We start from the raw sequence: 56784 nt of genomic DNA, 5'->3' as shown, positions 1-56784 counted from the left end.
CACGCGGAGGATAAATATCCTTCATTTCACGACCGACCATCAGTGCGATCAGCGTGTCGATACTAGTCTCGTTTTTCTTGGTCGTGGTGATATATTCACCATCGCGAATGACGGTGATATCGTCGGAGAGCCGCATGATTTCTTCCATACGGTGCGAAATATAAATGATCGCCGTGCCACGCGCCTTCAGCCGCTCAATGATCGAGAACAGGATTTCCGCCTCGCTGTCGGACAACGATGATGTCGGTTCGTCGAGGATCACCACTTCCGCAGGCAAGCTGAGGCCCTTGGCGATTTCGACAAGCTGACGCTGAGCAATGGAAAGTTCGCCCACCTTGGCATGGACATTGACGGGAAGACCAAGATCTTCGATCAGCGCTTCGGCCCCTGCAACGAGTGTGCGATCCCGGACAAAGCCAAGGCGGCTCGGCTCATGGCTGGCGAAGATATTCTGCGCGACCGAGAGATTTCGGCAGAGACTAAGCTCCTGAAAGACGATCGAAATTCCCTGAGCTCTGGCATCGCGCGGGTTCTGCGGCTGATACGCCTTGCCCGTCAGCAATATTTCGCCTGATGTCGGTTTGTAGACTCCTGCGAGAATCTTCATCAGCGTTGACTTGCCTGCACCGTTTTCCCCAAGCAACGTATGCACGCGACCGCGGCAAACCCTAAGGTTCATGCGTTTCAGCGCCTGCACGGCGCCGAAGGATTTGGCGACATCGCGAATTTCCAGCACCGTCTCGGCGCCTCGCGAGACCTCTTCCTGGGTGGCTGCATTGCTCTGTGTCACGCACGCTCCTTCCCGGCTGCCGGCATCTGTAGCAGCAAGCCGGGTCATTGGCGAATGGAATGGACGGCTGTCTGGGCCACGGATGGCAAACGGACCGTCCGCGCAAGATGATCGCGGCGGCCTTCCGGCCGCCGCCGCGTAGAGCTTACTTGGTCTCGCCGTCCTTGGTCACGACGCCAGGCACGATCGGCTGCTTGGCCGGGACCGTCTCGCCTTTGATAACCTTGACGGCGGTTTCGACGGCAACCTTGCCCATCTGATCTGGATACTGAGCGATGACGCCGGCCATGACCGGATCATTCTTCACGGCGTTGCGCGCCTCTTCCATGCCATCGAAGCCGATGACCTTGACCTGGCTTTCCAGCTTGGCAGCCTTGACGGCGGAAGCGGCGGCAAGTGCTGCGTCGTCGCCGAAGCCGAAGATGCCCACGATGTCGGGGTTGGCCTGCAGCATGTTCTGGGCAGCGGCCAGTGCTTCCGGACGCGTGATCCCCGTCTGGATAGCGGCGATCTTGACGTCAGGATACTTTTCCAGACCCTTCTTGAAGCCTTCGACGCGGTCGACGACAGACTGAACCGTCGGATAGTCGATGACGGCAACCTTACCCTTGCCGCCAACGGACTTGGCCATCAGCTCGGCAGCCTTCTCGCCACCAGCAAAATTGTCGGTGCCGACGAAGGAGGTGACATCAGCATCGACAGCCGGAACATCAACGGTAATGACCTTGATACCGGCCTTCTCAGCCTTCTTGATCGCAGCGCGCACACCCTTGCTGTCGACAGGCGAGATCACGATGACATCGACGCCCTTGGTGATGAAATCTTCGACGTCGGCGAGCTGCTTGGACAGATCCTGGTTGGCAATGGCAACTTCCAGCGGCACCTTTTCCGCCTCGGCTTCCTTCTTCATCGCATTGGCAAGCGAGATGTAGAACGGATGCTGCTGCGTCAGGAGCGACGCGCCGATGCCGGCTGCGGATGCAACACCTGCCATCAGCGCAAGGGCGGCGCCGGAAAGAAGAATACGACCGAGCGTTTTGCGAAGCATGATTTCCTCCAATTGCCGGCCCCGCCGGCCCATTAAAAATCGCGAACCCGCCCTGCCAGCTGGCGGCCGTGGCCACCTTTCCTCTCCTGGACGGGACATATCACCCAAGTTGGGCGGAGTTCCTATCGCACCGATTAAACATCGCGTCAATCAATTTCTTTACACGTGAAAACATTTTAAGCGCACAGAAATCTATTGGTAACGGCAGATTTGGCAGTTATATATGCAAGGTACGCTGCGGTGCTAAAGGACCCAGGCGCCATACCACCGATAAGCTGAAAGAATTATTTTTACGCATGATAAATGAATGCGTGAGAACGTGGTTAAACCGTTACGAATCTCGAAAGCGACCATGAGCGAGAGCAAAATCCGGACGATGGAAGAGTTCGCGGCGGCAAGCGGGCTTTCCCGCCCGACCGTTTCGAAATATTTCGACAACCCCGAAAGCGTTAAGCCCTCCACCCGCGCCCGGATCGAAAAAGCACTGAAAGACTATGACTATCGGCCAAACATTTTCGCGGTCAGCCTTAACCGGAAGAACCCGAAGAATATCGGGCTGATCGTTCCGCACATCTCCGACCCTTTCTACGCCGAGATCGTGCGCCAGATCGAGATGCGCTGCCTGGCAGAAGGCTACTGGACGATCGTTCTGTCTTCCCATGGCGAACGAAAGCTTGAGGCGCGTGCCATGCGCACGCTGCTGTCGCTAAATATCGCCGGCGTACTGATGGCGCCGCTAGGCTTCGAAACAGACGGCCGCCTGCTCGAAAGCCTCGCCGACGCAATGCCGACGGTCTTCCTTGACAACAGCATTGGCGACCGCCCTTTCGTCGGCACGGACAACCGCCAGAGCATCGGCAACATCACCGAATATCTCTGCAGAACAGGCGAACACCCATGTTTCCTGGAGATGCCGGCCGTCAACCAGAACGCTCTCGAACGACGGGACGCCTACATCGCAACGATGGAGCGACTGGGGTTGGAGCCCGTCACATTGACGATCCCGCCGAAGGACTGGAATTTCGAGCAATTGGGCTATGAGGCCGCCGGACACATGTTGGATGGTTCCGGCTTTCCGACGCGCACAGTTCTTTGCGCCAATGACCGCCTCGCCTTTGGCGTCATTGCGGCTTCCTTCGAGCGACGCCTGCGCGTGGGGCACGACAGCGATTGCGACTTAAGAGTAGCGGGGCATGACGATCATCCGCTTAGCCGCTTCACCTGCCCGCCGTTGACCACTATGGCCCAGGACTATCGCGGCATCGCTGCCGCTGGCATTGACATGCTGTTTTCGGCGATAGGTGGCATACCGGAACAATCCAGCGGTCAAGGCCGTAGGATGCATCTGGAAGCGCGCCTCATCATGCGACAATCAGCGTAAGCGAGATTGCCAGCTGTTCCCCGGCATTTGATGAATCACGGTAGCTTCCTGGCCAAGACGTTAATGTCTTCAATGAGGGAGAAGTTGGCTTGCAAAACATGGCCCTGGTCCGGGGTGCAGAGTGCGCGGGATGCGCAATTGCAAGATTCAAATTCTCAACTCGAGCTCAATCATAGCCATGCCGCCGGAACGTGTCTATTTGCGGCTGATAAGCCGATGAACTGACGACGGGCTGAACGCTGCGGCTCGGATTCCGAGCCTCCCCTCGCAAAGGTTTGGATTCGCTTCCAAAAAAAGCGTTCGCATCCTTATCAGAGAGCCTTGTCGACTGTCTTCCATTGGATACCGGATACTTCCGCTAGCGAGGCTCCTTCCGGAGCAGCCCATGCAGGACGAGATCCATATGTGCCTTGACATAGCTTGCCTTGTCCAAAGGACGCCGCTCGTCGAAAAGGAGCTTGAAGAATAGAAAGGCAAGGGCGGGAGCGACGACCGCGTCGCAGAACGCCGCTGGTGCCTGACGGAACTCCCCGAGCTTTACCCCTTCATCGATAAGGGACTGCATCTGCCGTTCGAGTGGATCGATAAATATGTCGTGATGCCTGTCGACGATCTGCGGGAACCGCGATCCTTCGGCGATGACGAATCTCATCAACTCCCGCAATTTGCGATCCCTGATGATAAGATCGTAGATGAGTTCGATATTTTTCCGAAGCCGCTCCGTAGCAGTCCCTTTCAGTTCGCTTGCGCTTGCCAACAGGTTTTCGAGAGGTCCGGAAATGTGCCGGATCATCGCCTCGAAAAGCTGTTCCTTGGTTTCGAAGTAAACATAGACGGTTCCCTTCGTAACGCCGACCCTGCCAGCGATATCTTCGACGCGCGTGGCGACATAGCCGCGTTCCACGAACTCCTCAAACGCGGCATCCAGGATTTGTACGGGGCGACGGGCCTTCTGCTCCGCACGCGTCAGCTTCTTTAAATCGGTCATGGCCCACCTTGAGCGTTATTGACGGTTTGCCGTCAAGATAAATTCTATTGACTAATGGGTCAGTCAATAATATTCCTCCCGCCGACAGATGCAAGAGGTCAGATCATGAAAACTATCCTTGTCATCGCATGGCTGGGTGCGAGCGCGGTCGCGCTGTCCTCATGCGAAAAGCAGGCCGAAAGCGAATCAAAACCAAAGAACGTGGAGACTGTCGTGGCCAAGCTCACGCCGGTCGTAGAACGCAGCGCCATTACCGGCGAGATCAAAGCGCGCGTGGAAAGCGACCTTTCCTTCAGGGTCAGCGGGCGCATTGTCGAACGCCTCGTCGATGTCGGCTCATCAGTAAAGGCCGGACAGGTACTTGCGCGTATGGATGCCGAGGAGCAGAAGGCCGATCTAGGTGTCGCCATTGCGAACCTGCAGTCGGCGATTGCTCAGCAAACGCAGGCGCAGCTCGCCTTCGACCGGCAGCAGAATCTCTTCAGGACGCAGGTTACGACCCGTGCCGCACTTGATCAGGCCCAGGAAACGCTCCTGACCGCCCAAGGAAGCGTGAAATCGGCGCAGGCGCAGCTCGACACGGCACAGGATGCGCTTTCCTATACGGAACTGCGTGCCGACGCCGATGGCGTCATCACCGCCAGGAATGCCGAAGTGGGGCAGGTAGCGCAAGCCGCACAGCTGGTCTTTACGCTTGCGCATGATGGTCCTCGCGACGCCGTCTTCAATGTTTTCGAGTCTCTTTATTTGGGCCGCAATCTGGAGAACAAGGTCGCGGTCAGTCTCCTTTCGGCGCCATCGCATAAGGTTGAGGCTTCTGTACGCGAAATCTCCCCCACGATCGATGCGTCGACCGGAACGATCAGGGTCAAGGTGGGGCTTGAAGGCGCGCCCGACATGCAGCTTGGCGCTCCGGTAATCGGCTTGTTCCAATCAACCGCTCGCGACGCAATCGAATTGCCATGGTCGGCAATGGCCTCGAAAAGCGGAAAGCCGGCCGTCTGGGTCGTCGATCCCTCTTCGTCAAGCGTGTCGCTGCGCCAGATCGATGTTTCCGCCTACGAGACGGGGCGTTTTGCAGTGCGGACAGGCGTATCGCCGGGCGAGATTGTCGTCGCCGATGGCTCGAAATTCCTGAGGCCGGGCCAGACCGTTGCGTATGACAAGGGAGCCGCAAAATGAATATCCGTGCTACAGCCGGCCTTGCGATCCTTGGGGCGCTGCTCCTGACGTCCTGCCAGAAGCAGGATGAAGCTCACTACGAGCCGCCGCGTCCTGTACTTTCCGTCGTCGCCGAGTCCACCGCCGCCTCCGCGCTGACCCTTCCGGGGACGGTCGAGGCGAGAATCGAGACCCAGCTTGCATTTCGAGTCCTGGGACGCGTCATCGCGCGCAAGGTCAGCGTCGGCGATATCGTCAAGAAGGGCGATATCGTTGCCGCCATCGATCCGCTCTCGCTCGAACTTGCCGTCAAAAGTTCGCAGTCCGAGCTTTCGAATGCCCAGGCGCAGTTGGTCAATGCTGCATCCACCGAGGAGCGCCAGAGATCCCTGCTCGAGAGCAGATCGGGAAGTGAAGCAGCGTATGAAGAGGCGCAGCTTGGGCGCAAGAGTGCGAGTGCTTCGGTCGCCAAGGCACAGGCCAATCTGGACAAGGCGGAGGAGCAATTGGGCTACGCGCAGCTTCGCGCGGAATTCGATGGCGTCGTAACCGCGACTTCGGCTGAAGTGGGGCAGGTCGTCTCCGCAGGGCAAAGCATTGTCACCGTCGCACGTCCCGACCAGCGCGATGTCATCATCGACATACCCGTGGCAAGTTTCGACGGCCTCAAGGTGGGATCGCCGTTCGAGATCGCCCTCCAGCTCGATCCGAGCATTCGCGCAAGCGGCACCGTGAGAGAGATTGCCCCGGAAGCCGAGGCGACCACCCGTACGCGTCGCACGAAAATCACGCTTATCGATCCGCCGGAAGCGTTTCGTCTTGGCTCCGTCGTAACCGCAACCGCGACGGTCGTGGCAGATCCGATGATCCTGCTGCCGTCGTCCTCCGTCCTGATGAAGGATGGAAAGCCGAACGTCTGGGTGGTCGATACCGCGGCTCGCAAGGTTTCCATGCGCGAGATCGAGATCGACGGTGATCTCGTCGAGGGCAGCTCCGTGAAGATCACGGAAGGCGTTAGCCCCGGCGAACGCATCGTTATTGCCGGCGTTCACAAGCTTGTCGACGGCCAAGCCGTCAGGGTAGATTAAGGAAAATCCCCGTGAAGAAATTCAACCTGTCCGACTGGGCGCTCGAACATCGTTCACTCGTCTGGTACTTCATGATCGTCTTCATTCTGGCCGGCGCGTTTTCCTATGTCGGCCTCGGCCGCGAAGAAGATCCCAACTTCACCATCAAGACGATGATCATTCAGGCGCAATGGCCTGGTGCGTCGGCAGAGGAGGTGACCAAGCAGGTCACCGACCGTATCGAAAAGAAGCTCGAGGAGCTGGATTCGCTCGATTATACCAAGAGCGAGACGGTCGCCGGCCAGACAACCATTTTCGTCGAGCTTCTGCCAACGACCAAAGCCAAGGATGTCAATGCCATCTGGATGCGGGTCCGCAACATGATCGGCGACATCAAGGGAGATTTTCCGAGCGGCGTCGTCGGCCCGTTTTTCAACGACACCTTCGGCGACGTCTATGGCAATATCTACGCCTTTACCAGCGATGGGCTGACACAGCGCCAGCTTCGCGATCTCGTCGAGACTGCGCGCGCAAAGGTGCTGACGGTACCCAATGTCGGCAAGGTCGACATCATCGGTGCGCAGGACGAGGCTATCTATCTCGAATTTTCCACGCGGAAGATCGCAGCGCTCGGACTTAACCAGCAGTCCGTCATCGACACGCTGCAGGCGCAGAACGCCGTCACCCAGTCCGGTTTCGTCGATGCCGGCCCCGAGCGCATTGCCTTGCGGGTCAGCGGCCAGTTCACGTCAGAGGAAAGCCTCAGATCTATCAATCTTCGCGTCAACGACCGCTTCTTCCCGTTGACCGACGTCGCGACGATCAAACGCGGCTATGTCGATCCTCCCTCATCACTGTTCCGATATAACGGTCAGCCGGCGATCGGGCTTGCCATCGGCATGAAGACCGGAGCTAACCTCCTTGAATTCGGCAAGGCGCTCGACAAGGAGATCGAGCAGGTCACGGCCGATCTTCCGATCGGCGTGGACGTCCAGCGCGTGTCCGATCAGCCCGCTGTCGTCGATGAGGCCGTATCGGGCTTCACCCGGGCGCTCTTCGAGGCGATCGTCATCGTGCTGGCGATCAGCTTCATCAGCCTCGGCGTTCGGGCAGGGCTCGTCGTCGCCATTTCCATTCCGCTCGTGCTCGCGATCACCTTCCTCGTTATGGCATATACCGACATTTCCATGCAGCGTATCTCGCTCGGCGCGCTGATCATCGCCCTTGGCCTCTTGGTCGATGACGCCATGATCGCGGTGGAAATGATGGTAGCCCGATTGGAGGCAGGCGATGATCTGAGAAAAGCAGCGACGTACGTTTATACCTCGACCGCCTTCCCGATGCTGACCGGTACGCTCGTGACCGTCGCAGGCTTTATCCCCGTTGGCCTCAATACCAGCGCGGCCGGCGAATTCACCTTCACCCTCTTCGTGGTCATTGCCGTTTCGCTTCTGGTTTCATGGATCGTTGCAGTCCTGTTCACGCCGTTGCTTGGTGTTTCTATCCTTCCGAAAACCATGAAATCCCATCATGAGCAGAAAGGACGATTCACACGGGTCTTCGCATGGCTCCTGCGCCTGGCTCTGCGCTGGCGCTGGATTACGATCGCGGCAACGGTGGCTGCCTTCGCTCTTTCGGTCGGCGGGATGAGCCTTGTGCAGCAGCAGTTTTTCCCGTCCTCCGACAGGCCGGAACTGATCGTCGACTGGAATCTGCCACAGAACAGCTCGATTTCGGAGACGAACAAGCAGATGGCCAGGTTCGAAAGCGAGATGCTGGCGAACAACAAGGATATCGATCACTGGACGAGCTATGTCGGCCAAGGCGCCCCTCGCTTCATCCTGTCCTTTGACGTGCAGACGCCCGATGTCTCGTTCGGTCAGACCGTGATCGTCACCAAGGGGCTCGACGTTCGCGACAAAGTCAAGGCCGAGCTGCAGGATTACCTGACGAAGACCTTCCCCGGAACCGATGCATTCGTGAAGCTGCTCGACATCGGCCCCCCGGTCGGCAAGCCGGTGCAGTACCGGGTCAGCGGGCCGGACATCCAGAAGGTCAGAGATATCTCGCAGAAATTCGCCGGTATCGTCGGTCAGCATCCCTTGCTGTCCAACATGACCTTCGACTGGAACGAACCGTCACGCGTGGTCAAGATCGATGTCCTTCAGGACAAGGCGCGACAGCTGGGAGTTTCCTCGCAGGACATTGCAACGGCGCTGAACAGCATCGTCGAGGGATCGTCGGCCACGCAGATCCGCGACGATATCTATCTCATCGATGTGATCGGCCGTGCCCAGACCTCCGAGCGAGGTTCGATCGAGACGCTGCAGAACCTTCAGCTTGGCGGTTCCAATGGCAAATCGGTACCATTGTCTGCGGTTGCGAATTTCCACTACGAGCTGGAGCAGCCGACGATTTGGCGGCGCACCCGCATACCGACCATCACCATCAAGGCCGCCGTAGTCGGCCCCACGCAGCCGGCGACGATCGTCAACGAGTTGAAGCCGAAGGTCGACGAGTTCCGCAAGACGCTTCCAAGCGGCTATCACATCGTCGATGGCGGTTCGGTCGAGGAGAGCGCAAAAGCGCAAGGGCCGATCGTCGCCGTCGCACCGCTGATGCTGTTCATCATGGCGACGATCCTCATGATCCAGCTGCAGAGCTTCAGCAGGCTGTTTCTGGTCTTCGCCGTCGCACCTTTGGCTTTGATCGGCGTTGTCGCGGCCTTATTGCTCAGCAATGCTCCGTTGGGCTTCGTTGCCATCCTGGGTGTCCTGGCGCTGATCGGCATTCTGATCCGCAACTCGGTGATCCTCATCGTGCAGATCGAACATCTTCGAAGCGAGGGAATGCCGCCTTGGCAAGCCGTCATCGAAGCGACGGAGCATCGAATGCGGCCCATCATGCTGACGGCGGCTGCGGCAACGCTCGCGCTGATCCCGATCTCCAGGGAGATATTCTGGGGGCCGATGGCCTATGCGATGATGGGCGGCATCGTCGTCGGCACGGTTCTGACGCTGCTCTTCCTCCCGGCACTCTATGTCGCCTGGTTCCGAATTCCTCGCGACGAAGCGCAACACTGAAGAGGCGTCCGATGCAAAAGCTGGGACGAAAGGGCTTTGCCGGCAGTGCTCATCGAGCTGCCGGCATACACCGCCGCTGGACCTTATTTGCTCTTAAACGGTCAGGTCTTTCGGTTCTGATCTCTCTGTCGGTCCTTTCGGGTTGTGCGGGGCGGCTGGAGAATGTTCTCCAGCCCCTTGCATCGGCTGGGCCCGGCACGAGCACCGTGGACATGATGGTGGCGACCACCCGCAGCCCGACGGACCAGCCGGGCGAACTCTATTCCGGCGAGCGCGGCACGGCGATATCCCTCAATGATATCGTCGTTTCCATACCCCCGGATCGAAATCGCAAGATCGGAGAAATACAATGGCCGTCGCATGTGCCGGCTAATCCCGAGAAAGAATTCGCCGTCCTGAAGGTCGGAAAGGTGGCATCGGAGCGCAATGTCTTCGAATGGTTCGCCAAGAACCGCAATGCCAAGCGGCAGGTCGTCATTTTCGTTCACGGCTTCAACAATACCTATGCCGATGCCGTCTTCCGCTTCGCGCAGATCATGCATGATTCCGGTGCGGATGCCGCACCGATCCTCTTCACCTGGCCTTCGCGCGGTAATGTCTTCGACTATCTCTACGACAAGGAAAGCACGAATTTCTCGCGGCGAGCGCTGGAAGACATGATCCTGCAGGCTGCCCAAAGCCCCGATGTCGGCGAGGTGACGATCCTTGCCCATTCCATGGGATCATGGTTGACGGCGGAAGCGTTGCGCGGCGTTGCCATGCGCAACAAGACAATTCCGGCAAAGGTCAAAAATGTCATCCTCGCATCGCCTGACATCGACATCGACGTATTCCGCCGCCAGATGATCGAGATGGGAGTGCAGCGACCGCACTTTACGATCTTTTCCTCAACCAAGGACAAGGCATTGCAGGTTTCGCGATGGCTCTCCGGTGGCGTCAATCGGGTCGGAGGCTTCGATTCGACGCCCTATACAGCTGATTTGGCCAAGCTCGGGATCACGGTTGTCGATACCAGCTCCGTTAAGCCGGACGATGCGCTGGGTCACAATACGTTTGCAGACAATCGCGATATGGTCCAGCTGCTGGGGCGGCGGCTCGCGGGCCAATCGTTGGACACCGGACAGGTCTCGCTTGCAGACCGCGTGGGCATGGCCGCCGTCAGAACCGCGGATCTGGCGGGCTCGGCGGCGAAAGTCGCGGTCGCAGCTCCGATGTCGATCATCAGCGATGATGCGAGACAGGTGTTGAAGCAGCAACTTTCCTCGGGATCGTCGCGGATTGTCGATGGGCGAATTTCCTACTGAGCAACGGTCGTGGAAGCCGTTGTTCATGAGTGGATTAAGTCAGGCCCCTTCTTGGAGCATCTCTGGTTGCCGGTGCCTTGGTGATGGCAGCATTTTCATTGCTGTTTGCGGGGAACAACACTGCTGGACACGCTCAATCCAGCACACGAAACCCGTTTGAGCTGCTTTCCGTTTTGAAGACTACCCTCCTGCTTGTAGCCGTGGGTTTTCTGGCCCGGGCGGCGGCAGCCTGGTTCGGAGAGTCCGGTTTGCTCGTCTTCTCTTCACTCTCGGGTCTTGCTGATATCGACGCAATTACTGTTAAGATTGCCGGCGTCCCTGACACAATAGGCCCCGAGCTCGCTGCAATTGCTCTCGGTGCAGCCGTCATCGCCAATACGACAGCAAAGGCATGCTCATGAGAGATACCCCGAGATTCCGTCCCAGAACAGCTTCGCCGCGGTCACCACCAACAGCCCGTAGCAGGCGCGGTAAACTCCGCGCTGGTCCAGGCGGCTATGGAGTTGCCATCCGAGGGTCACACCGAACGGGACCGCGAAGAGACAGATGGCCATAACCATCCAGACCTTTGCGTCCGGCCGAGCAAGAAGGAGCCATGGAACCGCCTTCGTCGCGTTACCGACCGTGAAGAACAGGCTTGTGGTGCCGGCATAGACTTCCTTGGTGAGGCCAAGGGGCAGCAGGTACATTGCAAGCGGAGGGCCGCCGGAATGCGCCACCATGGTTGTCACCCCGGAAGCCAGACCGGCCGCAACAGCCTTCGGCGTCGAACGCGTGCGGTGTCTCACCGCAGCTCCATTGATGAGCCAGATTACCACAAAACCTAAGGTGATCGATGCCATCAGGATCTCGATCGCGCGATGGTCCAGGACATGGAAGGCGAGATAGCCGATGGCTATCCCGCCAAGAAGGCAAGGCACAAGAACGACCAGGTCCGGCTTTGACCACGTCGTGCGCTTCCAGTAGCGCAGACCGCAGATATCCATGACGATGAATAGAGGAGCGAGAAGACCGCCAGCAGTAACCGGATCCATTACGAACGACAACAAGGGTATCCCGACGATCGAAAAGCCTCCCCCGAACGCTCCCTTCATGAAGCTGATGATAAAGACGCCCATGAAAGCGACTAGAATAGTCATCAACGGCAGATCTGGAGCGATTAACGCAGCGGTCACGACCTCCTCCCTCGGCTGTAGGCATGCATCCTGCCGAAGGCTGCAGCCTCGATTTCAGAGCGTGCAAGACCGATGTCCTTCAGAGCTTCGTCGTCAAATTCGCGAAGTCTGAACATCGCGGCACGGCGCATGAAGTGACAAAGAAGCCGCTCCAACGAACGGCGAGTCTTTGAAAGCACCTTAGACATCTCCATTATCTCCATCGGTTGATCCACGACATACGACGCCGGCGGCGCGGGCGCTGGTCGAGCACCGCAGCGTCGTGAATTGAATGCGAGGTGTGGCGATCCCGGTCTCATCCGGTTGACGAAGGCATTATGCTCCGATATTGTCTCGGTACAATAAGAACATTCATCTCGGAGCAATAATGGCGAATTCGGAATATCTGAAGCTCGCCGACACGATCGCCGCAGAGATCGCCGCCGGTGTTCTCAAGCCTGGCGATCGCTTGCCACCGCAGCGAGCCTTCGCCTACGAGCGTAAGATCGCTGTATCTACTGCAAGTCGGGTTTACGCAGAGCTTCTGCGCAGGGGACTGGTTGTTGGCGAGGTCGGACGCGGTACGTTTATTTCCGCTGAAGCGAGGCGGGGCGCCGCCGCGCCGGGCGAGCCCCGCGACGTCCGGATCGATCTCGAGTTCAACTATCCCACCCTCCCCAACCAAACGGCACTCATCTCCAGGAGCCTGGACGGACTGGACCAGCCTTGGGCGTTGCAGATTGCCTTGAGACAAGCGACCAGCGTCGGCACACACGCAATACGCGATATCACGGCTGCCTATCTCGCGAGAGCCGCGTGGTATCCGAACCCGGAGCAACTCGTATTCACTGGCAACGGCCGCCAGAGCATCGCGGCGGCGCTTGCGGCGGTTGTTCCGAACGGCGGTCGGTGCGGCGTCGAGGCCCTGACCTACCCATTCATAAAGGGCGTCGCGATCCGATTGGGCATCTCGTTGGTTCCGCTCGCGATGGATTCTTGGGGCTTGCGTCCAGACGCACTCCGCAAGGCGCACGAGGAGGCACATCTGTCGGCAATCTATGTTCAGCCAGCAGTGCACAATCCTTTGGGGACTACGATGCCGGCTCCTCGGCGGCGCGATCTCGTTCGCGCCGCCGAGGAGCTTGACCTTTGGATCGTCGAGGACAATGTCTACAGCTTTCTCGAAGACGAGCCACCACTAGCCAGTCTCTCTTCGGATCGCTGCATCGTCGTCGACAGCCTTTCCAAGAAGATCGCACCGGGGCTCACTCTGGGGTTCATCGTGTCCCCGCCTGTGCTTCGCGAAAGCGTGATGGCGGCAGTGCGCTCCGGGGGCTGGACTGCGTCGGGCTTCGCATTTGCCGCGGCGGAGCGTCTCATGGCGGACGGGACTGCCGCCGAACTTGCTCGCCTGAAGCGCCGTGACGCGCAGGTACGCCAAGCGCTCGCCGCCGAGTGTCTGGAGGGATTTGACATTCAGGCGAATCCGAACTGCTATCATCTGTGGCTGACGCTGCCGCAGCACTGGCGCTCGCAGAGCTTCGTGGCGGCTGCAGCCCGTCGCGACATCGCATTGACCCCGTCGACAACCTTCGCCGTCTTAGCCGGCCATGCGCCAAACGCCGTCAGGCTTGCCTTGGCGGCGCCTCCGATCGATCAGCTCGAGACTGGACTGCGCACACTCGTGGCTCTGCTCCGGTCCAGCGACCATGATCTCGAAGCGACGGAATGAACGACTTCTAGTCATTTGGCTCGACGCCTTCGCGCAAGTTGTTAGTGCACACATTCAGATGCCTGGTCGAAACCGCTCGCGGCTGAGCATTGGAGCCATTAAGAGCGCACGATGTCGCATTAATCTTGTTCTGACCCCGAGATTGCACACCTAATCTTGAACTTCATGGGAAGACATGTCCGCTGAGGTGCGATCCGCCGTCCGCCATGCTCTTCAGAAATCGAGAGATAATCAATCTGACACACGATCTGTATGAGGACTTACCGATTTTCAGCGGGCGGAAGCGGTTTTCTCGACGCGGGGAGCTCGCTGTTGAAACAGGCCTCCTGATCGGGCGAGACGGCGTCATTCTCGCTCATCGATTCGAAGGCTTTCAGGGAGCGGCACTTATGACCGCTTATCGGCGAGGATGGACAGCTTATATATTTGTGGCGGCCTGGCAAACAGGTCTCCTGCGTCTGCCTTCGCCATCAAAGCCGCAGCGACTTCACCGTTTAAGTGGGCATCCCTTCCATCCTCATCGTCGAACGTATCGAAGATTGCAAACGAACTTGGGCCTTCCTGTATCGCATACCAGGAAATTGTGCCGGGCTCTGCGTTGACGAGCGGTACAGCTGAGCGCAGAAAATCGGCAACCTCCTGCTCCTTGCCGGGCTTTGCCTCGAGCGGAACGTAGAGCGCGAATTTGGTCATGACCACCTCCAAGCGGCACCTGATCGTGCCGCAATTTGCAAAACACCTTAAGCACGACAAATGTTTCCGCAATCGACAAAAATAAGGCATGGACATAAGAAGTGCGTCCGAATTTCGGACGGTGTCGCACCACTATGTCAGGCAGATGGCATCTACGGCCATGCTATGTTCAAAACGACGGTCTTCCGCGCATCAACTTGCAGCTGGCATACGTGCTCAGTCTCCGACAGTTTCATCTTCAGGACGTCTGCTCGGAATGGCTAAGAATAGTTCTTCCAGATCACGGCTTTTGAACGGATACGAACTGTTGATTCCTATGATCCATGGGTTAAATTATTGATATTCAACGAATGTTGGTATCGGTGTAGCCGAATGGCCAAACCGGAAACACTCCCGTTCCCGACTTACCCGGGATCGAAGGCCGCAAGTCGGAGGCTGTGAGCGTCGAATCGATCTGATCGCCGTCCGAATTTGAGAGCAATGGGCTCTTGGCCTGCGATCAATAAACCATCTCGCCAACGGCCAAACGGCATTCCTCCGAACCGCCCTCATTCTCGATCGATAGCCTCTCTGAAATTGAGAGGTAACTTCCCGACTTTGCGGTCTGATTGCGGCGTTTGGGTGCATCTAGATTGACGTCAATGCGATGCCCGCCGGTCAGATCCGGATTCATGAGCCGATCGCATTAACACAGGCCGATATCAATACGACCGCAGTCTGGCTTCCTATGCGCCAGAGCGCGTCGACATCGGCTGGAACACGACAACTCTATCAAGACAGGATTAAAACAATGACCAGCAAGACCCTCTACACCGCTCACGTTCACACAATCGGCGGCCGCGACGGCACCGCGCGGAGCTCGGACGGTCACCTCGACCTCCAGCTCGCTACCCCAGGCACCAAGCGCCCCGGCACCAATCCCGAGCAACTTTTCGCAGCCGGTTGGTCGGCCTGCTTCGAGGGGGCATTGGCGCGCGCTGCCAGCCAGGCTGGCATTGAACTGCCGAATGGCACCGCAGTCGATGCCGAAGTCGATCTAAACCTTGATGACAGAGAAGGCTTCCATCTTGTCGCGAGGCTCAACGTAAATTTGCCCGGGCTCGATCCTCACGTGGCGAATTCACTCGTCAGGTCGGCCGATGCGATCTGCCCCTACTCGAAAATGACTCGCGGCGGCATTTCTGCCCACGTCGCCCTCGCCTGAAAGGAGAGACAAGATGTCAATCATCAGCACAGAACTCGGCCGACGCAAGTTCATTACGACGTCGCTGATCGGCGCCGCCACCCTCAGTCTCCCTCGTATTGCGACAGCGACCGGCATCACCATCCCGGAGAATTCGACGGTGCGCCCGTTCAAAATCGCCATACCAGAGGCTGCACTTGCGCATATGAACCAGCGGATAAAGGCAACGCGCTGGCCGGAGCCGGAGACAGTCGGCGATACCTCTCAAGGTCTAAAGCTGGCGACCATGAAGGCCGTCGCCGATTATTGGGCGAATGAATATAACTGGCACAAAGCAGAAGACTATCTCAACAATTTGCCCAATTTCATTACTGAGATCGATGGTGTCGATATCCACTTCATCCATGTAAAATCAAAGCACCCGAACGCGCTGCCGATGATCATCACGCATGGTTGGCCGGGCTCAATTTTCGAGCAGCTCAAGGTCATCGGCCCGCTAACCGATCCTACCCGCCACGGCGGCACCCAAGCCGACGCCTTCGACCTGGTGATCCCGTCGCTGCCGGGACACGGCTTTTCGGGCAAACCGACGGAACTCGGCTGGGGTCACAGAGCAATTGGCACTGCTCAAGCCTGCCAGCCTGGTCGCTATCCACACGAACATGCCAGCAACGGTTCCGGACGATATCGCCAAAGCGCTCGCTTTAGGCGCTGGCGCGCCTGCAGGCCTTTCGCCGGATGAGCTCCGAGCCTATAACCAGCTCGATTATTTCTACAAGAACGGACTGGGCTATGCCATCGAGATGGCGAAGCGTCCGCAGACGCTTTATGCGCTCGCGGACTCTCCCATCGGACTTGCCTCGTGGATGTTCGACCATGATGCGCGTAGCATGGAGCTCATCACTCGCGTCTTCGCCGGCGGCCAGGAAGGCCTGTCGAAGGAGGACCTAATCGATAATGTATCGCTCTATTTGTTGACCGGAACCGCCATCTCATCGGCACGCCTCTACTGGGAAAGCAAGCTCGCCTTCTTCGCGCCAAAAGGCGTCACATTGCCGGTCGCGGTGAGCGTTTTCCCAGATGAGCTCTACTCGGCGCCAAGGAGCTGGGCCGAACGCGCCTATCCGAAACTCATCCACTACAATCGCCTCGATAAGGGTGGCCATTTCGCCGCGTGGGAACAACCGACCGCGTTCACAAGCGAAATGCGCAGTGCTTTCAGATCGCTGCGCTGATACCGGCTAAAAATCCGAACCATCGTGCCATATCAAGCCTGCGGTCGTTGCGATCGCAGGCCATTCTGTTTGAGATCGCTTGCGGCGATGATGGGCTTTTGCATGTTCGTACCATGCAGCAACGCGTATGGGTGACAGGAATTCAGTCTCTCGCCGCCGGCTTGATATCCTCGAGCTGTCGCAAAGATTCGCGCATGCGGGGCACCATCCAGTCCAGGAAGGCTCGCACCTTCAATGGGAGGAGGCCCTGGCGCGCATAGACGAAGTGAACCGGAAACGTCTTGTTGTCGTGGTCCTCGAGGATACGAACCAGCGCGCCGTTCCGCAATTCGTTCAATGCTTGATAGCTCGGCGCCCGCGCAATTCCGATACCACGCACAGCGGCCTCTATGGCATCCGTACTGGTATTGGCCCGGATTCGGATGTTCGGCACCGCCTGAACCTTCTGGCCGTCAAGATCATAGATCCACGATGCTGCCTCAATCGCACCAAAGACGGCAGCGTCGTGATTGACGAGGTCCTCCGGCCTCAAAGGGAGACCCTTGCGGGCCAGATAGGCTGGGCTTGCATAGGTCACGAGACGAAAGTCACCCACCTTGACCGCGTAGAGCGAACTATCGGCAAGACGGCCAAGTCGGATACCGACATCGACGTGTTCATCCACGAGATGAACCACACGGTCGACAGACAGGACATTGAGGGTGATTTCAGGGTGCTCGCAAAGAAAATCGAGCGCAAGCGGCATTACCTGTTGCTGGCCGAAGACCAACGGCATCGTGATTGCGAGCTCGCCTCTCGGCACCTCATATTCGCCCGAGGCCCGAAGTTCAGCCTCTTTGATCTGGGCAACGATCTGCCGGGCTGCCTCCACATAGTCACGGCCCGCATCGGTCAACTGGATATTCCGGCTGGTGCGGATCAGCAGGTGCGTACCGAGGAAGCGCTCAAGCTCCGCTACCTTACGGCTCACGCTTGGTAGCGGTGCGTTGAACTTGCGGCTTCCCGCAGAAAGGCTGCCGGCGTCAACGACAGCCAGCAGCACTTGCATCGCATCAAGACGATCCATGCTATCCCCCCATGAAGCCCCCTGCTCACAATAGCGCGTTCAAGGGAGGAGGAACAGAAGGGCCCCTTGTCCGGGCGCTCGATCATTGCAGATGCGCCGTGCCGATTTCGCGGCGCGTTGACGCGCCAAGGCCAGTTCCGCACTTTTCGCCACGCCATCGATTATGGGGTTGAGACACGATAGCGGGCAGCTGGCTTGGAGGTGGACAGCTTACCGACCATGGCTTGGCGCGCCGCTTCGTAGGCATCGAACAGCTCGCCCTCTTGAAGGGAGGGGATGGTAGCAAACTCGCCACAATCAAGCCCGACGAGCGCCGCATCGACCAGATCTTCACCGCTCATGACGATCGCACTTGGAAGCAATTCGACCGGGCGGCCAGCGATGGCCCAGAAGTCGGTGGCGGTCGCGCCTGGCAGGACGACCTGAACATGAACACCGGTACCTTCCAGCTCGTGCCGGAGATTTTGGCTAAAGGCGACGACAAACGCTTTCGTGCCCCCATAGACGCCGTTGAGAAGTTCCGGATTGACTGCGACAACCGACGCGATGTTGATGATCGTGCCCGATCCTCGCGCGAGGAATTCCGGCACGATTGCATAAGTCAATCGCGTCAACGCCGTCACATTCAGCGCGATCATCGCGGTTATGTGCTCGATATTGGACTCGACAAGCCGCAAGGCGGCGCCAAGGCCGGCATTGTTGACCAGCAAAGTGATATCCGGCGTCGTCCTCAAAAAATCCTCGACGTTTGCAAGGCCTGCGGTATCGGCGAGATCGGCCGGAAGGATATCCACCTGCCGGCCTGTCCTCGCGCGTATTCGATCAGCGACCTGACCTAGCCTATCGGCACTTCGTGCGACCAAAACGAGATCATAGCCACGCGTCGCGAGGCGTTCTGCATAAACAGCTCCAATGCCTGTCGACGCGCCCGTGACGACGGCAGTTCCCTTGGTGTTCGTCATGTCTTTGCTCCTAATCCTTCTGAAAGACGTCTGTTGACGTCCGGCCACAGCTCAGAATCTAGGACGGTCAGAGCCCAGGTGGGAGTTATCGAATACGATAGTCAGCCTCTCGAAACATGCGCCTGCACAACCCACCCTTCCCCTCCCGCATGCCGGTCGAATGGCACGAGGAAGCCAATACGCAAGCCCATCGGCGAGTGGAACGGGACCTATTGAACGACCAGCCGACGACGCTCACCGATATGAGATCGGTGAGCGCCTTGATGGGGATACGCGTGGTTACAAGATGGGCGCGCCCGATCAATGGGCGCCTGCGCCACCGCCGGCTTGCGGTTTGCGCGTAAGCAGCAGCGCGACCGCAGCAAGGGAGAGAACGATGCCGATCACGGCGAAAGTATCGCCGAAGCCGAGAATGAGAGCCTGCCGCCGGACGATCTGGCCAAGCGCAACGACCGCCTTGTGGGTCGCAACGGCGGGATCGGAAACACCGTGCTGGATGAAGTAGCCAGTCAAAGTCGTAATGCGATCACGTACTTCATCGCGAGCAAGAGTCACCGACTGCCCGATGATGTTGGAGTGAAACTGCTCGCGCTTGGTCAAGATCGTGCCGAGAGAGGCCGTTCCGACCGCCCCCCCGAGGTTGCGCAGCATGTTGGTGAGGCCGGAGGCGGCAGCTGCGTCGGCAGCTGCAATACCGGCCGTCGTAATGGCGGTGATCGGTGTCAAGACGAGAGCCTGGCCGATGGCACGCACGATATTGGGTACCCAGAACTGGTCGCCTGCATTGTCGGCTGAGAGCATGACATTCATGAAGCAACTGATGGCGAAGATCGAGATACCTAGAAAGCCGATATAGCGAGCATCGAAGCGCTTCATCAGGACAGGCACGAGCGGGATGAGCAAAAGCTGTGGCAAACCGGTCCAGGCAAGCACATTGCCGATCTGCTCGGCATTGTAACGCTGCACCTGCCCGAGATATTGCGGGAGGATGTAGACCGTGCCGAAGAGTGCGACGCCGACCAGGACGTTGACTAGCACGCCGATGCCAAAATTACGCTGTGTCAGCAACCGCAGTTTCACGAGCGGGTTCTTCACCGTCAACTCGATCCAGATGAATGCGGCCAGGAAAACAAAGGCGACAATGCTGAGCTTGACGATGAAAGAGGAGGAGAACCAGTCGTCCTTGTTGCCTTCCTCCAGCACGGTCTGCAGGGCCGAAAGGCCGATTGCCATCGTTACGATGCCTGCCCAGTCTCCTTCCTTCAAGAGATGGAGCTGCATCGGTTGCTTCTCGAGCGTCAGGGCGAGGGCGATCGCCATGATCATGCTCGGGATCGTGTTGATGAAGAAAATGGTCTGCCAGCCGTAATTTTCCGTCAGATAGCCGCCGATCGTCGGTCCGATCGCCGGGGCAAAGGTGACTGAAAGAGCGAAGATGGCAAGACCCAAAGGTTGCTGGTTTTTTGGCAGCTTGATTAGAACCATGGTGAAGGCCATTGGGATCAAGACGCCACCGGCAAAGCCCTGCAGGCCTCGAAGCAGGATCATCGTTCCGAGATCATGCGCGGAGGCACAGGCCATGGAAAAGAGCGGAAAGAGAATGGAGTTGACGAGAATATAACGGCGGAAGGAGAAGACATTGCTGAAATAGGCCGTCAAAGGAATAACGACGATCTCGCCGATGAGGTAGGATGTCGAAATCCAGGCGCCATTGTCCACGCCCGTGCCGATGCCGCCCTCAATATTGAGGAGGGAGGCATTGGTGATCTGAATATTCAGGATTGCCATAAAGGCGCCGATCATTCCGGCGAGAACGGCAATCCATTCCTTGGTGCTGGCGCGCGGTTGCTGAGCGTGGCCGGCTGCTGTCGTGATGGCGGACATGACACGATCTCCTGCATTCGCACCTAGTGACTGATGGCATCGGCCTTGGTGTCGATGCTGGGCTGTACGGACATTCCGGGACGCAGGTCAGCTGTGTCAGCCGTGCTTCCGTCGAGGACGATCTTGACCGGGATACGTTGGACGACCTTGGTAAAATTGCCGGTGGCATTGTCGGGCGGTAGGAGTGCGAATTCCTGGCCACTTGCCGGGGCGATACTATCGACGCGGCCACGATATATGCGGCCGGGAAACATATCGACATCGATGTCGACCGGCTGACCGGCATGGACGTTAGTGAGCTGCGTTTCCTTATAGTTGGCGATAATGTAGGCGGCCGTTGTCGGAACGACCGACATTAGCTGGGTGCCGGCCTGAACATATTGGCCAACGCGCAACGTCCTATTGCCGACTGTTCCGTCGACGGGCGCGACGATGGTCGCATAAGAGAGATTGAGTTCGGCTTGATGCGCGACGGCCTGGTCATGCACCAACGTCGCCTTGGCTTGAGTGAGCTCGGCGTTCAAGAGATCGACCTGCTTTATCGCTGCATCGAGCGCGGCGGTGTCTCGAACGATCGTCGCCTGGGCTGCAGCAATCGCGGAAGCGGTCTGCTGGGCCGTTTGAACCGGTGCGTAACCACTGGTAGCCAGATTGGTGTAGCGCTTGTTGTTCTGTTCGGCGAAGGTTTCGTTGGCCTTGTCGACATCGAGCGTTGCTCGGGCGGCAGCAATTGTGGACTGCTGAATATCGAGCGAGGCCTGCTTGGCGTTGACCGTCGCCTCTGCGGCGGCGACATCTGCCCTCGCCTGATCGAGCGCCGTGCGGAAATCTCGATCATCGATACGGGCAAGTGGTTGGCCAGCCTTGACCACTTCATTGTCGCTAGCGAGAACCTCGGACAGATAGCCGGAAACCTTCGGTGCAACAGTCGTACTATCCGCCTTGACATAGGCGTCATCGGTCGAAATCTCGAAGCGGCCCTGCGTCCAATAATTGTGTCCATAGTAGGCACCGGCCGCAGCCATGGCGATGACCGCCGCACCAAGTAGCAATGAGCGTCCGCGCAACCGGCGATTAGATGTGCGCGCGGCGTCCACCCCGGCCGCGTCCGTAACAGTTGGGGTCTTTCCAGCGTCGAGTGTCGTTGGGATTCGTTCCACAGGCGGTTCGGCGGCAGATTCGGCCTCGGGAGCGTTTGCGTTGGCGGCGTGCAGCGTTTGAACAGACATCATCCTTCTCCTTGTGAAAGGTCGCTGTCGTCTCGGCCGCGGCCTTGAAATTGGCGCGTAAGTCCAATTTAGGAAACTTATCGTTTTCCAATATAAGTTGATCGCGGACAATGTCAATATTTTCGAAAACGGATAATTTCCTATCTGTGTAATGTACGGAAACTCGATCTCTCATTCTGGACTCAGGGCCCCTGTCACTGCTGCCGGTTTATGTGGGGACGAAGGAACGTGCGGCACGCTTCACCCCGGCTTCCCGTTTAGGAAAGTTGTTATTTTCTAAAATAATCATATCATGGGGTAAGGCACGAGGACTTCATATGAGCGACCAAAACAAGCAGGAAAAGCGATGCCGCGGCAGGCCGCAAGTTAGATCGGACGATGAGACGAGAGACTTGATTCTCGACGCCGCAAACCAGCAGTTTATGAAAGCGGGCTATGCGTCGGCAAACATTAGCATCATCGCACAGGCTGCTGGCGTTTCCACAAAGACACTCTATCGCTTATTCCCAGCGAAGGCCGATCTTTTTTCGGACGTTATTTCGAAGAAGATCAAGAATTACATCTTGGCTTTGGATACTGAAGGCCTTGCCAATACACCACTGCAGGAAAGTCTAGAAAAGCTATTGATCTCCTATGGCAGGCTTACCCTCTCTGACGAGACGATTGCGATAACGCGGCTGGTTCTGAGTGAATCGGACCGTTTTCCGGAGATCGCGGCTATCTTTTATGAGCAGGCGATCCGCAAGACGAGCAAAGCGATCGAAAATTGGTTGAAGAAGCGAATGAGCTCGGATCAGATAGAACTCGAGGACCCAGTGGCTGCAACTGGTATGCTCCGCGGAATGATGGCAATGGAGCCTCAGCGCGCCGTAATGCTCGGCCAGGTGGCCAATATTCCCGATGGAGAGATTATCTCACGCGCGCAAACCTGCGCGAAATTGTTCCTTCAGGGCTGCGGAAGAGAGTAGCTTTGCATTTTCTGCGTGAAAATCGATGGTTTCGGTTTCGACATTGCCCATGGAAGATTCGGGTGGTGTCGCCTTAACTATCTGTTTGAATTGACTTGATATCGGGCTTTCATGACCGAAACCCCGCCTGCCCACTCCACACGGCATGGGCGATGACTTCGGCGGGGAAGCGGTGGCGGCGGTAGAGAGGATCTCGCTCAGTCATAGCCGAGCATACCACATTCAAGTCCACGCTTCGTTAAGTTGACGATGCCGTCCAGCCCTCTTCCGCATAGAGCGCCCGGCGGGATGCTATGTCGACAGGCCGCGACCGGTCAAGAATCGCCTGGGCCTGCGGCAGCCTCGCCTCCTCAACCCTTGCGGTCACAACAGAACCTCCGCGACGGATGCCTTCGGCGTAAACATGCGCCTCGTCTTCCGGGACGCCTTCGCTGATCATCGCTCCGACAATTCCTCCAACCGCACCGCCAGCGACGGCTCCGGCTACCGCTCCGGCGGCGGTGACCGCCAGCCAACCCGCCGCGACAACAGGTCCGACGCCGGGGATGGCCATCATGCCAAGACCGGTCAAAAGACCGCTAGCGCCACCGGCAACAGCGCCGACGCCGGCACCTGTTCCTGCGCCCTCGGCTGCGTAAGTGCCCTGTCCTTCGACGTCGACGCCATTTGCCTTGTTAGTGACGATGCTGATGTCGTCAGATGGAACGCCGAAATCCTCGAGAGATTTCACTGCAGCCTTGGCGTCGTCATAACTGTCATAGAGTCCGGTAATCGTGCGCATATCGCGTCTCCTTGTTCTCAATTCGTTACTTGGCCATGGTGACGTTGCCCTGGAAGTCCAGAGACACGCCTGTGTCCTTGCCGTCCTTCTTGGCAGTCGCTCGCCAAACGCCCTGATCATCCAGTTTAAGCCCGGTGACGTCGGTGTAGCCGGCGGCTTCGATGCGGGACTTGGCCTGGTCTTCTGTGAAGCTGTTCTTGCCGGCTACCGGCGCTCCCGGGTTCTGACTGGTGTTGACTGCCGGAGTTGTCTGGGATGTCGACGGCACCTGACTCTGGGCCGAAGCTGCCGTTGCCGAAAGAAGAAGTGCAGCGGCGAAAATGGATTTCTTCATGGAAGTTTCCTCCTGTTACGCTTATCGAACAAGAGAAAGATCAATTTGTTCCGCAGCTTATGACGGCTACGGCGCTCGGGACGAAAGATGCGACGAGTTCCAGGGGCGGTCCGATCAATCCTGCGGCGCGCAACGCAAAAAGATTAAGCAACTCGTCCATGGAACAAATTGGGCAACAGAGCCGCTGACAAACATAAACGTAGCTCTCAAGCCCATAATCTTTCCGCGTGCTCAATATTTCATCCTCGAAGGAACTTTCAGCTCGCGGATCGAGTTGCTTGGATCGGAATTAGGAGGATCATCAAACATGGAAATGCAACGGCCTTTCGAGCGGCGGCGGCCGATAAGGGGTGCCGCCTATTCTCTAGCGGATTTCCAAAAGAAATACGGACTCGATGACGCAACGGCCGAGGATTTGTTCGTTCGATTCGGCCCTTCTTCGATCGAGCTTGATTTGCTTATGGCAGCGAAGTGGAAAATTTTCTCCTTCGACGACCTGACCAAGGAAATGCTCTTGCAATCGGCGTACCCGAGAGAACCGAATCCGTCATTATCCAAAGGGAAAAACTTCAATGGCCGTCAACGACGAAAAAAATGATGAAAAGCGCCACGAGCGTGCCTACAGGATTTGGGAGGAAGAAGGAAGGCCTGAGGGGCGCCATCTCGATCACTGGCGACAAGCGGAGGAGCAGCACGAGGAGACAGAGCGGGAGGTTGATAGGTCCGTCAGCGCGAAAGGCCGCCCGTCACGACATAAAAGGCGAACAAAATAACGCATCGACGTAAAAAGATCCAATCCCGCCTTTTGAAATCGAGCCGCCATTTGTCGGGTTCTTCAGAATCCAATCCCCAGGATATCAGCAAGACGCGAGCCGATCTTACTGGTCATATGTGGACGCAAGATAATGAAGAGATGAGCAAGGTCGAAGTTGTGTGCGGAGTCCTCCTATCAAGGGATTGGGCCAACACTCGCACATTACCGACGTGCAGCATGTTCGTATAGGCGATCAACGAAACCCCGGTTCTCCCAGGTCCAAGTGCACGGATCTGCTTGACGGCTGCTGGACGCCGGAGGTGTTCTGGTCCTTGAGCGAAGCTCCGCGCCGGGTTTCGGAATTGCGCCGGGATAGTCCGTTCATCTCGGCCAAGGTAATGACGAGCAGGCTGCGGGATCTCGAACAGCGCGGCGTCCTCACGCGCAAGGTCATGCCGACATCGCCATCAAGCGTGGAATACGAACTGGCCGATTTGGGAAAAGAACTGCTCCCCGCGATCAGGTCTATCGTGGAAGTTGGATCGCGCTGCAGCTGCGGGAATCTCCGGCCCAGACGGTCCGGGACAAATCCTAGCGGCCACTGCACCTAAACTCGGACGCGAAAGCATTCGCGTCGGTTGAAGCTGCGCCTGAACACCGGCGAAAGGCCGTATGACACGGTCCCAGGCCCGTTGAAAAATGTCTCGCCCAACCGCGTTGTAACGGACGAATCCGCCCGTGACGGCCGATACTTTGTGCCCTGTGATGTCGTGCGAGCAGGCACCTTAATGCTCCGATGCGGCGGAGCCAAGAGCCGTGCGATGGGGTTTCATCCCGCGTATCTACGTTTTTAACGCGACCATTACTCAGTTGAAGGGAGAGAGGAGCGGCCTTTCAGAAACGCGACGAATGCGCGCAACGCCGCTGATTGGTGGCGCCTGCTCGGAAAATAGAGGTAAAGCGCCTCCAGCGGCGAGGACCATTCGGGCAGGACCCGTGACAACTTTCCAGCGGCCAGGAGGTCGGACACGCTCGCAGCTGGCGCGCTGACAATTCCTAATCCCCTTACGGTCAGCTCGATCTGGGAGGCAAGATCGTGAACGATCGTTGCCGCGGGCGGCGCGATCTGTACGGTCTCGCCTGCGGATTGCAGGATCCATGGTATGATCAAGCCGGTCGTCTGACTGCGGCACATTAGAGCGCGGTGATTGAGCAGATCGCTTGGGAGAGTCGGCATCCCTCGAGCATGAAGATAGGCAGGTGAAGCGACAAGAACGGCTTCTGATTTGGGGGCGACTGGAACTGCCACCATGTCCTTCTCAAGGCAATTGCCGTAACGCAATCCTGCGTCATAGCCTTGCTTGACGATGTCGATCATACGCGCTTCGACCGCGATCTCGAGCTCCACGTCAGGATAGGTGTCCTGGAAAGCCGCCAGCGCTGAGGCAATGAGCAGGTCGAACGGCGCGCGCGGCATGGTGAGGCGCAAAGGGCCTGCTGGCCGACCGCCTTGCTGTGCGGCATCCTCTGTGGCTCGCCTCAATTGCGACAGGGCAGGAGCTGCCGCGAAGAGATAGTCGGCACCTACTTCCGTCAAACTCAAACTGCGGGTCGAGCGGCGCAAAAGCGGCGTACCGAGCCGCTCCTCGAGGCTTCTGATCGCCTGGCTGGCCGCCGATGGAGAGATGCCGAGACGCCGCGCTGCTTCGGAAAAGCTACCGGCTTCGGCCACAGCGACAAACACAGCCACGCCTTCGACGATATTTTTCTGTCGCAAGTGATCCACCTTGAAGTTTTGCTTCATACTTCATGTGTGATTTCAGGGCTAATCGCAAGCATCTGTTCGGCGTACGGTTGCGCATGCCTGCAATCCAACACCATCCCTTCGAAGGTCCGATCCTGATCGAGCATCCCAATGCCCTCATCAACGCTGGTTTCACGCACTTTCAGCACGCCCCGTCAGACAACGCATTACATCGAATGCGGGCCGGCCGACGGACCGCTGATGATCTTCCTCCACGGCTGGCCGAGCATAGGTCTGATGTGGCGCGCCCAGATGAACGCGTTTGCCGCCGACGGGTGGCGCTGCATCGCGCCTGATCTTCGCGGCTTTGGCAGCTCTTTCGCACCTGCAGCCAACGATGCCTATACCATCGAGGAAATCGTGGCGGACATAGCGGAGCTCCATGACCACCTTGGCCGCGAGGCTGCAATCTGGGTTGGCCACGACTGGGGCAGCATCGTAGCCGGTGCGTTGGCCGCGCATGAGCCGAAGCGCTGCCGTGGCGTTGTACTGATCTCGTGGGCGTATTTTCCCGATGGGAACGCCCTGTCCACGCTCGTCCCGCTGGTCGACCGAACGATTTACCCCGCTGATCGGTATCCGGACGGTCAATGGGACTACTACCGCTACTACACGACGCATTTCGAGTCGGCGGTGGCTGACCTCGACGCGGACGCGGAAGCATCGTTGGCATCGATCTTTCGATCAGGCATCCCTGCCGCCGTCGGCGCGGTTTCGCCATCCGCGAAAGTCACGCGCAACGGTGGGCGCTTTGGCGCCGCACACCGAGCCCCGCCTACTCAGCCTGACCCGGCACTGTGGCCGCCGGTGGACTTCGAAGAGCTAGTGCACGCGTTCAAGCTTCGCGGCTTCCGCCCTACCTGCGCATTGTATCTGAACGGTGACGCCAACACTGCCTACGCTCGCGAGGCGCTTAATGAGGGCCGACTGTCGCAGCCGGTGCTGTTCGTCAACGGCGACTTCGATCAGATCTGCAGCATCAACGGAAATCGTCAGGGCGATCCGATGCGTGCAGCCTGCCGAGACCTTACCGTGGCGAATATACCCTGCGGGCATTGGCTGCCGTTGGAGCGCAACGAAGAACTCATCCAGGTCATCCGCTGCTGGCTCCAGAGCAAGAAACTTTGGTGGCGGTAGCCGAAGAATAGGATCGCAGGTGAAGAGTGCAACAATCCTCAGCGCGCGCGGTCATCCTGCTGACGGCCGCCTAAGCGACCGTTATGGCCTGGACCTCAGGCCGTATTATAAGACCCTCCAGTCGCCCATCTCCGCTGGCTAAGAACTACCACAGACTCAATCGGGAAGTTGGACGGTACGGCGTCATATAGCCAATATCCGGGGCTCGATCCGGCAACTTAAAGGTGAAGAGCGGTCTCCACTGCTTCTTAGAAGCCGATCTTCTCTATCCAGAAACTGTTAAGCAAACCTCAAACAAAATTAGCGCATCCTGCACCTAACCCATCGACCAATCGGGGAACAAAATCTCTCCAGCGCGGTTGCAATCCTGTAAATTCATCCTGGAGGATTTCAAAATGGGTCGAGGTATTCTGCTCTGGCTTCTCGGTATTCCGCTGCCGATCGTCATTCTTCTCGTTCTCTTCACACGGTAGGAGGGTTCCATGTCCTCTATCGAAGATGCTCCCGCTGGAGCTGCTCCTATCGAATCCTCTAAGCCCGCGATCGTCTGGGGGCCGATCATAGGTGGCTCTCTGGCAGCGACTGGCACTGCCCTTATTCTTTTACTGCTCGGCTCAGGCGTCGGCCTGACGATGGTGTCTCCCTGGTCTGGTCAAAGCAGCTCCGCGGCGGCCATCGGCATCACTGCCGCCATCTGGCTGATCGTCGTTCAATGGCTGTCGTCAGCCATCGGCGGCTATCTGACGGGCCGACTGCGTACCAAATGGGTCGAAGTCCACTCCGATGAGGTCTTTTTTCGTGACACCGCGCATGGCTTTCTGAGCTGGGCACTCGCGACCGTATTCGTCGCGGGATTTCTCGCCTCTTCATTGACCTCTCTGACAGGAACGGCAATCAATGCCACGGCGCAGGTGGCGCAGACGGCTACGAGTGCTGCGGCATCTTCAGTCTCGGCGGGCAATCAGGACTCCATGGCCTATTTCACGGATGCACTGCTCAGACCCGCAAAAGCGGCGGACCGCGCCCAATCCGACGACCGGGCGGCGGCGGTAAGGGAGATCACCGCCATTCTCCTGCAAGGCGCGGCCACGGGGCAGATTTCGGACGCGGACAAGTCCTATGTTGCGACCGTCATTTCAGCACGCACCGGCCTTTCCGAACCGGATGCCCGCAACCGCGTCGATTCGGTTCTCAAGCAGATCGACGATGCAAAGGCAGCAGCGAAGGAGGCGGCTGATAAAGCCAGAAAGACAGCTGCGACAACCGCTCTGATCGGCTCGCTTTCATTGCTGGTCGGCGCATTTATCGCGTCTGCGGCCGCAGCTCTCGGTGGTCGTCAGCGGGATGAAGAAGAAGACTTCGTTGTTGGAGCAGCTCCTCGGTCGCGTTCATGATCGATGCGTCCGGCGATCGTCGAGCCAAAGAACTCGCTTTTCATCCATCAGGGCCCTTCGCGCGTGAAAGACACATCAAGGCGTGGGTGTCCGCGGCGACGGCACTCATGCGCATAATCCTCATCGAAAGGTCATACGGCAGGGACCCATAGCTTTGCTAAAGCGTTCGAGACGAAGCGTAGTATCCGCTTTTATGGAGAAGAGGAGATGCGAGCGACCCTGCCGAGCCTGTGTGCGGCTTTCATAGCAAGCATGTATTTTCGAAGTTATTTCGGAATCGTCGGCCCTCAGCTTTCTCAAGAGCTTAAGCTCGATCCGGTAGAGTTCGGCTATCTTGCCTCGGCCTTTTTTGCGTCTTTCTCACTCCTGCAGATTCCGGTTGGCCTGGCATTCGACCGTTGGGGCATTCGTTAGCCAATGTGCTTGATGATGACCGCAGGAGCGGGCGGTTCGGCGATGGTCGCAAGTTCAACGACATTCTGGTGGGCAGCCTTCGGTCAGATTCTGATCGGTGTCGGGTGCGCGCCGATCTTCATGGGGGTGGTCTACTTCCTCGGCGCGTCGGAGCCTCCGGAGCGCGCAGGGCGCTTTGCCACGATCGTGAGTTCTATAGGATCAGTTGGAGCGCTTCTTTCAGCGTCACCTTTGTCCTGGTTCAGTGAACGGATTGGATGGCGCTCGGCATGCTGGTCGGCAGCTCTACTGATGTTCGCTAGCGCGCTGGCGATCGGTTTCGTTCTACGTGCCAAGGCATCGGCTGAAACGACAAGTGGGGAAGATGGCGGCCAATGGAAGCCGACATCTCTGCTCTACCTCCTGCCGATTTCCTTTACCCTTTCGCTGGGCGGTACATTTCGTAACGCTTGGGCCAGCCCCTATCTCAGCGAGCTATTCGGAACCGGTACCAACGTAGGGGCGGTGCTCACCGCAGTTAGCGTCTTCGGGATAACGACGTCTTTCGCCCTGCCCGCTCTCCTTACTAGACTTACCGGCCGCACAATCGTGATCGCAGCTTTAACCGCCGGAGTTGTATGCGCGCTCTTTCTGAGCGCATTTCCAGGCTATGCACTCGCAACCGCCTGCGCGGGACTGGCAGTGCTCTACGCGATCGGAAATATTCATCCGATCGTGATGACGGAGGCTCAGGTATTCTTGCCCACAGGCTTGCGCGGCGTCGGTCTGGGCGCGCTTAACATGCTCGTCTTTCTAGGGGTGTCGGCGTCTTCCTTTGTCTTCGGGGCCATTGCCAACGTCGGGCTACCTTCGGAGAGTACTTATCGGCTGATATTCGCTTCCACAGCGTTGATGCTGGGGTTCGCATTAGCGATTTATGTTACTTTTGGTCAGATGACTGACCCCGCTCCGAGAATTTCAAAAACTGGTGAGTAGCGCTATTGATCGTCGCCTCTCGGCGAAGTGTCTCTGAACGACTTATTGAAATTTGAAGGGAAAGATTTAGCTTCTAAACGATTCCCGTTTTCTATGTTCAGGGAGATTGCGAGGGGTGGTCTTCAGATACTCTCGTACGAGAGATATATCGCTGGATTCTCAAGCGCTCGGCATCTGCCAACGCGCATTTGATTCCATTCTGTCCGAATTGGGCATCGACCGCGAACACGAGAAGGCTGAAGACATCGCAGCCTTTGTCATCAAGCTGTATCAGCAAGGCGTTCATGACGAGAGAAAGCTCTTCGAACTCGGGATGGCGGCGACTGGCAAACTCGGACACTGAATGGATGCCGAGGTATTTTGCCTAGGTCCTGCGCGATCTCGGAGCTAAAGGAATACCGGCGTCGGTAGCGTGATGCTCCAGGTTCAGCAATTTTGCCATATCTTCTGCGAGACGTTGGCTGAGCCCGCTAAGAGCGACGTTATAGTAGATTGCAACCTGGCCCGTAGTGACGTCGATAACGGACCAAGACCAGGAAGCATCTCGCACAACGCAATATCTTATGAGCATCGCATTCAAACTCCGCAAAGGCAGTGCTGCTTAAACCTTTCGAACAGCTGACGGTTCCGGCGATGCGGGTAGTTTTGCCGCCTGTTGCAGCTATCACTCTGCTCCGGAAATGGCGCTAACGTCGGACGACGGGCTTCGACCATCCGCCGGGACTTTACAACAAGGCCCTCATCGCGACTTTGAAGATTCTGCTGCATCAAGAATATCGTTATGACGGGAACGTCTTCAGGCGCGCAACGCATCAGCGGATGCCCGACCAGAACCCTGCGACTATACGGTCTCAACTACGCACGAAGTCATCCATGACCCGTCACGGGTATCGTTGGCGACAGTGCTTCCATTCTCGGGGCTTACCGCAATGGGCATCAAGCTCAAATCTGCGTCCCGGTGCAGCTGAATTGGCCAAACGAAAATGCCCCGGACAAAATGTCCGGGGCAAATCTTAGCTTCTTGACGCGCGATAGAGTTGTGGCGTCTGTCTTCAAATCAGGCCAATCAGAACTCCGACCACTCCTGCTGGAGATGCTTAAGTGCAGCGTTCCCTTGCGTAACGGCAGCAGGGCGCGCGGCAAGCCGGCCAGTTGTCGGGGCTGAGGCATGCCGGGCCATAGGCCTCGGCTGCTGCTCCATGCGCTCGGCCTCGCCTGTGCGGAATGCGCTCAGGAGCTCTCCGAGACGTTTGCTTTCCTCTGCCAAACCAGCGCCAGCTGCATTCATCTCTTCGACCATGGCGGCATTCTGCTGTGTCGCCTGGTCCATATGATTGACGGCGCTGTTGATCTCGGAAAGGCCCATGGACTGCTCCTGAGCGGCGGTGGCAATCGCATCCATGTGCTGATTGATCTGCAGGACCAGGTCAGCGATAGCTGCAAGGCCCTCACCGGTGTCGTTGACGAGTTTCACGCCCTCGCTGACTGCGACTTCAGAATTGCCGATCAGGGCCTTGATCTCTTTGGCGGCATGGGCCGAACGCTGGGCCAACTCCCGGACTTCCTGGGCGACGACGGCAAAGCCTTTGCCGGCGTCGCCCGCACGCGCCGCCTCGACGCCGGCGTTAAGCGCAAGCAGGTTGGTCTGGAAGGCGATCTCATCGATCACGCTGATGATCTGGCTGATTTGCTTGGACGAATGCTCAATTCTGCCCATGGCGCTGACGGCATTGCTGACGACCTGGCTAGAGTTTTCTGCCCGCGATCGGGCACCACGTACCAAATCACGTGCATCGCCAGCCCGTTTGGAGGTCGACTGAACATTGGCGGTTACTTCCTCGAGCGCGGCTGCAGTTTCTTCCAGCGAGGCGGCCTGCTGCTCCGTGCGCTTGGAAAGATTATCGGAAGCCTGCGAAATCTCGTAACTGCCGCTGTTTACCAGTGACGCGGCTTGGCCGACCTGGGACATGGCAGCGCGCAGCTGGCTGACCGATGAATTGAAGTCGTGACGCAAAGCTTCGAACTGCGCAGCGAGCGGCGTTTCGATCTCGCACCGCAGGTCGCCGGATGCCAAATGACGAAGCCCTGTCGCAAGCGAGCCCGTTGCCTGCAGCAGCTTCTGTTCTGCATCTGCTTCGGCGCGGCGCTGGACTTCGGCGCGTTCATTCTCCGATGTAATGCGTGCCTCAGCGGCTTCGGCTTCAAGCGCCTTGTTGCGCAAGGCTGCCTGTTGGAAAATCTGTACCGAACGTGCCATGGCGCCGATCTCATCGCGCCGTTCGACGCCACCAATTGAGACTGAGAGGTTGCCTTCAGCGAGTTCGGTCATGGAATGAGTGAGCACCCCGACGGGCTTGGTGACACGAAAGATGATGACGCAGATGCCCGTAATGCTCAGAGCGACGGCAATGAGGAAAGTGAGCCCGTAGGCGATGAAGCGGACGAATGCATTACTCTGGCTGATGGCTGCATTGGCGACCATGCCATCTGCTGCTGCCGCGGCGGTGTTCGTGATCGTCAGAAGGGCGGCATTGCCGACCGGGCGCCAGTCGTCGAGCGACATGGCTTTCTTCTCACCGGCTGCGAACTTCGCAAGCAATGCATTGTGTTTTGCTGCAAAGTCACCGCTGAAAAAGGTCGTACTGCTGATTTTATAGGCGTCTTTGACGACCTGTGGTGTCGACGGATGATTGACCAAAGTGCCAATCTGCCCCCAGATGAAGTTCGCTGCGTAATCGAATTGTTGGATCTTGCTGACGTCCTCAGGCTTCATCGCCTCCCCAGAGGCGAGTGTGTTGACGTACAACAAATTTGCAGCACCAGCCGTTGCGCGCGTGTACCATGTCAATGCGCGGATCTGAATGAGGGCCGTCATTGAAGGATCGCTCACGCGAATCCGGCTTTCAATGGCGGTCGAACCTGTCTCCAATGCGGTCAGAAACTGCTGACCGAGGTCCAGCGTCGTGGCCTGCAATGTCGGGTCGCGATCAGCGAGCTTCTTGGTGACTTCGCTGTCGAGCTTTGAGCGGAATGCGACCACCCGATCATAGGCGTTCATGACGTCGGCAATCGGGGCTTTGAGCGTTTGATCGTCGATGTTTGCAAAAACCGATTTTGCGTCAGCCATATATTTGTCGACGATGCCCCTGTCCGTTTTCAACAGGGTAAGCGTTGCATCTTGCGCACCAAGCTCAAGCTTGGCGAGCGACGAGCCGTCACCTCGCTCGTTGCGGAAGTTCGCAAGTGTTTGGAAGAGCGCGCGGTCCAGGATGGTGAACTTCGAGACGTCGGCATACTTGCCTGCATCGCGATAGGCATCAAGCGTCGAAGATCCCGTTAGCACGCATAGAGCGATGCTGAGAAAAAGGAAAATTCCAACAAGTATATTGCGAAGAGAAAAAATCATAATTGCTCACCTACGTTCGGGGTGCCGTAACGCTAACCCGCTTCGCCGAAACCCATATTTCTGGAGCTCTTCAGGTGAAACTTCTAAAAGAAAAGCAGTCCGTGAGCCGTCGAGGCGCCGCCCGACAACAGGCGCATCATGCCCTGCCCAATCATGAGAAAAAGTTAGCCCAGCTTTATTGAAACAGGATTAATGCCCCTAAAAATATATGGGATTTTTCGATCAGTCCTATCAGCATTGTCCTTCGTCTCGATTTGACCCGCCTTTCCGCAGCTTACGAAGCCAACTTGGCCTTTCATCGCCATTTGTTTGCTCTTGCCGGTATTAAAGCTTAGGGTTTTTCGGCAACGAACGCCCCTTCCAGCAAGGCATTCAAGATCAATCTTACACAGCGTAAGGAGTTTCCAATCCGCTATATTAGACTAGCGCCAATTTGGAAGCCTTCTGCAGCTTCGCACGGCATCACATTCTTCTCGACAAATCCGAAAATTTCTTCGAGGACGCCTGTTTCCCAATGTGGCTTGCATTTAACATCGGGCCAATAATTTCAATATGATAGCGTGCACTTAGCTCGATACTGGCAGTTAATTGATGCGGCGATGGGTTGCCGATCGGAGGTCCAGGAAGGTTGCAGCTACCACCTGTCGCGACCGATAGCTTCGTGGTTCATCCTGAACCTTGCGTGGCAAGTCGTGCAGGTCTGCATCATCAAGTGAAAGATATGCTCGGCGGGAGTGGATGACAATCGCGCCTTGCTTTGGACGTGAGTCCCGAACGGGCCGCCGCCCATCGCCTCCCCGGGCTTCATCCGCATGCTCTCTGTCATCGCTCCGGGATGCTCGACAGCGGCTGCCTCCAGCCCCCGCGCATAATCGCCCAGATCGTCCGCCAAACCGCCGAAGCGCTCGCGTTCGGCGCCGATCTCGGAGTTGGCCTTCGAACTCGGATCGTCCAATCCTTGGGTGAAATGACCGGCCAGCACCGTACCGGACCTGGCGCTGATCACAGCGGCAGCCTTCTCGAATTCTATCGACGAATAGCTGCCGGGGTCGCGGAACATCTCCGCCATGGTCTTCGCGGCCGCGGCCATGGTCTTCATGTCCGATTGTCGAAGCGCGACGACGTCTTGCGCTGCAAAACCGATAGAAGCGAGCACGGGAACGAGAGCCATCATACTGAGGAGCGGCACCACTTTTGAAACAATCAAGGAATCTCCGCACGTTTGATGGATTCAATAGAGGCTTCAGCGAAGCCATCATCGCCAACTATCTGACGTCCATTCTCTCGGTTGCGAAGCGGGCAAAAAGAGGGCGCCAAGCGCTCTCCGTCCCAAGCTGTCATTTGACGGCAACTTTCCGCGCAGCCTGGGCAGACGCCACGCAGCACTGCATGTCGCCAATGATCTGAACGCAACACTAATGATCATCGCCGGCTTCACACATCGAAGAAGTTGAAATGGAATGCGCTGACGCCCATCAAAGCATGTTGCGCACCGGAGACATCCGTGCCGTTGTAGGTAGCACTATCCAAATACAGATTTCGGTCGGTGGTAGGGGTCCCGTCCCAAGCGTCGTTCAGGAACGTCACACTGGCGTCATGGGCACCTTTACCCCAATCACCCTGCACCACCAAGCGATCCGACTGGCCAGAGCCGTGAGGAGAATGCGCCGTCTGTATATCACCAATTTGTATTCCGTCGACGGTAACCCTGTACTGGGCGTCGCCAAGATAGGCATCCTCGCTGATCGACAAGACGAGTCTGTCGGCTCCGGTACCGATCGTGGTTCCGTCGTTCGTTGGCGGAGGAACAGTTACCGGAGGCGTCGGAGTGGTAGCGGGAAGGTCAGAATACACATTGAAATGGAATGCACTGACACCCATCAAAGCATGTTGCGCACCGGGGACATCCGTGCCGTTGTAGGTGGCACCATCCAAATACAGATTTCGGTCGGTGGTGGGTGTCCCACCCCACGCGTCGTTCAGGAACGTCACGCTCACATCATGGGCACCTTTACCCCAATCACCCTGCACCACCAAGCGATCCGACTGGCCAGAGCCGTGAGGAGAATGCGCCGTCTGTATATCACCGATTTGTATTCCGTCGACGGTAACTCTGTACTGGGCGTCGCCAAGATAGGCATCCTCGCTGATCGACAAGACGAGTTTGTCGGCTCCGGTACCGATCGTGGTTCCGTCGTTCGCTGGCGGAGGAACGGTTACCGGAGGCGTCGGGGTGGTGGCGGGAAGATGAGAATACACGCGGATATAATCGATCTGCTCTGAAATCGGCGCTCCGGCAATATCCGCATTGTTATTGGGATCGCCCTGCGTAGCCAGATCGGCCAAGAGATACATTGGCCCATGCATATCACTCGGCGTGGCCTTGGTTCCTATAAGCTGACCATCGACGTAGAAACCTATGGTATCGGCATTCCAATCCAATCCATATGTGTGAAAACCGGTTGGCTGAGCAAGCTCGCTATAGACCTGCAAATTTTGTTGCCAGTTAAGATTTGGTGCGGCATCGGTTGTATGAATGCCGCTATATATGCCCTTCTCGAAACTTCCATAATTTTCGACGACATCAAGTTCCTGCCAGTGCCCGGCGTTATTTGGATCGGCTATCATATTGTCCGGCAGTAGCCAGAACGCGGCCCACGCTCCCGGAAGGTTCGAGAAATCAGCCCGCATCTCGAAGTAGCCATATGTTTGCGAAAAATGCCCTTGCGTCGTGATCAGGCCGGACTCCCAGCTGCCGGGGAAGCCGGATGCGGTATGGTCGGGCACGGCCGTAATCGTCAATACACCGTTGTTCACTTCGAAAGGATCGTAACCTGACGAAGGGTCAACGAATGAAGAATGACCAAAGCCGATATCGGAATTGGCGTCATAGCGCCATTGCGGACGGATATCGGCCCAAGTCGTGCCGTTGCCGGTCTGCGAAATGCTGCGAGTGTTGAACTCGTCGTCAAACGTCAGCTGATATTGGGTAAGATCGATCGTAGACATTTCCACCTCCGCGACAAATTGGCCCGACCCGGCTTTCGCCATTGCGTGGGCCGCAAACATCTAACGCCAACGAAATGTAACTACGCGACACCACAGGGGATATTAGATCCCGCTGTCCGATGGCACCGTCATCAAATTGAAACTGCCCTCTCGATTCATCAGTAATAGGGCCTCAACTCCGCTGCTTATGCGAACAGAAAGTCATGTGCCGTCAGCGAATGCTGACTGTGCACGACCACGCCACCCGTACCGAATGCAATCGTGGTGTCGTGCGTAATTGGATCGAACGCCGAGATAATATTGAGCTGGCTGAAGTCCTTGATGCCCATTGCCGAAACGTCGATGTGATCAACTCCCCAATTCGATCCTGGGCCGCAAGCGCCCTGGCCAAAATCCTCGATTTTGTCATTGCCGTTATTGGGCTTGAATACAAACGTGTCATTTCCACCCTGGGCATGGCCGATCATTACCTGCGCATCACCCCACATGTCGTCGTTGCCGTTGCCGCTGATCAAGGTATCGTTGCCGCCGTGGGAATTACCAGACATCATTTGGGCGTCGCCAATCAATGTAATGGACCCTTCCGTGTGGCGAACAGCATCGACGTTCAGCACGTCGTCGCCACCACGCGCATTGCCCGACATTGTTTGCGCATCACCCACGATCATATCATTTGCGTTTTGTTGCGCCCTGACGATCAGGCTGTCGTTACCACCATGGGCGTTGCCCGACATGCTGTTGGCGTCCCCATAAGCCAGGACAGCCCCGACGGAAGCAACGTTCATGGTATCGTTGCCGCCAATGGCATGATCACGGAGATCGCCGCCGGCATCGCCGTAAAAAGTCACGCTGTCTTCAAGGCCCGTATTGAGAACGTCATTGCCGCCATGCGCATGGCCTGACATGTTCTTGCCCGCATCGCCAAAGAATGTGACGAAGTTCTCGGAGCTACCGTCTGTGACTGTGTCGTTGCCGCCGACGGCATGATCCTTCATATTGCCGCCAGCGTCGCCATAGATCGTGAAAGTGTTCTGAAACGCAGACAGCTGAAACGTATCGTCGCCCCCCGCTGCGTGCCCTGCCATATCCTTTCCGGCGTCACCATACATGGCGACTGTGATGTTGGTTGGACTTGGAGCTACGCTGAAAACGTCGTTGCCGCCTTTCGCGCTGTCAGAGAGGCTTCCTCCGGCGTCCCCATACAAATTGGTCGTAGTACTGCTTGATCCGGTTATTTGGACAAACAAAAAATCGTCGCCACCGATCGCGTGATCAGCGATATTTTTGACGGCATCACCGTAAAAGCTGCCCGAGCCATGTATGGTCAAATTATCGTCGCCGCCCATGGAGTGGTCCAACAGACTTCCTCCGGCATCCCCATAAAGGATGTTCGTCGAATCCGGCGCTATCAATATATCGTCCGAGCCGATTTGATGGTCGATTAAATTCGCTGTTGTTATGGGAACTAGCTTTACCATCTCGGCCCCTCCAAGCTTAAATGGAATTTTAGCTTGTGCTCGAATCCCCCTAAAATCAAGGGTCAAATCAAGCCTTCTCCCTATCCTATTGATCCTGCAGACTAGCTTTTTCCGAGCTCCGGCGAATTGACGGCAGCGATATAGCGGCGAGGCGCTATTCCTCGCGAAAAGCGCGAGCCATCTGATCTGCCATCGGCTTTGTCAAATAGGCCAATACTGTTCTTTCGCCGGTCTGCAAGAAGGCCTCGACGGGCATGCCGGAGACCGGAGTGAGCTTTCCGAGCCGACCCCACTCTTCCTTCGATACGCGGGCACGAAGGACGTAATAAGTTGCACCGGAATGCTGGTCGGTCGTCAGCTCGGCCGAGATATTGGTGATTTGCGCTTTCAGTTGAGGCGTGTCCCGCTGATTGAACGCTGAAAACCTTAGCATGACCGGCTGCCCGACGATCACCTGGTCGATATCTTGCGGTGAAAGTTTAAGTTCGGCGACAAGCGCATCCCGATCCGGTACGATCTGCATAATAGTCTCTCCGGGCGATATCACGGCACCTGCCGCATGTACGCTCAGATGATCGATAATGCCGGCTTGCGGAGCTCTGATATCGATCCTTTCCAAATCATCCTCTGCTGCGACCAACCGCTCCATAAATTGCCCGGTGTCGCTCTGCGCCTGACGCAGTTGCTCCGACACCTCGGCGCTGTGATCGTCGTCAACCTGTGTGATTTGCAGCTCTGTCTCGGTCATCTTGCCTTTGGCCTGTGCGATGCTCGAAACGAGATTACCGAGTTCTCCGGTCAGATTGGCACTTTCGCGCTGCAGCGCGTAGACCTTCGCCGCGGGGATGATGCCGTTGTCGAACAACCTTTGAAGGCTGGAAAGCTCCTTGGCGATCAAATCGATCTCCCTGCGCTTTCCATTCTCTTGCGCAACCAGACCGTCCACCTCCTGGCTCAGTTGCTGGATACGTTCCCTCAGCTGTGATTTGCGGCTTTGTCTGGACGCCAATCGATCTTCGAATAGGCGGGTCTCGCCGGCAATCGTTCGCGAGACTTCATCTTCATCTGTCCGCGAAAGGAGTTCCGCCGGAAAGGCGATCGCTGGCGCGCCGTCGCGTTCCGCTACCAGCCGCGCAGTTCTCGCGGACAGTTCATCCAATCGTTTTCGTATGATGGCGAGATTGGCGTTCGTTTGCGTATCGTCGAGATGAATCAAAAGTTGGCCAGCATCGACACGATCACCGTTCTTGACCTGAATCTCGCCGACAACTCCCCCTTTGAGATGCTGAACTGATTTTACATAGCTATCGACCGCAAGCGTTCCGGGGGCAATGACCGCACCCGATATCTCCGTAGTTGCAGCAAGGCCACCGATCACGCCGACAAGCAGAACGATCATCCCCAACGCCACAACGGAAAGTCGGCGTATCGAACGTTCGCTGGGCGACGGCCGTTCTGCACTCATGATCCGGCGTCCTCGCCGGCGACCATCAGGCGGACCGCACTCTGTTTGACCGGTTGCCTCACCGGCTTCCCGAGGACCACGTCCTTAGGTCCAAATGCCTGCAGCCGTCCTGCCGCGATGACCATCAACATGTCAGCCGCCACCAAAGCGCTCGGCCGGTGAGCGATGACCATTGCGATGCCACCCCGCGCACCGACGCTAAGGAGAGCTTGGGTCAGAGCCGCATCGCCTTCCGCATCGAGATTGGAATTGGGTTCATCCAGCACTACCAAAAACGGATCGCCGTAGAGCGCTCGTGCAAGCGCGATACGCTGCCGCTGCCCCGCAGAAAGCCGGGAGCCGCCCTCCCCGATCACCGTATCGAAGCCCTGCGGCAGCTCCACGATCATGTCATAGACACCGGCAGATTTTGCAGCGGCGACGACCAATTGCGATGAAGGCTGCTTTTCAAAGCGGGCGATGTTCTCGGCAATCGAACCATCGAAGAGACTGACATCTTGCGGAAGATAGCCGATGTGGCGCCCGAGCTCCGAGGGGTCCCATTGCGCGAGAGCGGCGTGATCAAGGCGTACCGAGCCGATCGTCGTCGGCCAGAGACCGGTGACTGCACGGGCAAGGGACGACTTTCCCGAGGCGCTGGGACCAATGACCCCCAATATGGTCCCGGCCGATATGTCAAACGAGATGTTACGAAGGATGAGTTCACGACTTCCCGGAGAGGCGAGGCTCAGACCGTCCACCGTCAATTTTGATCTGGGTGCGGGCAGGCTGATGTTCCACTCTCCGGCGGGCAGGATTTCAAGCAGTTTGACAAGGCGCAACCAGCTTTGCCGGGCAGCAACGAATGCCTTCCATTGGCCGATAGCAAGCTCCACCGGTGCGAGCGCCCGGCTGACCAGGATCGAGCTTGCGATCATGATGCCACCCGTCGCTTCCTGCCGGATGACGAGGATTGCGCCGACCGCAAGCACGGCAGACTGAAGCATCATGCGAAGGATGCGGGAGGTGGTCGTCAGGATTCCAGTTACGTTGGCGGCGGCAAGTTGATTTTCGAGATAGGCGCTGTTCAGATCAGCCCATCGCTCCGCCATCCGACCGACGAAACCCATTGCGACAACCGCCTCCCAGTTTCGTCGTGCTCCTTCAGCAAAGGCAAGGCGCGCGGCCGACTGTTTGGCCGCCTCGGCTGCCGGACGTTGCGACAAGATCTCGGCAAGAACGGTCAGAACGATGAGAACGATGGCGCCGCAGGTCGCGGTCAGCCCGATCCAGAAGTGGAAAAGAAAGCACAATCCGAGATAAAGCGGTATCCATGGCAAGTCGAACAGGGCAATCGGCCCGGTACCGGAGAGAAAAGACCGAACTCTGTCCAGATCGCGAACCGACTGCATTCCATCGCCTGTCGCCGGCATTAGTTGTGGTTGAAGCACCAACGAGGCAAAGACCTTACTGTTCATCCGCTCATCCAGCGCCACGCCCACGTGCGCCAGGAGCATGGAACGCAACAGCTCAAGAGCGCCGTGGAAGACGAAAAGGGTTGCAGCGATGATCGCAATACCGATCAGTGTCGAAAGGCTGTGACCGGGAATGACCCGGTCGTAAACCTGAAGCATAAAAAAGGAACCCGTCAATGCCAGCACGCTGATCACGGCACTCGTAATCGCAATGCTGAAGAACGCCTTTCGAAGGGACGTCAACACCGCCATCAGAAATGTTCGAGGCAATTTTTTCGACGGAAGAGCCATGTAGCTTCAGTCCTTCATTTATCGTCGCCCGAGGATAAATATCGAAATTGATTATTATTACGAAACTACATGTATATCTATTCACAAATAGAGCAAAATATCCAATTTTTATTTGTATATACAACTTCAAAGTCGATCTGAAGTGTAACGCAACTCTACCCGCCACTCTCTACTTCCCCTGGAAGCGACACCTTTGAAATGAAAAGCGGCAGCCGCTCTGGCACGTTAGGTCGTGTTGACGAGGGTGGATACGCCAATCGGCTGAAGCGTGATTCAAGATTGCTTTTTAGGAGGCAGTATTGGCGCGAGGCGATTTGAACGACGAGGAATGGCGTGTCATTGAGCCGTTCCTACCCGGAGAACGGCGACGCAAGTCGCGGCCCGCTCACGATAATCGGCGCGTTTTACACGGAATGCTGCATATCCTGCGCCTTGGCTGCCCGTGGCGCGACATGCACGAACGCTACGGCAAATAGAACTCTGTCTATGTCCGTTTCCGACGGTGGTCTGAGCAAGGCGTCTGGGACGCTCTGCTTGAGATCCTTGTGGAGCTTGGCTTAACCGACGACTGGCAGCATATGATCGACGCACGACCGTTCGGGGTCATTCGCAGGCTGCTGGCGAAAAAGGGGGACTGATAAGGAAGCTTTTTGGTCGATCACGCGGCGGCTTTACGACAAAAATCCACACCCGAGCAGACGGTCAGGGACGCCCTCTCGGCTTTATCCTGACCGGCGGTGCATCAAATTACAAGGCGGTTCCACAACGTCTTGCTATTCCCCTCAGCAGGCCATGCAAAATGCTGGCGGACAAGGGATATGATGCGGATGCAATCCGCGAAGAACTCCTGCTGCATGGCACTCGTCCTGTTATGCCATCGCGCTCGACGCGGAAGCGCCCACCTCCTTGCGATTACGTTGCATACAAAGACCGGAACCGCATCGAGCGCATGTTCAATAAGCTGAAGCAGTTCAGGCGCATCGCTACGCGCTATGACAAGACGAGGATGTCGTTTGCTGGCTTCCTGGCGTTGGCCTCAGCCAAATTCTGGTTGCCCTTCATTTGCGCACAGGCTTAGGGCGCTCTTTCTCCGCTCCCCAGAAAGAAAGCCGCGCGTCTGGCGCTTCCTTGTGAACCGCAATCTGCATATGAGCACGAAGCTCCTTGCGGAAACGTGAGGCGTTGCGTGCTCCCCATACGCCGACGAAGCAATCTCCGGACGCATCGTTCTTGAAGACTGCCGCCCCGCCAAAGGCCGAAGACAGGCCACCTTCGCCAATGACACCTCCGTTACCGTAAACTGCGACAACGCAATCCAGCGGCGCAACGCTGACCACTGTATCGCCGGATGGGGCGAAACCTGCGCTTCTGAAAAGGTAGACAGGACAAGGAGAAGTCATCATTCCCTGAGCATATCTCCGTCATCGGAGACCACAAGCGCCTGATGTAACTTTGTCAACACGACCTTAGTATTCTTCCAAGCAAACCAGACCTCTTGAAGTTTCCAATCGCCAAGCCGGCATCAGGTTTTCAGGAGGAGAGCCTGCTAGCAGTGACCATGGGTGTCACTGATAAGCCCGCTCAAATGTGCATTTGAGAGCACCGCGCTTTCGGTTTTCAAGACGGAAAGAAGAGCCTCTTGTGCTGCCTTTATCAAGAACACGGCCTGCGGTGTATCGAGCCCGCTGGCGATCTGACCGGCATACTGCATCATTTTGACAAGCGCCAAGATCTCGCAATGACGCTCATGACCCTCTAAATCAATCACTTTTCAGCCCCCAATAAAATGATTTCCTGAAATGAGATTGACATATTCCGATTGAGGAAGTGCGTTGCAAAAGCGTTGCACACGCAATGCCTGTATTAAGCAATCTGCAATATGCGGCAAAATTGCGGGTAGAGTTTGCGCCATAGCGGAGTTGCATTGAAAGACCAGTCTGCCATAACAGTCGATGATGGCGTCCCGGCAATTGCGCGCATCAGCTCCATGGCATCCCGGCGCTTCTGGTTAGTCCAGGCAGCGGCGACGAGAGTCCTCACTTGCTCTATGGCTATGCCGCTGGTTTCGGCAACACGCCTCCAGGTCCGGTCCTTGAAAAATAGACGCCGGGCTGCCTGGGAGAGCCGCAGAGCGACTTCTCCACCGATAACGCCTTGGTCAATTGCGGCTTCGATCGTCGCATCAATATTGACCAGCGGCACTGACAAGGCCGGATAACCTAGCTCCGCCGGGCCATGAAGGAGAGCGACGTCCGCATCCTCCACCCGACGTCCGGAAGCATAATCATTAAAGATCCGGCCGATGCCGACCATGCCGTAAGCCTGGCACTCCACCGCGCGGAGCGCTCCCATGCTGGCGGCCCCGAACACGGGAACGCCTCGGGACAGAGCAAAGAGCAGCTCCTTGTGCCAGACCGGCGCGACGAACTCGAACTGACCGTCGATGAGGCCGATGGCAACCGCGCCATCCTCAAGAGCTCTAACGACGTCGCCCTGACACGCCGGTGGCCTTATGACCATCGTATCGTCGGCGAACGCTTCAGCATCGGGCAGGCTCGGGCCTACAAAGATCACTTTCATAGGAAGCCCTTCGATAGTGCACGGCTGCCAAAGCGAATTCGGCGTCCTCCATCCGGATGCTCGAGTTGCGGCGCGAAAACCTTTGCGACCGATACCGGCAGCCATTCAGGTGCGAGCTCGATTGCATAAAGCTGGTCGATACCGCGTTCCGACAGAGCCTCGACAAGATGGCCGAGCCCATCTTGCGCGGACCCGATAGGCATCGATGGCAGTTCGTCGATGTTCGTCGTATATCGCGCCCGGAACGACAGCAGGTGGGCTGGATCAGCGCGGCGTGAGAACAATTCCGGCACAAGATCATCTCTGGCACCGGCGATGAAGGTCATCCGTGACTGCACGGCCTCGGAAATTGCCCGGGCTGCGGCCACATAGGGGGACAAGGATGCACCTGCCCCCATGGTCAAGTCGACATATCTGAGCGAACCGTCATCGCCTTTCGGCCGCAGCAACGCGACGACGGAGGCAACGGCCAGATCGCTCGTCACATCGAAAAGGGCGAGATCGAAATCAGCAGAGAAAATCTTCTCCAGCATCTCGCTGATATCGTCATCTTCGATGCTGCATGGATCTATCCGGCGCGCATATCGGCGCGCCGGCCCGACAACGTTCCAGAGGACGCAGGCATCCCGCTCTATCCGTTCCAGCAACCCGTGTAGGACCGCCTCGTGCCAAGTGTTGCCGGATGCCAACCCATCCGACGATATCCAAAAGCGCGGACTGACCTGGGTTCGGTCAAGATGAATGGCATCGAAAGGTAGGAATATCGCGGCATTCTTCACCAAATCGAGTGCCTGAGACCATCTAGTCTGTTCGCCAGCCTCTATTGGCTGAGCACCAACCGCCAGCAGACCATTTAAACAATTCGTTGCATGGCCGCTCGAGGTAAGATCGTCTTGAGTTGCCATAAGCGTTGAACAGTAAGGCTGGGTGGCCACCGAACGCTCGATCGCTTCCATGACAGCGGATGTTTTCGCGGAAATGTCGTCCAGACCTTTGCCCTGAGCGATGACGATTGCCCGGGAATTCGGGGCGTAGGCACACCAGACCGGAATACCTATTCGGTCGAGTTCGGTCTGGCGGCCAACACGGGTTATGCCGAATCGTCCCAGGCAGGGCGAAACCCTCGAAAGGGTTTCATCCGGAGGGCAAGCTCTAAAGCTGTTTGACACCGATCACCGAGCATTAACCTTCAAGGAGGCCTGATGCCACGCCGTCAGCCGACGTCAATGCTACAGCAAAATCGACATCTTTCTGCACTCTGATCCCTTTCGCTCGCCAGGCTTCCGCCGTCGCCAATTCGCCCTTCAGCGGCTGCGTGTAGCGAACGACGGTCCCCTGCTGGAGATCTGCCAGCCAAAGACCGTCTTCACCATCGATGCCAATCAGAACTGCGCCTGCCATAATCTCATCCTTTCAAAAACCGGCCTTCAATAGACCTTCCCTGTAACGCTCTGTCTGCCATTTCTCTTTGAGTGGGACCATGGCAAGCCATGCGTTGAGATCGAAATTCGGGTTGTCGCGCAAGGTGCGCTGTCGATACGTCTTCGCCTTGGCAAGGTCACCCAACATCGCCCAACTTGCCGCAGCCAGCCTGCTTGCCGGTCCTGGGTCCCTCATCCTGTCCAGATAGGTTAGTGCTCCTGTATATTCCCCAAGAAGATAGCTGGCTCCTGCGGCGGTCCAATAATAGTAGTCCGGCGCAAGCGGATTAAGATCAAGGGCGGTGACAACCTTCTCCAATGCCGCTTTCGGATTGGCGCCATGGGTAAGACTGTCGGCATGACTGCAGATCACGTCCGCATAATGCGGGCTAAGCTCCTCGGCATTCGACAGCGCCTCGAGGCTGCCGTCGATATTTCCGCGATAGAGCCGAGCGACGCCAATTTCCTTGAAACCGCCGGCAAACCGACTGTCGTCGCGGATTGCGTCCGCCGCCATCTTTTCCGCCTGATTCAACAGATCGCCATCGCCTCGGGCCGTCAGAACCCATTCCATCGTCAAGGTTCTGGCGATGCCCGCAAGTGCCGCCGCGAAACCGCGCTCGTGCTCAAGAGCTTCCCTGAAATGCTTACGCGCGCGGCGGACATTCTGAAGGCCCAGACGGGACAGGCATTGCACGCCCTCAAGATAGGCAAAATAGGCCTGAGGCTTGCAGCTGAAATCAGAAACTATGTGGTGGAAGGCGCCTACACGTTCGATGATGGAGTGCTGTATCGCAGTGGCGATCTCGTTGCGATGCTCCGTTATGGCCGCGCTATCCAATTGAACGCGCGTTGCCCAGACAATTTCGTCGCGCGGCATGAAAATCAGCTGCGCAAAAAGACTGTCGCCAGTCCTCTTCGTATCGAGCGCGTAGACCACATTATGTTGCCTGAGAAGCCCCGCCTTGTCGTTGGAAGACCGGATCTGCTCGGCCGTGTAGGGAGCGACCACGGAGACGCTTCGATCGACGCAAAGGCTGATCGTGAGGTCTTCAATGACCGCGTTGGCAACCGAGCCGGCTCGCTCTGCTGCCTCCAGCGTCTCGGGAGGAAGCAGGGCGATACGGGGCACTCTGCTGTCGGCGGAGAGCGGAATCGTGTCTTCAACCGGGTGGCTTGAAGTCGGATCTTTCGTTTCGCCGATCACCTGAATGTAAGAGGTGATTTTCTCACCAAGCGCTATCCTGACCTCATCATCGGAGTGATCCCGGTCCAACAGAAGCGCGGCTGCACGCTTCAATTCACCGCGATATCGGGGCGACGAGGGTTCATTTAGCGCCTTGAAGAATTCGGTTCGCAGCTCTCCTGCAAGCCGTGCGCGCACGTCGCGTACCCAGACGGCCACGGCTGTAGAGCCGCTGCCGTAAATGGGTAGAAAATTCTTGGCAACCGCATCGCTAAGGGCGCCAAGCTTGGCAACGCCCGATGTATTTTCGATAGTATCCAGATCGCAGCGCAGCGCGTCGAAATTCAAAGCGATGTTCGCAGCGACGCCGCTGATCAGCGGCTTGGGGGATTCGGACGTCGCAGTCGCCAAACGCAGCAGGGTCGATCTCAAGTTGACGCCGGCTGCCTGAAGATTGCTTGACCACAGAAATGCTGCCAACTCCTTGCGTGGTATCGATTGCCGACAATCGTAGAGATAGGCAAGCATGAGCAGCGCCTGTTTTGGCACATTCACGCGATCGCCCTTCTCATCGTAAAGGGCGCAGCTACCGAGGGTCGTTAAATGAAATGTCATTTTACCAGATCAATGCTCACTGCCAGATTCGCTTGATTGCACAAAGGCGAGGATCTTCGCGCGCAACCGCTTGTCCATGATCCCCGATAAGGCTGTTCGCAGAACGGCCTTATGGTGTGTCGCAAGTCGAAAACCAGCTAGCACCTCCTTGGAAGTAGGAGCGTCGTCCGATCCGCTTTCGAAGAAAAACATGATTGGGACATCGAGAATTTCCGAAATATTCAGAAGCCGACTGGCGCTGATTTTTTCGAAGCCGCATTCGTATTTCTCGAGCTCTTGAGCTCTTATGCGAAGCTTCTCGGCCAATACATCTTGAGTAATTGACAACTCCTCCCGGCGCAGCCGGATGCGCAATCCAATTTCGACATCGATTGCATCCGGTCTTTTGTTCATAAAGAAACCGTGAGAAGAAAAACTAACGTCATGTTCGCAGGTTTTTTTCGATTTCACAATCTTCCAGTAAAGCGCTCAAGATCAATTTTACATAATGTCAGGAGTTTCCGATCCGCTATATTAGACTAGCGCCAATTCGGAAGCCTTAGGCAGCATCGCACAGCAGCACATTCTTCTCGACAAATCCGAAAATTTCTTCGAGGACGCCTGTTTCCCGATGTGGCTTGCATTTAACATCGGGCCAATAATTTCAATATGATAGCGTGCACTTAGCTCGATACTGGCAGTTAATTGATGCGGCGATGGGTTGCCGATCGGAGGTCCAGGAAGGTTGCAGCTACCACGTGTCGCGACCGATAGCTTAGTGGTTCATCCTGAACCTTGAGTGGCAAGTCGTGCAGGTCTGCATCATCAAGTGAAAGATATGCTCGGCGAGAGTGGATGACAATCGCGCCTTGCTTTGGACGTGAGTCCCGAACGGGCCGCCGCCCATCGCCTTGCCGTGGTCAACCGCAACAAACGCCTTGTCGGCATACTGTCTTTGGCTAATATTGCGGTAAAGCCAGCGATGACGCCGCCGGACCAGCGCTTACGGGAATTTCGAGACATCGAGGCAGATACTTGCAAACCAGCGTCTGGTCGGACGAGCTGCCAATTTCCAGATGGTCGTCCGCCCCGACAATCTGGCGGTCGATCGATTATTGCTGAACTGCAAATCGCAGCCTGACGACGCATCAACATTCAAGATTTGATGCCCACACTTCGCACCCAGACATTGCCGTTTCGCGAGTGATCACGGCGCTGCGGCGCTGACGCGCCAAACCGTGTTGCCGACATCGTCTGCAATTAGGAGGGCGCCGGCATTGTCAACCGCCAGGCCCACCGGGCGCCCTCTTGCCTCGTTATCGCCGTTCAGAAAGCCCGTCACGACGTCTTGCGGCAGACCTTTCGGCTGGCCGCCTGCGAAAGATATGAAGATCACCTTGTATCCGTTAAATTCGTAACGATTCCAGCTCCCGTGCTCGCCGACGAACGCACCACCGCGATAGGTCGCCGGCAGATTACCACCCGTATAGAAGACCATGCCGAGCGGCGCCACGTGCGAACTCAACGCATAATCGGGAACGATCGCTTTCTCAACCAGATCCGGCCTTTGCGGCATGACGCGGGGATCGATATTTTTGCCGAAATAGCTGTAGGGCCAGCCATAAAAACCGCCTTCCCTCACGGAGGTCATATAATCTGGCACGAGGTTGGGGCCAAGTTCGTCGCGCTCGTTGACGACGGTCCAGAGGACATGTGTTTCGGGCTGCCAGGACAGGCCGTTCGGGTTTCTGAGGCCATATGCGAAAATGCGATGACGTCCGGTGGACCTATCAATCTCCCATATGGAGGCTCGATCCATCTCGGCTTGAATACCGTTTTCCGTGATGTTGCTGTTTGATCCCACACCGGCGTAAAGCAGCGATCCATCCGGACTGGCCACAAGGCTCTTGGTCCAGTGGTGATCGATCGGGCCGCCTGGTAGATCGGTCAGCTTCGTTCCAGGCTCAGGAATGCTTGTCTCCCCGGTCTTGTATGGGTAGCGCATGATCTTGTCCGTCTCCGCGACGTAGAGATCGCTGCCGACGAGGGCGACGCCGAAAGGAGAATTGAGGTGGTCGAGAAAGACGCTCTTCGTTTCTGCAACACCATCGCCATCGGCATCGCGCAGCAGGGTAATGCGATTGCTTCCCTCGTTGCTGCCCGCGGACGTCGCCATTGCCTCGATCCATCCCATGATCAGATCCTTCGGCCGTTTGATCGAAGCTTCGGGCGGCGCGACGGATTCCACCGCTAGAACGTCACCGTTCGGCAGCACATAGATCGAACGCGGATGTTTCAACGCTGTAGCAAGTGCCTTGATCTGCAATCCTTTCGCGACCTCCGGCCGTTCGCCGTTTTGCCAGCCGACGACCCTGGCGACATGCATCGGTGGAAAAAGATATTGTGTCTGGGCCGGCAGCGTTGGATTCGGTCCGATCTGACCGGTCGGATCCTCTTCCTTACCGCTGCAGCCGGAAAGAATGGAGATTGCGCCAAGGACAAGGACTGCAGTCATCGTCTCTCTCGTCTTGAAGATCATGGTTCGACTTCCTGGTTTTCGTAATCGATCATCGCCCAGCCTATCCAGCTGCTGAAAAGGATGAGAACGACGGTCACGGCGGAAAGGAGGAGTCCCATGGGAACGACGGAAGTCCAAGCGTCACGGCAATGAACCAGCGTGTTAAAGAATGAAACGATAAGGATAAGAGCATTGCAGATCACATAAGGCCATATTCGCCCTTGCATCGAGGAAAGGCGGCGGGCGAAAGCATCGACAGCTGCAGCGATGATCGCGACCAAGCCGAACAAGAGACCGACGGCCAGTAACCACGCGGATGCATCCGCCCACATCATTTCGGCGGATTTCCAATAAGCCAAATCCGTTGCCAACGCGCCAACGAAGCAGACCATCGGAATTGGAACGAGAAGAGCGTGAAAAGGGCGATATGAAGCGTGACGCATCACCTGAGGATCTCGATCGATCATGCCGTCGTCTCCAATATGCCCGCGGAATATGCCCGCGGAAACGGCTATCCAACTTTCGCCGATCTGCTTTGTTCCGGACGCGATTAAGGGTAGATTCCAGATGAATCTCAGAGCCGAAACGCGAGCGTGGGGAAAAGCCGCCGTTCAAGCTGAATCCCCAGCGAGCTTTTCGATTTCGATAAGCGGAATTCTTTCCAAAGGCTGTTCGATTTGCCGCTCTTCCGGTTGGGGATCGTCACCGCCATCAGGGCGACGTCCATCGAGCACGAGTACGCAAAGCTGTGCGAACGTGTAGAATGACGGCGCGGGTTCGTGTTACCGCGTATGAATCGATGACGCTGCACCAAGCAGCGGAGCAGGCTCGCCGGGATGGAGCTGAAGGCGAAATAGATGGCGATAACGCAGGCAAGAACGAAAATCGTCGCAACGAAGATCATCATGCGCCGACGTGCTTGCGGCTGATTATCCATTTGGCCTCCTCGCGAGCGTCTCGCCCGCGCCCCAAGCGCGGTCATTTTCTCGGCATCACATCACGGTCGCTCTAGCAACAAGGCCAAACGAAAACTGGAATTGAAAGTTTCATCCCTGCCTGACGCCACCCGTGTGATGACCCAATCGCTCAGCTTTGTCCAAGCCGAAAGGAACAATGCGCCGCGCGGACGGTTTCCTTGGCAAAAGCGAGACGTCAGGATGATCTGACGCATCGAACCGCCCGAAAGGAAACCCGCGATGAAACATCAGCAGCCACGCGACGGCGCACCCGGGACCACGGATCAATAACCGCGATGGGAGGGACCCGCCGGATCGAGGCCGGCCGGATATCTTCCCGCCAAGGATGGTGGTGAAAAGGCGCGCGATGCACATGGCGAGAATGTGGACCATCCCCGTAAGCGCCGTGTCTCCGACGCGTTGAAACAGAAGGGCGACGATTGACGGCGGTGCATAGGTGAAAACGGAGGCCATTATCCCCGGTGAACTCGGAGACGCAACGACGGCGGAAGGCTGCTTCGAGCGGGATTCGGTGGACCATACCCAAAAGGATCGCTCCGGTAAGCAGATTGACAATCATTCTGCCTCAGGAAACGAAGAGATCGTCTATCTGGCAGGTCTTGAGACGGGCATAACCCGTAAAAGGAGCGGCGCAGGTTTCGCCTATTATGATCCACGGGGACAAAGAATAACCGACCCGAAAGAGCTCCATCGGCTATCCGCTCTCGCCATACCACCCGCTTATACGGATGTGATCATATCGCCGGATCCGAACAGCCATCTGCAGGCGGTCGGCCGGGATGTCCGAGGGCGCAAGCAATATCGTTATCATCCAGGCTGGATCGCCATCCGTGAAAGTCAGAAATTTGCGCAGCTGGCTGAGTTTGGACGGTCGCTGCCGGCCATCCGCAAGCGTGTCGACGCCGACCTCCGGCGACGCAAGCCGAGCTTGACTAAGGCGCTTGCAACGGTGGTCTCGCTGATGGACAATCTCTTCATCCGTATCGGCAACGAAATCTATGCGCTTGAAAATGGTTCCTATGGCCTGACAACGCTGCGCGGCCGCCATGTCAAGGCGATCGGATCACATCTACAATTCCGCTTCAAGGGCAAGTCCGGCAAGGAATGGCGCCTCGATATCACCGACAGGCGGATCATACGCGCCGTTCGCATGCTTCAGGAACTGCCCGGGCAGCATTTATTTCAATATGCCGACGAGAACGGGCATATCCATCCGATCCGGTCGCAGGACGTCAATGCCTATATTCGTGAAACAACGAACCGCGACTTCAGCTCGCGTCAATTTCGCATATGGGGAGCCACATGCATGGCGGCGAAGGCGCTTTCGGCAATTAAGCCGGCGGACGCGGCACGAGAAAGGGCAAGGCAAATCAATGGCGTCATCGACAGTGTCGCCGCCAAATTGGTGAACACACGCGCCGTCTGTCGCAGTTCCTATATCCACCCTCGCGTGGTGGAGGATTTCGACAACGGCCGTCTAGCCGAGATCACCAAAATAGGCGCGCGAAAAAGGTCGGCCATTCTCAAATGGATGGATGAGGACGAATTGGCGGTGCTGCGCTGGCTGGAAGCGATGGGTTGAGCGGTCCCAGCGATTTTGATCCTCACGCCGCCATTTGTCGGCAGCTTCCGGCACATTGACGGTAACTGTCGACGCAATCCGCCATGTCGCCGATGCGCTCGCAATCATCGGCGCATTCAAGGCAGATCTCCACACATTCGCGGCACAGAGGAGGATGATGGCTACGCAATGTTTCGAGCCAACATCTGCAAACCGCGCTGATATTTCTCGCCGCTTTTGCCGATTTGCTCGATTTGCCAGAGATTGTCCTCCAGATTGGCCTTTTTCACCGGCAGTGCCAATGCATTCGACGTCGCCCGCATGACGAATTCGTCATACGGCTCGTTCGATCGCCGCGTCAACGCGTCCACGGCCGAGACAATTCTCGGAGGAAAACCCTCTTCTCGCAATCGATCGAGCGTCCATCCCCTTCCTTTCTCGACGACATCGTGAAGATAGGCGACGGTGCGGGCATCATCCCCGGAAACGGGAAGTGCGATCCGCTGGCAATGCGCGAAAAAAGGGCGTCCCGTCTTATCGGTTTGCCCTTCATGCGCCTCGAGCGCAATCTGTATGGCTTGGTCAAGGTGCTTCATGACATTCAACGCATCGAGTTATCGCGGATGCTTCCCCGAAATCAATGAACCAAGCTCAAAACTGATTGTTCCCCTTCCCCGCCGCAGCGCCGGGGCCACAATTCATTCTCGCAATTCGCCCTGCCATGCTGATGCCGAATTTTTCTGGTTTTGGCTTCCCCCGATTTTGGAAAGGCGCAGCATGGAATTCATCAATCGTTATGTCGATCGACCATTACTTGAATGTGGAGCGACGGCGCTGCGGACATGGCACCAACACACAGGCCAATCGCCGCAGAAACTTGCGCCTTTCTGGAATCTCTTCGTCATTTTGTTGCTTCTATCCGCAAGCAACCTCTTCTTAGCGAGCACCGCCTACGGGCTGACTTTCGCCGCCCTGCTGATGCTCTCCATTCCGTCGCTCCGGGTCCTGGTTTTTGGTCGCACCACAAAGACTTACGACATCCGTGCCTATCGTGCGCTGGCTGCCATTGCGGTTCGCAAGCGCGAAGCCGAATGGGCCGTTCGCCTGACGGTGCTGTTCACCTCGGTCCTCTTCCCATTCTGCGTGCAAACCAACGATCAGACGACGGCATTGTTTCTCCTCGGCGCCAGTCTGTGGTTTGCACTCATCGTGCCGGTAAGACTGTATCTGGAAGCCGCCGAACCGCCGCCACCGGCTGATGGTAGCAGCAAGGCTTATTTGCAAGACGCGAAGTTTGCCGCTCAAACCTAATTACCAACGGTGGAACAAACTCATAGCTGCCCCGTTCTCCATTTAGGAACAAATGGAGAGTAAGATGCTTTATTATGCGTTGGTATTTCTGGTCGTAGCCCTGATCGCGGGTGCCCTTGGATTTGGCGGTATTGCCGGCGCGTCGGCATCAATTGCTCAGGTGCTATTCTTCATCTTCCTGCTATTCTTCATTGTCTCCCTGGTCATGAATGTGATGAGGCGTTAGGGCACGAGCAAGCGGAAATGGTTTCCGTCTCCTTGGCGCGAAAACCGAATGCCTCGCTCCCGCATAAGCTGCGCATGAAGGCCCCTTGCGTGCGGCAGCCAGCTACCCCATCTCCGTAGGTATCCAAAAAATACAGGAGATCGTGGTTCACCAAGAATGGTGGACGGAAACGGGAGACAGCGAATGCGTGAAGAGGCATCTGATCTATTGAAATCGACGGATTTCCAACAAGATGCGGCAACGACTTCCTCATCACCAAACGCAGTCGTCCCGCCTGCGGAACCCGCCGACACCGACGCGCCTTTGGCGCAGGCGCTGCTCGCGGCCATCGTCGAGAGCTCCGACGACGCAATCATCAGCAAATCTCTCACCGGACACATCACCAGCTGGAACCGAAGCGCCGAACGGCTTTTCGGATATACCGCGGCCGAAGTGATGGGACAGCACATTTCCATTATCATCCCGGACGATCGGCTGCATGAAGAAGATGTCATCATCGCCAGCATTCGCGGCGGAAAGAGGATTGAACATTATGAAACCGTCCGCCGCCGGAAGGATGGAACCTTGATAGATATCTCACTGACGGTTTCTCCGGTTCGCGACAGCCACGGCGATATCGTCGGAGCTTCGAAAGTCGCTCGTGACATTTCCGAGCGCAAGCGCGCGGCAGAACGCCAGGTCCTTCTGCTTCGGGAAATGAACCACAGAATCAAGAATATCTTCGCTATTGCGAACGCAGTGGTCGGCTTGAGCGAGCGCACGGCAACAACAGTCCACGAACTTGCACGCGACGTGCGAGCCCGCATAAGCGCATTGGCAATCGCAAACGAGCTGACGCTTCCCGATGTTGGACACGCTGTGAGCTATCAGTCGCAGGAAACGACGGTTTTTGCGCTCGTCAAGGCTCTCTTTGCCGCCCATCAAGTCGATGGCGTGGAGCGTGTCTCCATTAGAGGTCAAGATGTCCCGGTGCGGGGGAACATGTTGACGTCGCTTGCCTTGCTCCTGCACGAATTCTCCACGAACGCGACGAAGTACGGCGCCTTATCGGCACCAGAGGGCCGCATCGAAATCGAGGTGCGCAACGACACGGACTTCTCGCTTATCTGGAGGGAAATCGGAGGGCCTGCCGTCCATCAACCCGATGGCTCCGGTGGCTTTGGTTCGCAGCTCGAAGAAGCGACAATCAGGTCGCTGCAGGGATCCATCGACCGCGAGTGGAATCCGACGGGACTGAAAATTTTCTTGCGAATTTCCTCCGCTGTCTTGCTTCGTTAGATGCAATTCCAGGCAAAGCATGCAGCGCCCTTCCGTCTGGAGTTGCGTAAAAGCAATAAGATAGTAGGGCATAGAGATTCTGTGAAAAACTGTGCCGCTCCGCCAGAATGCTATCATGTTTGATCCCGAGCGATGCGTTGCCGAGGCAGCGCATCGCTCGGAAATGCGGCCAAGTTTCTACGCGGCTTTTTTCGCCTTTGCGTTCGCCGCCGTTTCTGCAAGCTTGGTCAGCTTCTGGTCGGTCGCTTTTTCTTCTGCGAGCGTCTGCTGAAGAAGAGGCACCGCGTCCTTCAACCCGAGTTGCTTTGCCCATTCGACAAGGGTGCCGTAGCGAGCAATTTCATAGTGCTCGACAGCCTGCGCAGAAGAGATCAGGCCTGCGTCGAGAACGGACGTACCCTTGAACTCTTCGGTGATCTCGTCGGCTTCGGCTATGATGCCCTGGATCGCCTCGCATGTCTTGCCCCGTGCCGGCTTCCCAAGCATTTCGAAGATCTGCTCCAGGCGCTCGACATGACCCTGCGTTTCATCGCGGTGATGCAGAAAGCCTTGCTTGCCTTCCTCTGCCTGCGCCGCGCGCGCCATCTTGGGCAGAGCCTTGAGAATTTGCTTCTCGGCGTAGTATATGTCTTTCAGAGTATCCAGGAACAGATCGTTCAATGTCTTCTCGGATGCCATTGTTTCCTCCAACGATTATCGGTGAGTTCTTTCGGGCGGCTAGCTTACTGCCGCCCTCAGAGAAAGACCGCCTGCGCGGCATTGCATGAAAACTGAATCACGAGTTCTTATGACTCTGCTGGCCGGCCTTCACATGTTGTTCATGACTGCCACCACGCGTTCCCTCTTTTGACTGTTCGTTCCGAGACGAAGCCTGCTGCTTCGCGCCGGTATTCTTGTGGCTTTGCTGGCCAGCTTTGACATGCTGATCATGTGAACCGCCTTGAGTTGCCATGTTCTTTCTCCTTGGCTTGATTGCGAGGCCTTAGTTGGTCTCGACTTCCAAACAGACGGATTAGGCTTTGGTTCCGCCAAGACTTTCAAAAAATGCCATCTTCCTATTTCGCTAATTAATGCAAGCGATATGGGGCAGTGGTCTTTTCCATCTCGATAACTTCGTTCTCAATGAGCTGCGTATTCGTTATCACGAGAAATACCTGCCCGATGACATTCGGCGCCAGGCATCCCGATGAAAATTCCAGCTTTGGATCCTTTCAGCAAGTTGAATGGAAGCGAACAGCCAGACCGCGTGTTCCTGAGATCTCACGTCCCCGAGATATGTGGAACCAATTGTTCTACTCTTTGTTCGATTTGGCTTCCAGAAAATGCAAGACCCATGCGGATGACCGGCAGCCCAAGAGGTTCTCCCAAAATACGAGCTTATGATGGTAGCCTTTGCTTGGATTAGCTTTCGCACCCCACCGGCGTGGCGGCGCCGGCGTCAGACCTCGTGATCCGGGAATGGCCTAAGTGGAAATAGATCATTGTTACAAAATGCGACGCGGCTCACG

The 56784-nt window shown here is 57.0% G+C and carries 53 protein-coding genes and 5 pseudogenes (1 of these 58 running past the window's edge); 24 read left to right on the top strand and 34 right to left on the bottom strand.

Features of this window, described 5'->3' with window-relative positions:
• Positions 1-790: the 5' portion of a sugar ABC transporter ATP-binding protein gene (locus tag ACYJRZ_RS25870; RefSeq protein WP_459463693.1), read on the bottom strand. Its footprint begins 755 nt before the window's first position; 790 of the gene's 1545 nt are visible here — the first part of the coding sequence; its start codon is at positions 788-790; its stop codon lies off the left edge, out of view.
• Between the two features lie 145 nt (positions 791-935).
• Positions 936-1838, bottom strand: coding sequence for a substrate-binding domain-containing protein (locus tag ACYJRZ_RS25865; RefSeq protein WP_459463692.1), 903 nt, complete (start codon positions 1836-1838; stop codon positions 936-938).
• Positions 1839-2190: 352 nt separating this feature from the next.
• Between ACYJRZ_RS25865 and ACYJRZ_RS25860 the strand changes: the two genes are divergently transcribed.
• A complete protein-coding gene (locus ACYJRZ_RS25860; protein ID WP_459463691.1) occupies positions 2191-3219 on the top strand; it encodes a LacI family DNA-binding transcriptional regulator in 1029 nt (342 codons plus the stop codon).
• A gap of 358 nt (positions 3220-3577) precedes the next feature.
• On the opposite strand, the gene ACYJRZ_RS25855 is transcribed toward ACYJRZ_RS25860, so the two are convergent.
• Positions 3578-4207 carry a TetR/AcrR family transcriptional regulator gene (locus ACYJRZ_RS25855; protein WP_459463690.1) on the bottom strand — a complete coding sequence of 210 codons (630 nt, stop codon included), beginning with the start codon at positions 4205-4207 and terminating at the stop codon, positions 3578-3580.
• A 105-nt stretch (positions 4208-4312) separates the two neighbouring features.
• On the opposite strand from ACYJRZ_RS25855, the gene ACYJRZ_RS25850 reads away from it, so the two are divergent.
• The 5 genes from ACYJRZ_RS25850 to ACYJRZ_RS25830 all read left to right on the top strand — a co-directional run bounded on the left by ACYJRZ_RS25850 (position 4313) and on the right by ACYJRZ_RS25830 (position 11223).
• The gene (locus ACYJRZ_RS25850; protein ID WP_459463689.1) at positions 4313-5389 is read left to right on the top strand and encodes an efflux RND transporter periplasmic adaptor subunit; all 1077 of its coding nucleotides are present in this window, start codon (positions 4313-4315) and stop codon (positions 5387-5389) included.
• Positions 5386-6456: an efflux RND transporter periplasmic adaptor subunit gene (locus tag ACYJRZ_RS25845; protein ID WP_459463688.1), complete on the top strand. Its 1071-nt coding sequence runs from the start codon at positions 5386-5388 to the stop codon at positions 6454-6456. The genes ACYJRZ_RS25850 and ACYJRZ_RS25845 overlap by 4 nt, the downstream gene beginning before the upstream one ends.
• An 11-nt stretch (positions 6457-6467) precedes the next feature.
• Positions 6468-9518, top strand: a complete 3051-nt coding sequence (locus ACYJRZ_RS25840; RefSeq protein ID WP_459463687.1) for an efflux RND transporter permease subunit — start codon at positions 6468-6470, stop codon at positions 9516-9518.
• A gap of 11 nt (positions 9519-9529) precedes the next feature.
• Complete coding sequence (locus tag ACYJRZ_RS25835) at positions 9530-10822, top strand: alpha/beta hydrolase (RefSeq protein WP_459463686.1); 1293 nt, start codon at positions 9530-9532, stop codon at positions 10820-10822.
• A 62-nt stretch (positions 10823-10884) separates the two neighbouring features.
• Positions 10885-11223, top strand: a complete 339-nt coding sequence (locus ACYJRZ_RS25830) for a DUF4010 domain-containing protein (protein WP_459463717.1) — start codon at positions 10885-10887, stop codon at positions 11221-11223.
• Here ACYJRZ_RS25830 and ACYJRZ_RS25825 read toward each other — a convergent pair.
• Both ACYJRZ_RS25825 and ACYJRZ_RS25820 read right to left on the bottom strand, forming a co-directional pair.
• Complete coding sequence (locus ACYJRZ_RS25825) at positions 11218-11997, bottom strand: sulfite exporter TauE/SafE family protein (RefSeq protein WP_459463685.1); 780 nt, start codon at positions 11995-11997, stop codon at positions 11218-11220. The genes ACYJRZ_RS25830 and ACYJRZ_RS25825 overlap by 6 nt on opposite strands.
• Positions 11994-12113: a DUF1127 domain-containing protein gene (locus ACYJRZ_RS25820; protein ID WP_459463716.1), complete on the bottom strand. Its 120-nt coding sequence runs from the start codon at positions 12111-12113 to the stop codon at positions 11994-11996. Before ACYJRZ_RS25820 ends, ACYJRZ_RS25825 begins: the two co-directional genes overlap by 4 nt.
• A gap of 251 nt (positions 12114-12364) precedes the next feature.
• On the opposite strand from ACYJRZ_RS25820, the gene ACYJRZ_RS25815 reads away from it, so the two are divergent.
• A complete protein-coding gene (locus tag ACYJRZ_RS25815) occupies positions 12365-13708 on the top strand; it encodes an aminotransferase-like domain-containing protein (protein WP_459463684.1) in 1344 nt (447 codons plus the stop codon).
• Between the two features lie 387 nt (positions 13709-14095).
• Here the strand turns inward: ACYJRZ_RS25815 and ACYJRZ_RS25810 are convergent, their stop codons facing one another.
• A complete protein-coding gene (locus ACYJRZ_RS25810) occupies positions 14096-14401 on the bottom strand; it encodes a putative quinol monooxygenase (RefSeq protein WP_459463683.1) in 306 nt (101 codons plus the stop codon).
• Between the two features lie 790 nt (positions 14402-15191).
• On the opposite strand from ACYJRZ_RS25810, the gene ACYJRZ_RS25805 reads away from it, so the two are divergent.
• Both ACYJRZ_RS25805 and ACYJRZ_RS25800 read left to right on the top strand, forming a co-directional pair.
• Positions 15192-15605 (top strand): Ohr family peroxiredoxin, encoded by a 414-nt coding sequence (locus tag ACYJRZ_RS25805; RefSeq protein WP_459463682.1) that lies wholly within the window; start codon positions 15192-15194, stop codon positions 15603-15605.
• Between the two features lie 13 nt (positions 15606-15618).
• Positions 15619-16819, top strand: a pseudogene (locus ACYJRZ_RS25800) (epoxide hydrolase family protein).
• A 142-nt stretch (positions 16820-16961) separates the two neighbouring features.
• Here the strand turns inward: ACYJRZ_RS25800 and ACYJRZ_RS25795 are convergent.
• The 4 genes from ACYJRZ_RS25795 to ACYJRZ_RS25780 form a co-directional block, all read right to left on the bottom strand.
• On the bottom strand, positions 16962-17885 hold the full coding sequence (locus ACYJRZ_RS25795) for a LysR family transcriptional regulator (protein ID WP_459463681.1): 924 nt from the start codon (positions 17883-17885) through the stop codon (positions 16962-16964).
• A gap of 161 nt (positions 17886-18046) precedes the next feature.
• Positions 18047-18847 (bottom strand): SDR family NAD(P)-dependent oxidoreductase, encoded by an 801-nt coding sequence (locus ACYJRZ_RS25790; RefSeq protein WP_459463680.1) that lies wholly within the window; start codon positions 18845-18847, stop codon positions 18047-18049.
• 300 nt (positions 18848-19147) lie between these two features.
• On the bottom strand, positions 19148-20731 hold the full coding sequence (locus tag ACYJRZ_RS25785) for a DHA2 family efflux MFS transporter permease subunit (protein ID WP_459463679.1): 1584 nt from the start codon (positions 20729-20731) through the stop codon (positions 19148-19150).
• Between the two features lie 23 nt (positions 20732-20754).
• The gene (locus ACYJRZ_RS25780) at positions 20755-21960 is read right to left on the bottom strand and encodes an HlyD family secretion protein (RefSeq protein WP_459463678.1); all 1206 of its coding nucleotides are present in this window, start codon (positions 21958-21960) and stop codon (positions 20755-20757) included.
• A 317-nt stretch (positions 21961-22277) separates the two neighbouring features.
• On the opposite strand from ACYJRZ_RS25780, the gene ACYJRZ_RS25775 reads away from it, so the two are divergent.
• On the top strand, positions 22278-22928 hold the full coding sequence (locus ACYJRZ_RS25775) for a TetR/AcrR family transcriptional regulator (protein WP_459463677.1): 651 nt from the start codon (positions 22278-22280) through the stop codon (positions 22926-22928).
• A 238-nt stretch (positions 22929-23166) separates the two neighbouring features.
• Here ACYJRZ_RS25775 and ACYJRZ_RS25770 read toward each other — a convergent pair whose 3' ends face one another.
• Together ACYJRZ_RS25770 and ACYJRZ_RS25765 are read right to left on the bottom strand one after the other, a co-directional pair.
• Complete coding sequence (locus ACYJRZ_RS25770) at positions 23167-23709, bottom strand: general stress protein (protein WP_459463676.1); 543 nt, start codon at positions 23707-23709, stop codon at positions 23167-23169.
• A 25-nt stretch (positions 23710-23734) separates the two neighbouring features.
• Positions 23735-24043, bottom strand: a complete 309-nt coding sequence (locus tag ACYJRZ_RS25765; RefSeq protein ID WP_459463675.1) for a PepSY domain-containing protein — start codon at positions 24041-24043, stop codon at positions 23735-23737.
• Between the two features lie 307 nt (positions 24044-24350).
• On the opposite strand from ACYJRZ_RS25765, the gene ACYJRZ_RS25760 reads away from it, so the two are divergent.
• The 3 genes from ACYJRZ_RS25760 to ACYJRZ_RS25750 all read left to right on the top strand — a co-directional run bounded on the left by ACYJRZ_RS25760 (position 24351) and on the right by ACYJRZ_RS25750 (position 25408).
• Complete coding sequence (locus tag ACYJRZ_RS25760) at positions 24351-24641, top strand: hypothetical protein (protein ID WP_459463715.1); 291 nt, start codon at positions 24351-24353, stop codon at positions 24639-24641.
• Positions 24616-24816 (top strand): DUF2934 domain-containing protein, encoded by a 201-nt coding sequence (locus tag ACYJRZ_RS25755; protein WP_459463674.1) that lies wholly within the window; start codon positions 24616-24618, stop codon positions 24814-24816. The genes ACYJRZ_RS25760 and ACYJRZ_RS25755 overlap by 26 nt, the downstream gene beginning before the upstream one ends.
• A 160-nt stretch (positions 24817-24976) precedes the next feature.
• The gene (locus ACYJRZ_RS25750; protein ID WP_459463673.1) at positions 24977-25408 is read left to right on the top strand and encodes a winged helix-turn-helix transcriptional regulator; all 432 of its coding nucleotides are present in this window, start codon (positions 24977-24979) and stop codon (positions 25406-25408) included.
• A gap of 251 nt (positions 25409-25659) precedes the next feature.
• Here the strand turns inward: ACYJRZ_RS25750 and ACYJRZ_RS25745 are convergent, their stop codons facing one another.
• Positions 25660-26574 carry a LysR family transcriptional regulator gene (locus tag ACYJRZ_RS25745; RefSeq protein WP_459463672.1) on the bottom strand — a complete coding sequence of 305 codons (915 nt, stop codon included), beginning with the start codon at positions 26572-26574 and terminating at the stop codon, positions 25660-25662.
• Positions 26575-26712: 138 nt separating this feature from the next.
• Here ACYJRZ_RS25745 and ACYJRZ_RS25740 point away from each other — a divergent pair, with 138 nt between their 5' ends.
• The 5 genes from ACYJRZ_RS25740 to ACYJRZ_RS25720 all read left to right on the top strand — a co-directional run bounded on the left by ACYJRZ_RS25740 (position 26713) and on the right by ACYJRZ_RS25720 (position 30864).
• A complete protein-coding gene (locus tag ACYJRZ_RS25740; protein WP_459463671.1) occupies positions 26713-27738 on the top strand; it encodes an alpha/beta fold hydrolase in 1026 nt (341 codons plus the stop codon).
• Between the two features lie 482 nt (positions 27739-28220).
• Positions 28221-29132 carry a hypothetical protein gene (locus ACYJRZ_RS25735; protein WP_459463670.1) on the top strand — a complete coding sequence of 304 codons (912 nt, stop codon included), beginning with the start codon at positions 28221-28223 and terminating at the stop codon, positions 29130-29132.
• Positions 29133-29339: 207 nt separating this feature from the next.
• On the top strand, positions 29340-29546 hold the full coding sequence (locus ACYJRZ_RS25730) for a hypothetical protein (protein WP_459463669.1): 207 nt from the start codon (positions 29340-29342) through the stop codon (positions 29544-29546).
• Positions 29547-29558: 12 nt separating this feature from the next.
• Positions 29559-30521, top strand: a complete 963-nt coding sequence (locus ACYJRZ_RS25725; RefSeq protein ID WP_459463714.1) for an MFS transporter — start codon at positions 29559-29561, stop codon at positions 30519-30521.
• Between the two features lie 115 nt (positions 30522-30636).
• Entirely contained in the window at positions 30637-30864 is a 228-nt protein-coding gene (locus ACYJRZ_RS25720; protein ID WP_459463668.1) for a hypothetical protein, read from the top strand.
• A gap of 723 nt (positions 30865-31587) precedes the next feature.
• Here the strand turns inward: ACYJRZ_RS25720 and ACYJRZ_RS25715 are convergent.
• The 6 genes from ACYJRZ_RS25715 to ACYJRZ_RS25690 form a co-directional block, all read right to left on the bottom strand.
• Positions 31588-33927, bottom strand: a complete 2340-nt coding sequence (locus ACYJRZ_RS25715; protein WP_459463667.1) for a methyl-accepting chemotaxis protein — start codon at positions 33925-33927, stop codon at positions 31588-31590.
• 634 nt (positions 33928-34561) lie between these two features.
• Complete coding sequence (locus ACYJRZ_RS25710) at positions 34562-35098, bottom strand: cytochrome c (RefSeq protein WP_459463713.1); 537 nt, start codon at positions 35096-35098, stop codon at positions 34562-34564.
• A gap of 263 nt (positions 35099-35361) precedes the next feature.
• A complete protein-coding gene (locus tag ACYJRZ_RS25705) occupies positions 35362-36936 on the bottom strand; it encodes a carbohydrate-binding domain-containing protein (RefSeq protein ID WP_459463666.1) in 1575 nt (524 codons plus the stop codon).
• Positions 36937-37121: 185 nt separating this feature from the next.
• On the bottom strand, positions 37122-38414 hold the full coding sequence (locus tag ACYJRZ_RS25700; RefSeq protein ID WP_459463665.1) for an autotransporter outer membrane beta-barrel domain-containing protein: 1293 nt from the start codon (positions 38412-38414) through the stop codon (positions 37122-37124).
• Positions 38415-38568: 154 nt separating this feature from the next.
• A complete protein-coding gene (locus ACYJRZ_RS25695; protein ID WP_459463664.1) occupies positions 38569-39879 on the bottom strand; it encodes an HlyD family type I secretion periplasmic adaptor subunit in 1311 nt (436 codons plus the stop codon).
• Positions 39876-41624 (bottom strand): type I secretion system permease/ATPase, encoded by a 1749-nt coding sequence (locus ACYJRZ_RS25690; protein WP_459463663.1) that lies wholly within the window; start codon positions 41622-41624, stop codon positions 39876-39878. The genes ACYJRZ_RS25695 and ACYJRZ_RS25690 overlap by 4 nt, the downstream gene beginning before the upstream one ends.
• A gap of 299 nt (positions 41625-41923) precedes the next feature.
• Here ACYJRZ_RS25690 and ACYJRZ_RS25685 point away from each other — a divergent pair.
• Positions 41924-42702 (top strand): annotated as a pseudogene (locus ACYJRZ_RS25685) (IS5 family transposase).
• On the opposite strand, the gene ACYJRZ_RS25680 reads toward ACYJRZ_RS25685, so the two are convergent.
• The 11 genes and pseudogenes from ACYJRZ_RS25680 to ACYJRZ_RS25630 form a co-directional block, all read right to left on the bottom strand.
• Positions 42683-43027 carry a hypothetical protein gene (locus ACYJRZ_RS25680; RefSeq protein ID WP_459463662.1) on the bottom strand — a complete coding sequence of 115 codons (345 nt, stop codon included), beginning with the start codon at positions 43025-43027 and terminating at the stop codon, positions 42683-42685. The pseudogene ACYJRZ_RS25685 and the gene ACYJRZ_RS25680 overlap by 20 nt on opposite strands.
• A gap of 143 nt (positions 43028-43170) precedes the next feature.
• Positions 43171-43392: a hypothetical protein gene (locus ACYJRZ_RS25675; protein WP_459463661.1), complete on the bottom strand. Its 222-nt coding sequence runs from the start codon at positions 43390-43392 to the stop codon at positions 43171-43173.
• Between the two features lie 95 nt (positions 43393-43487).
• A complete protein-coding gene (locus tag ACYJRZ_RS25670) occupies positions 43488-44204 on the bottom strand; it encodes a TfuA-like protein (protein WP_459463660.1) in 717 nt (238 codons plus the stop codon).
• Positions 44201-45373: a YcaO-like family protein gene (locus tag ACYJRZ_RS25665; protein ID WP_459463659.1), complete on the bottom strand. Its 1173-nt coding sequence runs from the start codon at positions 45371-45373 to the stop codon at positions 44201-44203. The genes ACYJRZ_RS25670 and ACYJRZ_RS25665 overlap by 4 nt, the downstream gene beginning before the upstream one ends.
• A 13-nt stretch (positions 45374-45386) precedes the next feature.
• Entirely contained in the window at positions 45387-45605 is a 219-nt protein-coding gene (locus ACYJRZ_RS25660) for a hypothetical protein (RefSeq protein ID WP_459463658.1), read from the bottom strand.
• A 12-nt stretch (positions 45606-45617) separates the two neighbouring features.
• Positions 45618-47426 (bottom strand): hypothetical protein, encoded by a 1809-nt coding sequence (locus ACYJRZ_RS25655; RefSeq protein ID WP_459463657.1) that lies wholly within the window; start codon positions 47424-47426, stop codon positions 45618-45620.
• A 9-nt stretch (positions 47427-47435) separates the two neighbouring features.
• Positions 47436-47876: a helix-turn-helix domain-containing protein gene (locus tag ACYJRZ_RS25650; RefSeq protein WP_459463656.1), complete on the bottom strand. Its 441-nt coding sequence runs from the start codon at positions 47874-47876 to the stop codon at positions 47436-47438.
• Between the two features lie 304 nt (positions 47877-48180).
• Positions 48181-48321: pseudogene (locus ACYJRZ_RS25645) on the bottom strand (cytochrome C); the annotation flags it as partial.
• Positions 48322-48612: 291 nt separating this feature from the next.
• Positions 48613-49920: a PQQ-dependent sugar dehydrogenase gene (locus tag ACYJRZ_RS25640; protein ID WP_459463712.1), complete on the bottom strand. Its 1308-nt coding sequence runs from the start codon at positions 49918-49920 to the stop codon at positions 48613-48615.
• A 20-nt stretch (positions 49921-49940) separates the two neighbouring features.
• Positions 49941-50390 (bottom strand): DUF2231 domain-containing protein, encoded by a 450-nt coding sequence (locus tag ACYJRZ_RS25635; RefSeq protein ID WP_459463655.1) that lies wholly within the window; start codon positions 50388-50390, stop codon positions 49941-49943.
• Between the two features lie 107 nt (positions 50391-50497).
• A complete protein-coding gene (locus tag ACYJRZ_RS25630; protein ID WP_459463654.1) occupies positions 50498-50860 on the bottom strand; it encodes a hypothetical protein in 363 nt (120 codons plus the stop codon).
• A gap of 259 nt (positions 50861-51119) precedes the next feature.
• On the opposite strand from ACYJRZ_RS25630, the pseudogene ACYJRZ_RS25625 reads away from it, so the two are divergent.
• Together ACYJRZ_RS25625 and ACYJRZ_RS25620 are read left to right on the top strand one after the other, a co-directional pair.
• A pseudogene (locus tag ACYJRZ_RS25625) lies at positions 51120-51323 on the top strand (hypothetical protein).
• 13 nt (positions 51324-51336) lie between these two features.
• Complete coding sequence (locus ACYJRZ_RS25620) at positions 51337-52482, top strand: DNA topoisomerase IB (RefSeq protein WP_459463653.1); 1146 nt, start codon at positions 51337-51339, stop codon at positions 52480-52482.
• Between the two features lie 22 nt (positions 52483-52504).
• On the opposite strand, the pseudogene ACYJRZ_RS25615 reads toward ACYJRZ_RS25620, so the two are convergent.
• Both ACYJRZ_RS25615 and ACYJRZ_RS25610 read right to left on the bottom strand, forming a co-directional pair.
• Positions 52505-52642 (bottom strand): annotated as a pseudogene (locus ACYJRZ_RS25615) (four-helix bundle copper-binding protein); the annotation flags it as partial.
• Between the two features lies 1 nt (position 52643).
• Positions 52644-53057 (bottom strand): HD domain-containing protein, encoded by a 414-nt coding sequence (locus tag ACYJRZ_RS25610; RefSeq protein ID WP_459463652.1) that lies wholly within the window; start codon positions 53055-53057, stop codon positions 52644-52646.
• Between ACYJRZ_RS25610 and ACYJRZ_RS25605 the strand changes: the two genes are divergently transcribed.
• From ACYJRZ_RS25605 to ACYJRZ_RS25595, 3 genes are all read left to right on the top strand, one after another.
• Entirely contained in the window at positions 53056-53772 is a 717-nt protein-coding gene (locus ACYJRZ_RS25605) for a hypothetical protein (protein WP_459463651.1), read from the top strand. The two genes, ACYJRZ_RS25610 and ACYJRZ_RS25605, sit on opposite strands and share 2 nt — an antisense overlap.
• A 64-nt stretch (positions 53773-53836) precedes the next feature.
• Positions 53837-53998: a DUF1328 domain-containing protein gene (locus ACYJRZ_RS25600; protein ID WP_459463650.1), complete on the top strand. Its 162-nt coding sequence runs from the start codon at positions 53837-53839 to the stop codon at positions 53996-53998.
• A 183-nt stretch (positions 53999-54181) separates the two neighbouring features.
• Positions 54182-55276: a PAS domain S-box protein gene (locus ACYJRZ_RS25595; protein ID WP_459463649.1), complete on the top strand. Its 1095-nt coding sequence runs from the start codon at positions 54182-54184 to the stop codon at positions 55274-55276.
• Between the two features lie 177 nt (positions 55277-55453).
• Here the strand turns inward: ACYJRZ_RS25595 and ACYJRZ_RS25590 are convergent, their stop codons facing one another.
• Together ACYJRZ_RS25590 and ACYJRZ_RS25585 are read right to left on the bottom strand one after the other, a co-directional pair.
• Positions 55454-55954 carry a YciE/YciF ferroxidase family protein gene (locus ACYJRZ_RS25590; RefSeq protein ID WP_459463648.1) on the bottom strand — a complete coding sequence of 167 codons (501 nt, stop codon included), beginning with the start codon at positions 55952-55954 and terminating at the stop codon, positions 55454-55456.
• A gap of 97 nt (positions 55955-56051) precedes the next feature.
• A complete protein-coding gene (locus tag ACYJRZ_RS25585) occupies positions 56052-56228 on the bottom strand; it encodes a hypothetical protein (protein WP_459463647.1) in 177 nt (58 codons plus the stop codon).
• Positions 56229-56784: the final 556 nt, after the last annotated feature.

It is taken from the genome of Rhizobium sp. No.120, assembly GCF_054558365.1.
The sequence above is the reverse complement of the archived record's forward strand: the minus strand, read 5'-3'. Positions and strand labels throughout refer to the sequence as shown.

What these genes read in the sequence shown, in the direction of transcription:
- ACYJRZ_RS25865 (WP_459463692.1), bottom strand. Translation starts at nt 1,838, where the DNA reads ATGCTTCGCAAAACGCTCGGTCGTATTCTTCTTTCCGGCGCCGCCCTT.
- ACYJRZ_RS25860 (WP_459463691.1), top strand. Translation starts at nt 2,191, where the DNA reads ATGAGCGAGAGCAAAATCCGGACGATGGAAGAGTTCGCGGCGGCAAGC.
- ACYJRZ_RS25855 (WP_459463690.1), bottom strand. Translation starts at nt 4,207, where the DNA reads ATGACCGATTTAAAGAAGCTGACGCGTGCGGAGCAGAAGGCCCGTCGC.
- ACYJRZ_RS25850 (WP_459463689.1), top strand. Translation starts at nt 4,313, where the DNA reads ATGAAAACTATCCTTGTCATCGCATGGCTGGGTGCGAGCGCGGTCGCG.
- ACYJRZ_RS25845 (WP_459463688.1), top strand. Translation starts at nt 5,386, where the DNA reads ATGAATATCCGTGCTACAGCCGGCCTTGCGATCCTTGGGGCGCTGCTC.
- ACYJRZ_RS25835 (WP_459463686.1), top strand. Translation starts at nt 9,530, where the DNA reads ATGCAAAAGCTGGGACGAAAGGGCTTTGCCGGCAGTGCTCATCGAGCT.
- ACYJRZ_RS25820 (WP_459463716.1), bottom strand. Translation starts at nt 12,113, where the DNA reads ATGTTCAGACTTCGCGAATTTGACGACGAAGCTCTGAAGGACATCGGT.
- ACYJRZ_RS25815 (WP_459463684.1), top strand. Translation starts at nt 12,365, where the DNA reads ATGGCGAATTCGGAATATCTGAAGCTCGCCGACACGATCGCCGCAGAG.
- ACYJRZ_RS25810 (WP_459463683.1), bottom strand. Translation starts at nt 14,401, where the DNA reads ATGACCAAATTCGCGCTCTACGTTCCGCTCGAGGCAAAGCCCGGCAAG.
- ACYJRZ_RS25805 (WP_459463682.1), top strand. Translation starts at nt 15,192, where the DNA reads ATGACCAGCAAGACCCTCTACACCGCTCACGTTCACACAATCGGCGGC.
- ACYJRZ_RS25795 (WP_459463681.1), bottom strand. Translation starts at nt 17,885, where the DNA reads ATGGATCGTCTTGATGCGATGCAAGTGCTGCTGGCTGTCGTTGACGCC.
- ACYJRZ_RS25790 (WP_459463680.1), bottom strand. Translation starts at nt 18,847, where the DNA reads ATGACGAACACCAAGGGAACTGCCGTCGTCACGGGCGCGTCGACAGGC.
- ACYJRZ_RS25785 (WP_459463679.1), bottom strand. Translation starts at nt 20,731, where the DNA reads ATGTCCGCCATCACGACAGCAGCCGGCCACGCTCAGCAACCGCGCGCC.
- ACYJRZ_RS25780 (WP_459463678.1), bottom strand. Translation starts at nt 21,960, where the DNA reads ATGTCTGTTCAAACGCTGCACGCCGCCAACGCAAACGCTCCCGAGGCC.
- ACYJRZ_RS25775 (WP_459463677.1), top strand. Translation starts at nt 22,278, where the DNA reads ATGAGCGACCAAAACAAGCAGGAAAAGCGATGCCGCGGCAGGCCGCAA.
- ACYJRZ_RS25770 (WP_459463676.1), bottom strand. Translation starts at nt 23,709, where the DNA reads ATGCGCACGATTACCGGACTCTATGACAGTTATGACGACGCCAAGGCT.
- ACYJRZ_RS25765 (WP_459463675.1), bottom strand. Translation starts at nt 24,043, where the DNA reads ATGAAGAAATCCATTTTCGCCGCTGCACTTCTTCTTTCGGCAACGGCA.
- ACYJRZ_RS25760 (WP_459463715.1), top strand. Translation starts at nt 24,351, where the DNA reads ATGGAAATGCAACGGCCTTTCGAGCGGCGGCGGCCGATAAGGGGTGCC.
- ACYJRZ_RS25755 (WP_459463674.1), top strand. Translation starts at nt 24,616, where the DNA reads ATGGCCGTCAACGACGAAAAAAATGATGAAAAGCGCCACGAGCGTGCC.
- ACYJRZ_RS25740 (WP_459463671.1), top strand. Translation starts at nt 26,713, where the DNA reads ATGCCCTCATCAACGCTGGTTTCACGCACTTTCAGCACGCCCCGTCAG.
- ACYJRZ_RS25735 (WP_459463670.1), top strand. Translation starts at nt 28,221, where the DNA reads ATGTCCTCTATCGAAGATGCTCCCGCTGGAGCTGCTCCTATCGAATCC.
- ACYJRZ_RS25730 (WP_459463669.1), top strand. Translation starts at nt 29,340, where the DNA reads ATGCGAGCGACCCTGCCGAGCCTGTGTGCGGCTTTCATAGCAAGCATG.
- ACYJRZ_RS25725 (WP_459463714.1), top strand. Translation starts at nt 29,559, where the DNA reads ATGATGACCGCAGGAGCGGGCGGTTCGGCGATGGTCGCAAGTTCAACG.
- ACYJRZ_RS25715 (WP_459463667.1), bottom strand. Translation starts at nt 33,927, where the DNA reads ATGATTTTTTCTCTTCGCAATATACTTGTTGGAATTTTCCTTTTTCTC.
- ACYJRZ_RS25710 (WP_459463713.1), bottom strand. Translation starts at nt 35,098, where the DNA reads ATGGCTCTCGTTCCCGTGCTCGCTTCTATCGGTTTTGCAGCGCAAGAC.
- ACYJRZ_RS25705 (WP_459463666.1), bottom strand. Translation starts at nt 36,936, where the DNA reads ATGTCTACGATCGATCTTACCCAATATCAGCTGACGTTTGACGACGAG.
- ACYJRZ_RS25700 (WP_459463665.1), bottom strand. Translation starts at nt 38,414, where the DNA reads ATGGTAAAGCTAGTTCCCATAACAACAGCGAATTTAATCGACCATCAA.
- ACYJRZ_RS25695 (WP_459463664.1), bottom strand. Translation starts at nt 39,879, where the DNA reads ATGAGTGCAGAACGGCCGTCGCCCAGCGAACGTTCGATACGCCGACTT.
- ACYJRZ_RS25690 (WP_459463663.1), bottom strand. Translation starts at nt 41,624, where the DNA reads ATGGCTCTTCCGTCGAAAAAATTGCCTCGAACATTTCTGATGGCGGTG.
- ACYJRZ_RS25680 (WP_459463662.1), bottom strand. Translation starts at nt 43,027, where the DNA reads ATGATGACTTCTCCTTGTCCTGTCTACCTTTTCAGAAGCGCAGGTTTC.
- ACYJRZ_RS25670 (WP_459463660.1), bottom strand. Translation starts at nt 44,204, where the DNA reads ATGAAAGTGATCTTTGTAGGCCCGAGCCTGCCCGATGCTGAAGCGTTC.
- ACYJRZ_RS25660 (WP_459463658.1), bottom strand. Translation starts at nt 45,605, where the DNA reads ATGGCAGGCGCAGTTCTGATTGGCATCGATGGTGAAGACGGTCTTTGG.
- ACYJRZ_RS25655 (WP_459463657.1), bottom strand. Translation starts at nt 47,426, where the DNA reads ATGACATTTCATTTAACGACCCTCGGTAGCTGCGCCCTTTACGATGAG.
- ACYJRZ_RS25640 (WP_459463712.1), bottom strand. Translation starts at nt 49,920, where the DNA reads ATGACTGCAGTCCTTGTCCTTGGCGCAATCTCCATTCTTTCCGGCTGC.
- ACYJRZ_RS25635 (WP_459463655.1), bottom strand. Translation starts at nt 50,390, where the DNA reads ATGATCGATCGAGATCCTCAGGTGATGCGTCACGCTTCATATCGCCCT.
- ACYJRZ_RS25630 (WP_459463654.1), bottom strand. Translation starts at nt 50,860, where the DNA reads ATGGATAATCAGCCGCAAGCACGTCGGCGCATGATGATCTTCGTTGCG.
- ACYJRZ_RS25605 (WP_459463651.1), top strand. Translation starts at nt 53,056, where the DNA reads ATGACATTCAACGCATCGAGTTATCGCGGATGCTTCCCCGAAATCAAT.
- ACYJRZ_RS25610 (WP_459463652.1), bottom strand. Translation starts at nt 53,057, where the DNA reads ATGAAGCACCTTGACCAAGCCATACAGATTGCGCTCGAGGCGCATGAA.
- ACYJRZ_RS25600 (WP_459463650.1), top strand. Translation starts at nt 53,837, where the DNA reads ATGCTTTATTATGCGTTGGTATTTCTGGTCGTAGCCCTGATCGCGGGT.
- ACYJRZ_RS25595 (WP_459463649.1), top strand. Translation starts at nt 54,182, where the DNA reads ATGCGTGAAGAGGCATCTGATCTATTGAAATCGACGGATTTCCAACAA.
- ACYJRZ_RS25590 (WP_459463648.1), bottom strand. Translation starts at nt 55,954, where the DNA reads ATGGCATCCGAGAAGACATTGAACGATCTGTTCCTGGATACTCTGAAA.
- ACYJRZ_RS25585 (WP_459463647.1), bottom strand. Translation starts at nt 56,228, where the DNA reads ATGGCAACTCAAGGCGGTTCACATGATCAGCATGTCAAAGCTGGCCAG.